The sequence below is a fragment of the Serratia sp. CoH_134_PS_4 genome, from assembly GCF_058190535.1.
Window position 1 is genome coordinate 56,495 of sequence record NZ_JBXWKI010000008.1, and the last position, 54,688, is coordinate 111,182.

Below are 54,688 nucleotides of genomic sequence, written 5' to 3' on the forward strand. Positions count from 1 at the left end.
CTGCCAGCGCCAGATCGCTTGTCCTGTCATTCAATCCAGAGGTCAAGGCGGCAATCAGCACGCCCACCAACCCTAATGCCAGACGCAGAGTGAAAGGATGCGGCGCAGCGGCGGGGGGCGCAGGCTGAGCGTTCATAGTATGACTCCAGAAACGAAACTTACGATGCACTGTATTGTATGGCGATACATTGTGACGCATGCTACATTGTGATGCGTTGTATTGCAATGTGGTACATCGTGCCGACGGCCAGAAAAAAATGTTACAGTGTGGCCAAAAGTAAGGAAAAGAACCCCTATGTCTGAACCCTCTACATGCTGCGATGACGAAAGAACCGGCGGAATTCAAGTCATTACCCGTGCAGCGAAAATTCTCGATGCGCTGGGCGCAAAGCCAAATGGCATGAGCCTGGGCGAAATTGCGCTGGCGGTCGATCTGCCGCGTTCAACCGTACAACGTATTGTCAACGCGCTTGATTCTGTGCAGCTGGTGCGAGGCGGTGCCGGTGGCGTGCGTCTGGGGCCGTCGTTGCTGCGGCTGATTGCCAGTGTGCACACCGAAATGGTCGCGATTGCGACGCCCTGGCTGCAGGCATTGAGTGATGCGACTGGCGAGACGGTTTCGCTGGGACGCGCCAGTGGCCTACAGTTGGCGGTGGTGCACTACATTGTTGCGGATCGCGAGCTGCGGGTGGTACCGCGCATCGGTATGAATCTGCCGCTGTACAGCACCTCCGGCGGACGCGCGCTGTTAGCGCTGAACAGCGATGATGCGGCCCGGGAGTTGCTGGGGGAGGCCTATATGGCGGTGACCGATATGACGGTGCGTGATTTCCCGGCATTGCTGGAACGCCTGACCGAAATACGCCGCACCGGCCTGTCCTACGATCGGGAAGAAACGCTGGAAGGTGTCTCCACCATGGCGGTGGCTATCGACACCATTCTGGGGCGCTTCTCCATCAGTTTGTTAGTACCCAGCACGCGTTTGGCCAAGAATGAAGCTCGCTTCCGCGAGGAAATCCTTAAGTGTAAAGACGCGCTGATCGACGAGATTGGCAAGGTCGCGTCGCGAGATTAACCGGAGAAGGTAATGAAAACACTGTTGGTCGCGGTTGATAACTCCGCCAATGCGCGCAAAGTCATTTCACTGGCTGCTGAACAGGCATTGGCTCAACAGGCGGCGGTCGTGGTGTTGTGCTGCGTAGACCTTAGCTATTCCATTGCCGGTCCGTATGACATTGAAGCGGGTGAAGATCCGGCGGATTTTGGTTGCGCACTGGATGAACAACAGGCCGCTGCCACTGTGGTACGCCAGGCGCTGAACGAGCTGCAAGGCGCGGGCGTCAATGCGCGTGGGCGTGTCGTCGCCGGTGAACCGGCAGAAACCATTGTTGCCCAGGCTAATGCGCTGAACGCGACGATGATAATTATGGGGCGCCGCCATCTTTCCCCCTTTAGACGACTGTTGAAAGGGTCGCATAGCGCCTTGGTGATTGAAAATGCCGATTGCCCGGTATTGGTTGACGTGCGTGCCGACTGACTGTGTTTGATCCCTGGAGCCTAAGATGAAACTAAAATGTGCCATTCTTGACGATTATCAGCAGGTCGCGCTCAACATGGCGGACTGGTCCGCCATCGCTGACCGGGTTGAGGTGTTCGCAATCAACCAACATTTTACCGATGAAGCGGAACTGGCAGTGCATCTGCAGGACTGCGACATTCTGGTGATCATGCGTGAGCGTACGCCGATGACGGCGACATTGCTGGCTTGCCTGCCCAAATTGCAGCTATTAATTACCTCAGGTATGCGCAATGCCTCGATTGATCTGGCCGCAGCAGCACAGCGCGGGGTTGTCGTCTGCGGTACCGACAGCGGCTCTGCAGCGCCGATGGAGCTGAGCTGGGCATTATTGCTTGGGTTGGCTAAACATCTGGTGCCGGAAAATGACGGTCTGCGGCACAACGGGCCTTGGCAGCAATCGCTGGGTGTGACGCTGCAGGGTAAAACGCTGGGTCTGCTGGGGCTGGGCAAGATTGGTCGTCAAATGGCCGCGGTGGCGCACGCTTTTGGTATGAAAGTGCAGGCCTGGAGCCAAAACCTGACGGCGGACAAGGCCAATGAGGTTGGCGTTACGCTGGCGGAATCAAAACAGGCATTGTTTGAACAGAGCGACTTTGTGTCCATTCACCTGGTGCTGAGTGATCGCAGCCGTGGGCTGGTTGGTCAACAAGAGCTGAAGGCAATGAAAAAAACCGCGTATCTGATCAATACGTCACGCGCAGCGATTGTCGATAGAACCGCGTTGATTGATGCGTTACAGCATGGGCAGATTGCCGGTGCCGGGCTGGACGTATTTGAGGTTGAACCTTTGCCGGCCGATGACATTTTCCGCCAATTGCCTACTGTGTTGGCGACGCCGCATTTGGGCTATGTGGCTGACAGCAACTATCAAACCTATTTCCGCGAAGCGCTCGAGGACATTGTGGCGTTTCTCGCCGATGAACCGATACGCCGTCTGAGCTAGACGCTTTTATTTCCCTGGATGCTTGTCTGATACTGGGGTTCGCCCGTATCATTGCGCGTCTTTTTTAGCAGGGGTAATCATGCGCGTATTATTGGCTCCGATGGAGGGCGTTCTCGATTCTTTGGTGCGCGAATTGCTCACCGAGGTGAACGACTACGATCTGTGCATCACCGAATTCCTGCGCGTGGTTGATCAACTGCTGCCTGCCAAATCTTTTTACCGCTTGTGCCCAGAATTGCATCACGCCAGCCGCACACCGTCTGGCACCTTGGTGCGCATTCAACTGCTGGGGCAATACCCGCAGTGGTTAGCGGAAAATGCTGCGCGTGCGGTCGAACTGGGCTCTTACGGCGTCGATCTTAACTGTGGTTGCCCGTCGAAATTGGTGAACGGCAGCGGCGGTGGGGCGACGCTGCTCAAAGATCCTGAGCTGATTTATCAGGGGGCTAAAGCCATGCGTGCGGCGGTGCCAGCCCACTTGCCGGTGACGGTAAAAGTGCGACTGGGGTGGGACAGCGACAGCCGCAGCATTGAAATTGCCGATGCGGTGCAGCAGGCCGGCGCCACGGAGCTGGCGGTACATGGCCGCACTAAAGAGGACGGTTACAAGGCGGAGCGTATCAACTGGGCGGCGATTGGCGAGATCCGCCAGCGCCTGACCATTCCGGTGATCGCCAACGGCGAGATCTGGGATTACCAAAGTGCGCAAGACTGCCTGCAAACGACGGGCTGTGATGCGGTAATGCTCGGACGCGGCGCGCTGAATGTGCCAAATTTGAGCCGGGTAGTGAAATACAATGAACCGCGTATGGCCTGGCCGCAGGTGGTGCAGCTACTGCAAAAATACGTTCATTTGGAAAAGCAGGGCGATACCGGCTTGTACCACGTGGCGCGCATCAAGCAATGGCTGGGGTATTTGCGTAAAGAATATGATGAAGCGACTGAGCTGTTCGGTGAAGTGCGCGCACTGACCAATTCAAAAGATATCGCCCGGGTGATTTGCCGCTCGTAATAGTCTACACCCGCCAACCAAGCCTACACCAATACCTCGTGTAGGGGCGCTGCAGGTTGCGCCCGCGTTAGCTCAGCGTTTCAGTCGTCCAGATCAATCGAGAAATAGCGCATTAATGCTTCACGGCGTTCTTCTTCCGAATGCAGCGTCGACTCCCGACGGTGGTGATCTTCGGTGATAATCAGTTTGTTCTCGCTGATGGTCACTCGGCCGTTTTCCGTGGCGTGGGAGCACACCAGTTTCTGGGTAAAATGCGACTGCGGCGAGGTGCTGTGGTAATGGCACATGTCGGTAAATTCGTCGAGTTGGCGTTTTTGCAGGCTGAAACGGTAGAGCGTTTTGGCATGCGAGCGCTGATCGCCATTGCGACGCTCCAAAAAATAAACCTCGCCTTCCTGTTCCAAATGGAAGGTGCCGGTGCTTTGTGGCTGTTGCTCGGCCGTCGTGATCCTTAGCGGGGTCAGGAAGGAATCACCAAATCCCACGTCCACCAGATAGGGCTGATCCAGCTCGACCAGCAGTGCCATATGATCGAACGGCGGGCCAAAACTGCCGTCACGGGCGCGGATCTCGCCGGAAATAAAATGCACGCTAAAGCCAATTTCCTGCAGCAACAAAGCAAATAGCCGGTTTAGCTCATAACAAAAGCCGCCGCGGTTGTGTTCAACAATTTTACTGAACAGCGCCTTCTCTTCCAGATGAATGCCCTGATGATAAATAATGCTCAGGTTTTCAAAGGGAACCTTGAGCATATGACCACGGTGTAATTGTTGCAGCGTCGGAAGGTCGGGTTGGGGGATGCCTGCGAATCCAATATGTTGCAGGTAACGTTGTCTGTCCACGGCGTGTCTCACAGCAGAAAAATTGAACATAAAATAGTTGGATTTGGCAACGTTGTGGGGGCAATAAGTGCTATGTCAGAACGCCGGGGATTTGCCGGCGGCCTGCAGCAACAGATTTACCCAGCGGCGGGTGGTGGCGCTAACGAACGCGCTGTCTGCCCAGCAAAGGCGATACTGGTAGGCGGCAGGCAATTGCCGATCCTCGTCAAACACCCGCACCAGCTTGCCGGTGGCCAGCGCATCCTGCGCGACGGCCAGGCTTCCGAGCACAATGCCATTGCCTTCGATTGCTTCCTGCAGCGCATGACCGACGCTATTGAACGTGAGAATGCCGCGCGGCGCCGTAATACCCTCACCAAAGGCCATGAACCAGTCTTGCCAATTGGCGATCCCCAGCCCTTGAGCATCTTTCCACGGTGAGTGAATCAACTGCGATTGGGCGACATCGGCAGGGGTGGCGAGTTTAGGGTGTGCAGCGAGAAATGTTGGGCTTGCCAACGGCGCGAAGGCATCGGCGAGCAGCTCACGGGAGTGTGGCGGCGGGGTGCGCGTTGGACTGTAACGAATGGCGATATCCGCTTCGCCATTGGCCATATCGCGCAGGCTTTCATTGGCGTCCAGCACCAGCGAAACATCAGGATCGGCACGGCGCAATGCCGGCAGGCGCACTGCCAACCAGTGGCTGGCAATCCCCAGCGTACAGGTCAGTTTCAGTGTTTGCTGTTGTTCTGGCCGAACGCGATCGCTGGCTTTTTGTAGCAGCGTCAGTGCACGGGTAACGTCGATCGCTAGCCGTTTTCCCGTCTCATTGAGTGCAACGGCGTTACCTTTCCGGTGAAATAGCTCGACCCCCAGCTCGTTCTCCAGATGGCGTATCTGGCGGCTGACCGCACCCAGTGTCACGTTCAACTCTTCTGCGGCCTCGGTAAAACTGGCGCAGCGCGCCGCAACCTCGAATGTATGCAAGGCTTTCAGCGATGGCAGACGTGGTTGAGCGTTCAGCTTGAGTTTCATTCAACCATATTGCCAATCTATCGATGTTCCACAAGTGATTTTTTGCATACTTTTGAGGCAAAGGTTCAAGAGGAATACGACGTGGATATACTGATGGGGCTGGCTGCCGCGCTGTGCTGGGGCGGTACGGATTTTTTGGTTGGGATTAACGCCAGATCGGTGGGGGTACGCAGGGCAGTATTTTTTTCTCAAGCGATCGGCTTTGTGATTTTTACTGCGTTGCTGTTGGTCTCAACGTCACCTGTCTTTGTGGCTTCAGGCGCAGTTTGGGGGTTGGCGCTACTGGCTGCCGGTTTGATGGTGAGTGGTTCGTTAGCCTTGTCACAGGCCTTTGCCATCGGCCAGGCGGCGATGGTGGCTCCACTGGTCACCTGCTATGGCGCTGTCACTACGTTGTTGTCGTGGATCAGTGGAGAACAGCTTACTGCGTTGACGCTGGCAGGGTTGGCGATCTGCCTATTGGGCGTAATGCTGACGGCGATAAGCCCAGGGCGGCAGCCGGGCCACCGGTCATCATCGTTACCGGCAATCGTCTTCGCGTTGCTCGCCGCGTTCTGTTACGGCACGGGGTTCTGGCTGCAAGGAAAATACACGCTGCCGGTATTGGGTCCCAGCGTTAGCCTGTGGCTCGGTTATACCCTGGGGTTGCTGGCTCTGCTGACGCTAACAACGCAGCGGCGAGCGCTGGTGTCGCGACCCGATTGGCGGCAGGCCGGGTTGCTGCTGGCAGCCAGTTTGCTCAACCTGGGCGGCTTTAGTGCATTTTCCGTGGGCGCCAGCGGCGGATCGGTGGCGGTAGTTACCGTGCTTAGCACCCTGTCCGGCGGTATTGCCGCGCTACTCGCGGCGCTGTTGTTGCGCGAACGGCTTTCCGTTTTGCAGTGGATGGGGGTTTTTACGGTATTGACCGGGGCCGTGGTGCTGCACGTGAAATCGAGCTAGTTTGCCGCCTATCCGTTTTCTCATTTGGGTCATGGCCGTGCGTGATAAGCGATTGACGCGCCTATAATGCCTGCGCCCACAATAATAATATGCCTGTCCGGGAGACCCATATCGGCTTTCTTCCTCGCATGCACCGGGCGCACCATAAATTAGATGTCATGCAGATAAATGTGCGGTTGCGATGTCGATCAGCTGACGCCCCTTAAAGGCGCGCCTCGGCAGTGGGCCGGGGGCACCCAAGGCCCAGGGCTTTCAACCGGCGTGCTGGGAGCGTCTGAAATAGGTCAACGGATTCAGCGAACGCAGGTGCAGTTGCAATACCACACCGCGGCGGAAGAGGTAGTTGAGAACGGTCAACGACAACAGCTCAGTCAGCAAGGTGCTGTAGGCGGCGCCCATCATGCCGTACTGACGGATAAGGCAATACGACAGCGGGATATTGATGACAAACACCAGGAACATTTTCTTCGACAGGAAGCCGTAACCAGAGAACATCACAATGTATTTATAGGCCAGGGTACCCAGCGCGGAAAGCAGGGTGGCAACCGCCAATACCCCCATAGCAGGATAAGCGGCTAAGTATTGTTCCCCGTACAATAAGACGATCACCGGTTTGCCGAGCAAGACAATGCCGGCCACGATCGCGGCGGAGATCGCCAGCACCAACCCATTCAGTTTGGCTGCGGTACGCATGGCATCATTGCGGTGATAAGCAAATATTTTGGCGAAAAACGAGGTGATAACCGCATCGGTGACAAACATCCAGGCGGTTGCCAGGGTAATGGCGACGGAGTAAATACCCAGCGCTTCGGCGGAAACAAACCACATCAGGAACAACTGCGCCAGTCGGGTATAAATGGCGATGGAAACATTGGATATTGCCAGCGGCAGGCCACTGGCGAGCAAATAGCGCACATATTTACGCCGAACGCGCCCAGGTGCGATAAAGCGCGGATGGCGGCGGTGGTACATGTGGTGGCGAATCAGATAGGGGATCAAATAAACCATCACAATCGGGATCGCCAGGTAATACAGGTGCAGATCAAAATACACAATCAAATAACGCACTAGCAGCGCACTGCCCAGCCCGGCCACGTTGGCCAACGTATTGAAGCGCGACTCCAGCCGGGCATCATGGTAAATGGTGAAGACGTCTCTCAATGAGAAAAAGCTGGCGACAAAAGTGGCGGCACAAAAGTAGAAGGTAATGAAGTCTTCTCGCAGGCCGGTGTAAATCAATATTGCTGCAGAGAGCACGATGAAACAGCCTTGGCGCAGCCGATTGGTGGAGAACATCAGCGCAGTTCCAGAGCCTGGATTGCGGCTAATTCGCTTGAACAGAACGGTATCGGAACCCAGTAGCGCCAGCGTTTGGGTAATGGCGAAAATGGCGGTAGCAAAGGTGATCTTGCCGAAGCTTTCCGGGCCAATATATCTTGCCATATAGGCGGTGATGAATATCACGCCCAAGATGGACACCATCTTTTCGGATATCATCCAAAACGCATTGCTCACTATCCTGATATCTATGAAATTTAATTTCATTCGCGCTTTCCCTGTCGCATCTTTTAATAGGAATTATCCGATTATTTCCTTAACCTCTGTAGGGATGACTCGCAGGGTTTTATAATTGAGATGCTATAACCGGAGTGTCAGAAGCATTTCTACGTATGCTATGTTCATGGAAGAAAGAGAAGAATGAGAAAACTCGTAAAACGACTCTATCGGGCCGCGCCCGATTTTATTTATTATCAAGTCAGCCATTACCTTGTCCACGGCTCTTTTGTTAACTTCAAATCCCCAAAGACATTTTCAGAAAAAATCTATCGACGCATGCGCTATCCGCATAATGATTTCAGTATGTTAGCGGATAAGATGGCGGTCAGGGAGTATATTGCCCAGCGGGTGTCGGATAAATACCTAACGCCTATTATTATGGCGACGCCTAATTTCACTGAACAAGACTATCTTTCTTTGCCACAATCATTTGTTATCAAAACAAATAATGCGTCACAACAAGTCAAGATAGTGAAAGATAAAAGCACGGTATCCTATCAAGATATTGCGAATATTCTTAAGCAATGGTCTGCAATAACCTATTGGAAGAGGTATCGAGAAAAACACTACGCAAATATTCCGCAGCAGGTTATCGTCGAAGAGCTGCTGGATATTGAATGTGACGGTGAATTGATTGACTACAAGGTGCATGTATTTAACGGAAAACGGCCTTACGTGTTTGTCGAATTGCTGCGTGGTGGCCCTGAGCCGAGCTCGCTGGAGTTTTTAGATGAGCATGCACGCCATTGCTTTTTTACCCAGGCAGACATTCCGCAAGTCAATACGCTGTATGAAAAACCGGCTTTCTGGGATGAGATGATTCAGGTCGCTAAAGCGGTTTCCGCGGATTTGGACTATTGCCGCGTCGATTTTTATCTCACACGTGAGCAAATATATATCGGCGAATTGACGCTTACCCCAGGTGCTGGCAACGAAGTGTATTTGCCACGTGCCACCAATCTTCTGCTGGGCGAGATGATGTCTAAAGCGTGGTGATCCTTGTGGCAGGTTACTGCCCGCCGCCTGCAGGCGAGATGCTCTGTAGCCACGCAAGAAACTCAGCTGCTTTGGGTTTTTCCAGCGTACGTTGAGGATAAACCACGTAATAGGGCTTGCTGAGCGGTAGCGCCGGTTCTGCCAGCGGCACCAATGTCCCCTTGGCCAGTTCCCGCTGAATAAGTTGTTGCTGACCAAGTAAAATACCCAGGCCTTCCACAGCGGCATCTATTGCCAATGAGGTCAGGTTATAGGTCAGGCCACGTCGCTGTGGCGGAGGCAAGCCGGCTGCGTTAAACCATTCATGCCACCCCGGCAGGAACTGGCTTTCCTTACCCCAATCGACATGGATCAGCGGCTGGTGCGTCCAGTCGCCAGCCGCCTGCAACTGCGGGCTGCACACCGGTTGAACAGCGTCCTGAAACAAACGCACTTTTTCCAATAGCGGGTAGTCTTGATCGCCAAAACACAGGGCAAAGTCTGCTGTTGAGCTGGCGAAGTCCACTTCGCCGTGGGTAGCATGCAGCCGGATATCGACCTGCGGGTGTTGCGTCAGCCAGCCCCCAATCACCGGGTTTAGCCATTTTGATGCCAGTGCCGGTAGGGCAAATAGCGTCAGCGTCTCCTTGCCTCGCTGGCGATCGACATGCTGCTGCGCGATACGCAGTGTCTCAAATGCCTGCTGCACGTACGCCAGGTAATCCGCGCCCTGTTCGGTTAGTGTTACGCCGCTTTTGGCTCGGGTGAACAGCACAATGCCCAGGTGCTGCTCAAGCTGGCGGATTTGCTGGCTGACGGCGGCGGCGGTCAACGCCAGGCTGTCTGCCGCTTTGGCTAAGCTGCCGGTGCGAGCGGCGGTTTCAAAAGCCAGAATAGCGCTCAGTTTGGGCAGGCGGCTACGGGGGGGTGCGTTCATGGCAGTTATCGCTAAGAATTGGTTAACATATCCTTAACGCATTTTTGTTATTACGGCAATGTGACATTCGCTACAGTGGGGTTATCCGGCCTAATGCCAACAGGAGCCTCTGATGCAACCACTCGCTCATATCATTGATTTATCCGCCAACCCGATTGGCGACGCCGCTTTTCAGGCTCGCTGTAAAGCGACGCTGGATACGTCCGGGGCGCTGGTATTGCCGGGCTTCCTGACGGCAGCGGCCTTGGCAAGGGTGCGTCTGGAAGGGGCGCAGAACAGCCATGCTGCGTTTTACGCAGCCAGCAAGCATAACGTCTACCTCAAACCACAGGACGAAACGTTACCGGCCAATCATGCACGCAACCGGCTGGTTGTTTCATCCAAAGGCTGCATTACCGACGAAGAGATCCCGGCTGAGTCACCGTTGCGCACGCTGTACGACGCACAACCCTTCCGTGACTTTCTCTGTGCGGTACTGGAAGAGCAGCGCCTTTACCCTTACGCGGACCGGCTGTCTTCTATCAACCTGCATTATGCCCACCGAGGACAAGAGCTGGGTTGGCATTTTGACAATTCGTCGTTCGCCATCACGCTGCTGATCCAAAAACCCCAGGCCGGGGGGCGCTTTGAATATGTGGAAAACTTGCGTGATGCCGATCGTGGCGAGATGAATTATGCCGGTGTTTCCGAGGTATTGGACGGTGAGCGGGCAGCGAAGCCGCTGACGATGGAAGAGGGGGATTTGGTGCTGTTCCGTGGGCGCAATGCCATGCATCGCGTCACGCCGACGGAGGGGGATACCACCCGGATGCTGGTGGTCCTGGCCTACAATGCCCAGCCGGATATTGCGCTGTCGGAGAGTGCCAGAATGACTTTTTACGGCCGATTGTAGAGATAAAAGAACTGCCCCGAAAGGGGCAGTTCAGCGGCTTAGTGGTGAGCGTCTTCGTGTGCTTGCTGTTCCAGTTTCACTTCCTGCGCGCGTTTGCGCAGGCCGAACCAGCCCAGCGTCAGTAACACCGCCAGTACCGGAATGGTGGCAATAGTCCAGGTGCCGTTCGGGTAGTCAAACGCCATCATGATTACGACCGCCAACAGGAACGCCAGCGTCAACCAAGAGGTGACGGGCGCGCCAGGCATTCTGAAAGATACCGGCTGGGCGCGGCCTTCACGCACGGCTTTACGCAGGCGCATCTGGCATACGATGATAAATGCCCAAGAGGCGATAATGCCCAGTGACGCGATGTTCAGTACGATCTCAAATACCCGCGAAGGCACCAAATAGTTCAGCAAAACGCCAATCACATAGATGCCGCAGGTCACCAGGATACCGGCGTAGGGCACTTGCTGGCTGCTCATTCTGGCCATGAATTTCGGCGCTGAACCGCCCATCGACAGCGAACGCAGGATGCGGCCAGTGGAGTACAGGCCAGAGTTGAGGCTGGAGAGTGCGGCAGTCAGTACCACGATGTTCATGATGGTGCCGATATAAGGCACGCCCAGCTTGCTGAAGAAGGTCACGAACGGGCTTTGTCCCGCCTGGTAGGCGTTCCATGGTAACAGCAGCACCAACAGAACGACCGAGCCGACATAGAATAGACCAATGCGCCAGATAACGCTGTTGATAGCCTTTGGCATCATTTTGGCCGGATCCTTGCACTCACCGGCAGCGGTGCCGATCAGCTCAATCCCGGCGAAGGCGAAGATAACCCCTTGGACTAACACCAGCGCAGGCAGCAAGCCATGTGGGAACATGCCGCCGTTTTCGGTAATCAGGTGCAGGCCCGTGGTGTTGCCCGCCACCGGGGTGCCTGTACCGAGAAATACCACGCCAACCACCAGGAACAACGCGATGGCGACGACTTTGATCAGCGCAAACCAGAACTCCATTTCGGCAAACCACTTCACGCCGATCATGTTCATGGTGGCGACCACCCCCAGGGCGCAGAGTGCGAACAACCACTGCGGGACGTCGGCGAAGGTGCCCCAGTAGTGCATATACAGCGCCACTGCGGTGATATCGACGATACCGGTCATCGCCCAGTTGAGGAAGTACATCCAACCGGCGACATAAGAGGCTTTTTCGCCGAGAAACTCACGGGCGTAAGACACAAAACTGCCGCTGGAAGGGCGGTGCAGAACCAATTCGCCCAATGCGCGCAGAATGAAGAAAGAGAAAATACCGCAAACCAGATACACCAGCGCCAACGCCGGGCCGGCCAATTCCAGGCGGCCGCCGGTGCCGAGGAACAAGCCGGTACCGATCGAACCGCCGATGGCGATCATCTGTATTTGCCGATTGCCCATGCTTTTGTGATAACCGGATTCATGGGAATCTAACCATCGTCTTCTGGCTGCGTGTTTGTCATGCGCAGACTTTTTATTTGATTGCATCATCCGTCCTGTTTACCTGTCTGTAGAGTTACCCTGCTCTGGTTTCAGAGCAAACGATTGCTATTGCCAATCGTTATAAGAATGAGGTCATGGCATCATTCTGTTGTTTATTGTGTATACAAGCCGCCATTAAATAACGGCGGAGCATGCTACCTTTTCTCTGTAAAGGTGGCAAAAATTCCTGCGTATAAATCGTGAGCAATTGTGTTTGTTTTTTGCGCTATATATAAAAGAATATATTATTCAATAAGATGGTTGATTTTATCAAGACGGAAATAACGAGGAATAAAAAGTGATTAAAATCACACAATAATAATTACCGCGCAAACTACAGGGTGTTTAGCTTATTTATTCGCGATGAGAAAAAAGGGGGGAATAAGCGTCTCCCTGCCTGCGGCGATATTCTGGGCAGGCAGGGAGCAAAGGGGGGGATTAACGGCTAATTCTTAAGCTGACTCGCCGGCTGGCAGTGCCGAGGTGGGCAGCCCGAAGATTTTGTCGAAGGCCCAGTTAAATACAAAGGTATAACAAGGGATAATCACGATCAGTGCCATATCCAGCAGTAGCGCCTGCCAAAGCGTAATCCCCATCCACCAGGCGATCAGCGGGATCAGATACACCACCAGCGTTAATTGAAAACCGATGGCATGCAGAATACGGCGTTTAAGCGTACGGCCGCGTGATGCCTGGCGGCTTTCCCACAGTTCAAACAGCGAGTTATAAATAAAGTTCCAGCTTACGGCGATCGTCGTGATGATCACGGCCAACGGCCCGGTGCTGCTTGGCGCATTGCCGGAAAGCAAGGCTAATCCGAGTGCGGAGATCGTCATGCCGATAATTTCATAGGCGGTGACATACACCAGTTTGCGTTTAACGCCCTGCATTACTTATCTCCTGATCCTGACTGAATTTTTGGCTTTGCGGTCGGGTGACCTTTTGCCGTCTGGCGAGTAAGATAGCGTCAATCATATTGATAGAAAAAGTCAGGAGCTGTCAGTTTTACTGACAGGTAATGCAATGAATTTTTCCAGCGATAATATTGAGCTGTTTCTGGCGGTATTGGATCGCGGTTCGTTTTCCGCTGCCGCTCGCTCACTGCGCCGCGTGCCTTCTGCGGTCAGCATGGGCATCGCCAACATGGAAGCAGAATTGGGGTTTCCATTGTTTGACCGTTCGCACCGTGAACCCGTACCGACGCCGTTGGCATTGGCGTTGGCACCGCACGCGCGGCTGATTGCCGACCAGCTTAAGCAATTACAGAACCATGCTATCGAGCTGTCGCAAGGGTTAGAGAGCACGTTATCAGTCGGTGTCGCCTCGGACATCAATAGCAGCGGTCTGCTGGTGGCGATCAAAACGCTGGCTGAACGCTACCCCCTGCTGAATATCGAAGTGCTGACGGCCCCGCAGGATGATGTGCTTCATATGCTGCACCAGGGCAGGGTGGGTGTCTGCCTGGCGTTTGGTGGCCTGAATATTAACAGCCAGGAACAGTTTCATTTCGTGGGTGCGGAATCGTTGGTAGCCACACTTTCGCCACTGCACTCATCGCTGAACGGTGTGGCGGATGAGCTGTTTCTCGAGGATTTGGTCAACGTACGGCAGATTATGGTGGCCAGCCGCGACCTGCCTATTGCCGATCTGCGGCCTCGCGTGGCGGAGTCTTACTGGCGTACCGACAGCCTGCCGATGGCGCTAAGTATGGTTGAGGCCGGTTTGGGTTGGGGGAATTTTCCACTGTCGCTGACTGCACCTTTGTTGGCGCAGGGGCGTCTCATCCGGTTGAAGTTCAAAAATACCAAAAATGAACTGCGCTTGCCGATGCATCTGATCTGGTTAAAAAGCCGACCGCTGGATAAGGCCGCCGGTGAACTGGTGGCGTTGATGCGTGATATGTCGCAAACAGAATAATTCCCGCTATCTCATTGCTTTTATTTTCATCGCTGCGCTACTTTGAGCAATGGGATGTCAGGGGGCGCAGAAAATATGATGAGCGAAACGGCATTATCGGTATTAAGCATTAGTGGGGCGATTACGCTCGGGGCGATGAGCCCAGGGCAAAGCTTTGTTCTTGTCGCGCGTACCGCCGTTGCCTCTTCGCGCCGCGACGGTATGGCGGTTGCATTGGGCATGGGCGTCGGCTGTTTTATCTTTGCGCTCATCGCCCTGCTGGGGTTGCAGTCACTGCTGCTGGCGCTGCCGTGGCTCTACACCACACTTAAAGTGTTGGGGGGTGCTTATCTTATCTATCTGGCCTGTAAAATGCTGCGAGGCGCCAACCAGCCGCTGAGCGTAGAGGCGGTTGGTGAGCAACACCTGGGGTTCCTCAAGGCATTTACCACCGGCTTGCTGACGCAACTGGGCAACCCCAACACCGCCATTGTATTTGGCAGTGTGTTTGCCGCGTTGCTCAGCCATAAAATTTCGCCGGTGATGTATGTCGTGCTGCCAGTGATCGCACTGACGATCGATGTCGTGTGGTATGCCTTCGTGGCATTTGTCCTGTCGTCACCGCGCCCGCGGCGCACTTATCTACGTTTTAAAGCCGGGTTCGATCGGCTCGGTGGCGGTGTGCTGGCGCTGCTCGGCCTGAAGCTGATGCTAAACCGATAGTGCCTTGCCCGCTTGAAGTGGCATCTTGGCTTGCTGCCTGCACTTACCCCGATCACGTACTCTGTGTACGCTCTCGGGGGCGGTTCGTCGCCGCCTCAATGCAACGCCAATTATGTTGGGTATAGCCTTAATCGGCATGGCGGCGGCGCCACCAAAACCGTAGTAGCAAGATAGCGGCGATCACCAGTGCGCAAAACAGCACGCTGGTGAGTCGTTTGTCGAAGCCGGAAATAAAGCGAGTAATCGCTTCACCACCGAAATACCCCAGCAATACAAAGATCGTTGCCCACAGGATGGCACCGAGAATGTTCAGCGGCACAAAGCGTGACGGCGGCAACTTGCTGGCTCCGATCAACACGGGCCCGATAATGCGGAAACCATACATAAAACGAACGCCAATCACGAACAGCATCGGGTGACGAGCTATCAATTTTCTGGCCCGTTCGATACGTTTTTCCTGGCTTTTCATGCGTGAAATCACCCGTCCACCAAAGTGGCGGCCGAGGAAAAACAGCACCTGATCCCCCAGTGTGCCACCCAAGGCCACGACGGCAATCACCCAAGGTAAATGCAACAGTCCCTGATGCGCGGCAATGCCACCGAGTAGCGTGATGGTCTCGCCTTCGGCCAGGCAGCCGATGAACAACGCCCAATAGCCGTAGTCCGTAATATAATGGGCTAAATCCGCCATCCTGATTCCCTATGTCTATAACACATAAGGTTTAGTATACGCCCTGTGGACTAACCGCGGGAGGCAATCTGCGCCACCAGTGCCTGACGTTGCCGCAGGCTGTCAGCCATTTGTGCCTGAACGCGCGCCAGAATATGCGCAGGTGCCAGCTCCGGTGTTCCCCCGAGGAACGGCGGCGCCGGCGCGTATTCCAGATACAGTTGAATCGTCTGTGCGGTTTCCTCATCATGCAATTCGGCGATCAACGCCAGGGCAAAGTCGATACCGGCGGTTACGCCGCCGCCACTGATCACGTTGCCGTCGCGTTCTACCCGTGCGTGGCTGGGGATGGCGCCAAACAGCGACAGGCTGTCGCGCATGGTCCAATGACAGGCTGCGCGTTTGCCCTTCAACAGACCCGCCGCGGCCAGGATCAACGAGCCGGTGCAGACCGAGGTCAGATACCGGGCATCGGGCCCCAGGCGACGGATCTGGCGCATAAAGTCGTCATTCTGTAGTGCCTGGGTGCAACCGGCACCGCCGGGCACGCAGAGTACGTCGCAGCGAGTCACCTCTTCGAGCTTCTGTAATTGGGTAAAGTGCAATCCTTCAGCGCTGATATCTGCGCCACCGACTGAGGCGACGACAATCTCTGCGCCTGGCATGTGCCGTAAAAACTGCAGTGGGCCGGTAAAATCGAGCTGGGTGACGCCCTGATAGATCGGAAAAACAATCACTAACGGTTCAGACATGATATTCGCCTCAGTTTTATCATTTAACTTGGCTCATAATAGTCGCCCTGTTTTTGTCTTGTATGACATATAACCCTCAAAAAGCGTCATGATGAAAAATATCGGCTTTGTGGTTTTCCCCGGTTTTAACCTGCTGGACTTTGCTGGGCCATTGGCGGCGTTCGATAACGCCAATCAGTTCACGGCGACCCCGGTTTATCGCTGTGTGCCGTTATCAGAACTGGGGGGCAGCGTGATGAGTTCATCGGGTGTGGAAGTGCTTACGCACCCGTTCGACGCGGGGCACTTCGACACCTTGTTGGTTGCGGGGGGAAGCGGTAATGTCGTCGCTGCGCAGTCTGCGGCGTTACTGGCGTTTTTGCACCGGCAAAGCCATCAGGTACGGCGTATGGCCAGTGTGTGCACAGGGGCATTTATTCTGGCCGAAGCAGGCTTGCTGGACGGTAAGCGAGCGACCACCCACTGGTACCATGCTGCACGTTTGCAGCAGGGTTATCCGCGCATCCGCGTTGACAGTAATCGTATTTATATCCGCGATGGCGCGGTCTGGACTTCCGCCGGGATCACTGCCGGTATCGACTTGGCGTTGGCGATGGTTGAGGAAGATCTCGGCAGCGAACTGGCTGCCAACGTGGCGCGGCAACTGGTGGTGTACCACCGCCGCCCCGGAGGCCAGTCGCAGTATTCGCTGCTGTTGGAATTGAACCCGTCCTCAGATCGCATTCGCAGCGCGCTTTCTTATGTTCGCGAGCATCTGCATCACCCCCTGACGGTGGCGGGATTGGCTGATGCCGCCTGTCTGAGCGAACGTCAATTTGGACGGCTGTTCCGCGCAGAAACCGGCCAGACGCCGGCCAAAGTGATTGAGCAACTGCGGGTTGAGGCGGCCAGAGTGCGGATTGAAGAGGGCAGTGAAGCGCTGGAGTCAATTGCTCGCGCCGTGGGTTTTAGCGATCCCGAGCGCATGCGGCGGGCATTTATTCGCGTCTTTGGCCTGTCGCCGCAGGCGATTAAGCGCCTGAGCCGCGCCGGTTAAATTATCCCGTCGCGCCCTGGTGGCGTGGCGCAGTAGAGGAGTGACAGATGTATCAGGATTTTGAAAGTGAACTGGATTGGGCCATGCGTCACATGCCACGAACCCGTGCAGCCGTTGCCGCGTTGCCCGATTTAAGCGGTGTGCGGTTGGCCTGCAATATGCACTTGGATCTGAAAATGGCACCGCTGGTGGCAGGCTTACTGGATAAGGGCGCAGCGATATACTTAACCACCTGTAACCCGACGACGGTGCAGGATGATGTGGTGGCCTGGTTAGAGCGCCGCGGCGCGCAGGCGTATGCCTGGCGTGATATGAGTGACGCCGACTGGTCTGCATCGTTTGACCGCGCCTTGGCCTGGGAACCGACCCACCTGTGTGAAATGGGCGCGGACCTGACCACACGCCTGCACCAGTCAACCGAGGGGCCGCAGATTATCGCCGGGCTGGAGGCGACCGGTTCTGGTATTAGTCGGCTGAACGGTATGGCGCCGCGTTATCCGATTTTCAACTGGGATGACTTGCCGGTCAAAGAAGGGCTGCATAATCGCCATATGGTCGGCCTGACCGCGTGGCACACGTTCTTCCAGACAACCCATCTGACGCTGCATGAAAAATGCGTAGTGGTGATTGGTTATGGCCTGGTTGGGCAAGGCGTCGCTGCGGCGGCAAAAGCCTATGGCGGGCAGGTGATTGTGGCAGAGATCGATCCGGCACGCGCACTGCAAGCACGTTACGATGGTTGGGCCGTGGTCGATTTGGCGAGCGCAGTCAGCCAAGCTGATGTCATTGCCACTGCCACCGGGGCTAAAAACGTATTGTCGGCACAACACTTACAGCACGCGAAGGATGGCGTATTCATTCTTAACGTCGGCCATGTGACGGCGGAAATTGACGTCGGCTTCTTGCAGAGCCTGCCGCACAGCGAGCCTATGCCGTTTGTGAATGCCTACCAACTGGGTGATAAAACGGTTTATTTACTGGCTAACGGGTCGATGTTTAACCTGACGGCGGGCTACGGTGACAGCCTAAATGCCTTTGACGTAACACTGGCGGTGATGGCTGCGGGCATTGGTCATATCGTTGGCGAGGGGGCTCGCCAAACGCCCGGTTTGTATCTGTTACCGCAGTCGGCCTGGCAACCGGCACTGTAACTTTTTTATCGCGGGCGCTCACCCCAGAGCGCTCGCGGTTTGCGCAATTTTCTGTCCGACAGAATTTGTCACAAATCGGCTCGCATAATCCCAGTGCCAACTTAAGATCCCTCACATATAATTCGGCAAAATAAGACCTTCATCTTCTTCAGTGACAGAGTAATGCATGTGAAAATACGTGTTTTGGTACTAACCCTGCTCGCTTTGCAGGCAGGAGCAGGCATCGCGCCGCGCGCGCTGGCCAGCGAAAATAATGCCGTCACCCGCGCCGCCGAGCCTGAATTGGCGTCGGGCAGTGCGATGGTCGTGGATATGCAGACCCACAAGGTGATGTATGCGCGCAATCCTGATGAAGTGGTGCCGATTGCCTCCATCACGAAGCTGATGACCGCAATGGTGACGCTGGATGCTCATTTGCCGATGGATGAAATGCTGTCGGTAGATATTCACCAGACACCGGAGATGAAAGGGGTCTATTCGCGCGTCCGCCTGAACAGCGAAATCAGCCGTAAAGATATGCTGTTGCTGGCGCTGATGTCGTCAGAGAACCGTGCGGCCGCCAGCCTGGCGCACCATTATCCGGGCGGTTACGGCGCGTTCATTAAAGCGATGAATGCCAAGGCGAAGTCTCTGGGTATGACCAATACACGCTATGTGGAGCCAACCGGGTTGTCGATTCATAACGTGTCGACTGCACGTGACCTGACCAAACTGTTGATCGCGACCAAACAATATCCCCTGATCGGCCAGCTCAGTACTACCACTGAACGCATGGCGACGTTCAAGGATCCAAACTATACGCTGCCATTCCGTAACACCAACCATCTGGTGTACAACCCGAAATGGAACATCCAACTGACCAAAACCGGGTTCACTAACGAAGCGGGGCATTGCCTGGCGATGCGTACTGTGATCGGCAGCCGTTCAGTATCGTTGGTAGTATTGGACGCTTTCGGCAAATATACCCACTTTGCTGATGCCAACCGCCTGCGCAGTTGGATTGAAACCGGTAAGGTCACGCCGATCCCTGCGGCGGCTCGTGACTATCGTCGCCAAAAAGACGCCCGTCTGGCGAAAAACGACACCGAATAATCTGTTCTGCGGCCTGCGGAGCCTTTCTGCAGGCCGTTATCGCCCTTCAGGGCGTCTGATCACAAAGCCTCGCTCTCGATCGCCGTCGAACCCGGCGCGCAGATACAGCTGATGTGCGCCGGTACGTTGCTGGCCGGAGAGCAGCATCACTTTGTAGCACCCTTTTCGCCATGCCAATTGCAGCGTGTATTCGAGCATCGCTAATGCAATGCCTTGCCCGCGATGCGCTGGGGCTGTGATCACGTGTTCAATAATGCCGAACGGCTGCGCTTGATGGACCAGCCCCGGTACCATGGCCAGCATGCAGGTTGCTATGGGGCGTTCGTCCAGGGTGCTAACGACCAGACGAATTGCCGGATTGTCCAGCAGGCGTTGCAATGCACGTAACGCAGTGTCTGGGCGCATCGGTTGATCTTGCGGGCGCAATTCCTGATACAGTGCCAGCAGGCTGGCAAGATCGCTCAACTGGGCCAGACGGTGGGTGATGGTCATCTTTCCTCCTTTCAACCGTCGCGGCGGCTTATCCATCCGCTATCATCAATGAATACCCTATCGTACGCAGAGGGAACATCCAATGAGTAACGTTTCAACCTTTGTCATGTTTCAGGGCAATGCCCAACAGGCGATTGATCTTTATAGCGAACTGTTCCCCGGTTTCCGGGTTCAACTGGTGCAGCATTATGATGAGCAGGATACGGGGCCGCGGCGGATCAAGTACGCGGCTATCGATTTTGAACGGCATTCCCTGGTCTTTACCGACAGCCCAGTCAGCCACGATTTCAGCTTTACCCCCGCGGTGTCGCTGCACGTTAATCTCGCGACCGACGCGGAACTGGAGCGGATTTTTACCCGTCTGGCTGCGGGCGGTGAGGTCTTGATGCCGATCGATGATTATGGTTTCAGCGCCCGTTTCGGCTGGCTGAATGACCGCTTTGGTTTGTCCTGGCAGTTGAACGTGCCGGCAGGTGATTTAGGCCGATAACCTTGGTGTTTTCAGCGATCGCCCCATACCCATTCAGGGGTGTTTAACACTATGCTAAACGGATAATGACCAATGACGTTGAAAAGGATGGATCACTTTGGCCGGAAGTAGCTTACTGACTTTAATTGATGATATTGCCTCACTGTTGGACGATGTCTCGTTGATGACCAAAATGGCGGCGAAAAAAACTGCCGGGGTCTTGGGGGACGATCTGGCGCTGAATGCGCAGCAGGTGTCTGGGGTAAAGGCCGACCGCGAGCTGCCGGTGGTGTGGGGCGTGGCCAAGGGGTCGTTTATTAATAAAGCGATTCTGGTGCCGCTGGCGTTATTGATCAGTGCATTCGCGCCTTGGGCGATCACTCCGCTGCTGATGGTGGGCGGTGCCTACCTGTGTTACGAAGGTTTTGAGAAGGTGTTTCATAGCCTGACCCACAGCAAACAAGCGGGTGAAGAGAAAAAAGACGCGTTGGACGCCACGGAAGACGTGGTGGCCTACGAAAAACGCAAGGTAAAGGGCGCGATACGCACCGACTTTGTGCTTTCTGCCGAGATTATCGCCATTACATTGGGTACCGTGGCTGGCGCGACCTTCAGCCAACAGGTGATCGTACTGTGCGGTATTGCGATTGTCATGACGGTGGGGGTTTACGGCATTGTGGCCGGGATCGTTAAACTCGATGACTTGGGGCTGTATCTGAGCCGAAAAAGCAGCGAGCTGGTACGTTCGATCGGCAATGGGATTGTCAGTGCCGCGCCTTATCTTATGAAGACCCTGTCCGTTGTCGGTACTATCGCCATGTTTATGGTCGGGGGCGGCATTTTGACCCACGGCCTACCGCCTGTACATCATCTGTTTGAAGACTGGGCATCTTACGCCACCGTGGTGCCGACCTTCGGTCATATCCTGCAGGGCGTTATTCCCGCCTTACTCAATGTGGCGTTCGGCCTGGTTGCCGGCGGTGCAGTGCTGCTGGTGGTGTCGGCTCTGGATACGATTCGCGGCCGTTTAAAAGCCTGATCATTTCGCCGGGTGCATCTTCTGCACCCGGTTTATTTATTATTCTGCGGCAAACTATGATTACCCTCTCCCAGCATGCGCTGCATGATATGGGTGTCACGCCATTCACCGAACTTAAAGCCTACCGCTTTTAATGTGCCTACGCTGGTAAACCCCAGTTTCTGATGCAAGGCCAGCGAGCCATGATTATCCTTGGCATTGCCGACGGTCGCCAACATTTGACGCCAGGGGCCGCGTTCGCAGCGGGCAATCAGTTCTGACAGCAACGCTTTACCGATACCTTTCCCCTGCTGACCCTCGGCGATATAGACGGAGTCTTCCACGGTGAACCGGTAGGCCGGGCGCGGTCGATAAGGAGTGGCATAGCAATAACCCACCACGAGATGTGCTTGTTTGGCGAGCAACCAGGGTAAGCCCGCTTCCTGCACTTTGCTGAGGCGCTGTTGCATTTCTTCCAACGTCGGGGGCATTTCTTCAAATGACGCTGCGCCGTACAACACATGATGGGTGTAAATCTGTAGTACGGCGGCCATGTCGTCTGGCGTAGCGTCGACAAGCATCAGCGGAGCTGCTGGAGGCATAGAGATACCTGTTTACCTTGAAAAATAAGAAGATAAACGCATTATGCACCCTGTTCTACAACAAGGTAAATTGGGCTTTCTTATGCTGAAGATAAGAAAAACCTATGGTTAACCTATGGCCGAGCGCCGTGGCATAAAACGCATGAATATGCCCGAAGCCAAAAGCACGCCAAGGATCACCCAGGCTGCCCCGGCCAACTGCCAAGCATTGGGGGCGGTACCTGTGACTGTTGCCACCAACATGGTGAAAACTGGCGCCAGATTAAAGAAAATTGCGGTGCGTACCGAACCGATTTTTTCCAGCCCGTTGAACCACAGCAAGTAGGCCAGCAGTGACCCACACAGTGCCAGATACGCCACGGCGGCATGTACGCCAAGGCTGGCTGAGGCCAGGTTTTGCAGTGGGTTCTCGAAGATAAATCCCAGGGGCAGCAGGGCCAGGGTGCCGAACAGCATTGAATAACTGGTGTTTTCGATGGCAGTGGCATGACGGACCAGACGACGGGTGCCAACCATATTCAGTGCCCAGGCGAGGCTACCGAGTAAAATAATGCCATCACCGGGGCTCACCTCCAGACGCAACAGCGTTTGAATATGGCCTTTGGTGATCACCAACACCACGCCGATAAAACCAGCCAGCAGACCGGCGATGCGTGATCCGTTCAGTTTTTCATTCTCCCAAATTACGCCAAAGACCAGTGTCCATAACGGTGTCGTGGCGAGGATCAGCGCGCCATTGACCGGCGTGGTGGACTGCAGACCGAAAAAGGTGCACAGATTGAATATCGTGAACCCCAGTACACCCAGCACTAGATAAGCCAGCCAGTTGCTTTTCAGCGTACTCAGGCGCAGCTGCCCGCGCAGGCCGAAAAACACCAACAGCGCCAGCGTTGCCAAACTGAAACGTTCGATAGATGCGCTGATTGGTGGCTGATGGGCGATGATGTAGGCACCGGCATTAAAGTTGGTGCCCCAGAAAAAGGTGGCGACAATGACGCCCAGATAGGCCAGTGGCAGCGAGGTTTTCATCATGGTTTCCTGTGGTGACAAAATAAACAGAAAACAGTTTGCGCTCTAACTCTTTACGTTAATATTCCCCATATGTTCACTTTTGATGTGAGAAAACGCCCATGTTTAATTGGGAAGATCTGCACTACTTCATGGTGTTCGCGCAGGAAAAATCGCTGTCGGGTGCCGCCCGCAGTTTGAAGGTCGATCACGCCACCGTCGCTCGGCGTATTGCCAGTCTGGAAACGTCGCTCAAGTTAAAGTTGGTGGATCGTCGCCCGCGCAGCTACTTGCTGACTGCCGACGGACAACGAATCGCCGCAGAGGGCGACAGCATGACCCTCAACGCTTTTGCGGTCGGCCGCGCCGCACTCAGCGGCCGACAGGGCATTGCAGGGGTCGTGACGCTAAGCGTACCGCCCGTGATGGGGCTGAAGCTGATCGCGCCGCGCATTGTCCAGTTACAGCGGCGTTATCCCGATTTACAGCTGACCTTACTGGCGGATACGGCTAACGTCTCGTTGCTGCGCGGGGAAGCGGATATTGCCATTCGCCTCAGTCGCGCCAGTGAGAGCGATTTGGTCACCCGAAAGATTGGCACCGTTGAATTTGGTCTGTATGCCAATGCGGGGTATTTACAGGCGACGCCGGAGACAGAATGGGGGTTTATCGGTTATCACGATCCGCGGGCGGCATCGGTCCAGCAGAAATGGCTGTTGGAGCAGGCTGGCGAGCGAGCGCTGGTCATGCGCAGCAACGACTTGATGATTCAGGCCGCAGCTGCGGAAGCCGGCACGGGCATTGCGCTGTTGCCTCATTTTATCGGCCAGGAACTGGGGCTTGATCGTCTTGCGGGAACGCGTTCGCTCCAGCGCGAGATTTGGCTAACGGTGCATAACGACATTCGTCATGCACCGGGCATTGCCGCCGTGACGGCATTTTTATTGGACTGCTATGCGGACGTTGTCGGTATTACCCGGCTGGTGGACACCCTCGGCTGAGCGAAGGCTAACCACGCATCAACTGCGCCACCGCCTGCTGCAAATAACGCAACAGCGGCGGTGTTAGCCAGGTTCCCTCAACCAACGTAGGTTCCCGCTCCATTGCCTGGCGGATTTTCATTTGAGTGGCGGGGTCGGTACCCGCATAGGATTGGAACAGCTCAAGCCATTGAGCTGCCAGGCGTGTCGCCCGTTCAGATTCTGGCGGTACACCGTCATTCAATGCCTGGTGGAACTGGGCTATCAGTGCCGGCCATTCCTGCAGCCGGGTGAAATAGTGCCGGCGGACATAGGCGTACTCTTCTTCCGACAGGTATTTTTGGTAAATAGACAGCTTGGTTTCAGCAAATGCGCGGGTGACGTAATCAGTCATTGCCGGGGTGATGCCCGTTTGTTCGCGCATTGAAGGCTCTTCGGCATGCATGGCATTTAACCGAGTAAGAAATGCCGGGTTGTTTGCGGTATCGCGTTCCAGCATCAGCATCCAACGTCGGGCCAGATCCTGAGCCTGTGGCGCTTGCGGCGCAACGCCGTTTTCGATCAGCTGGCGAATACCGCTGACCAGTTCGCCCCATTCCCGGTTACGCGTTGGGTTGGCCTGATAGAAAGGCAGTTGTGCCAGTTCGTCTGCGGTAAAATATTTATCGTACATGGTCATTAACTCCAACGTAGCCAGCCAGTCGTTCAACTCAGGTTCGTCACCGACGGAAAGCTGTGCATGCATTTGCTGTAAACGGTCGCGCAGTGTGGCGGTCTGCACCAGTTGCCGATTCAGCATGGTGATTTGCTGTTCGATCACGGTGGTGAGTGCCATCCCTGAACGCGCCAGAATTGCCCCGACCTCCGCCAGCGTCACCCCCATTCGGCGCAATGCCTGAATATGGTGCAGGCGAGTGATGTCGGCCCGGTTATATAAGCGATAGCCGGCGTCGGAACGCGCAGAAGGAACCAGCAAACCTATGCTGTCGTAGTAATGTAACGTCCTGACCGTGATGCCGGAACGGCGAGCCAGTTCGCCAACTTTCAGTAACATGAAGTGTGCTCCTCCCTTGTGCGTGCAGAAATACTAAAGCCTGACGTCGCGTTAGGGTCAAGGGGGAGGATGGGGATATTTTGAGGGAGGGGTACGGGTTCTGCGATGAGAACCCGCAATTGACATTACCAGCCTTTTACCGCACCACCGTTAAAGATTTTTTCGGCGGCCTTGGCCACTTCATCCGACTCGTAGGCTTTGATGAAGTTTTGTACGTTAGGTGCATCTTTGTTGTCTTCACGCGTCACTATGATGTTGGTGTACGGTGAATTCTTGTCTTCGATAAAGATGCCGTCCTTGGTGGGTGTCAGGCCTGTTTGGTTGATGTAAGTGGTGCTGATGACAGCCACGGTGACTTTGGGATCGTCCAGCACCTGAGGCAATTGCGCCCCTTCCAATTCCATAATCTTATAGTTATGCGGGTTGGCGCTGATATCCAGCGAGGTTGGCAGCAGCCCTTTGCCCGGTTTCAGCGTAATCAAGCCGGTTTTCTCCAGCAGGAGCAGCGCACGGCCGAGGTTGGTGGGATCCAGGGGAATGGCAATGACCGCGCCATCCTGCAATTCTTTCAGTGATTTGATTTTTTTCGAATAACCGGCCATAGGAAACACAAAGGTATTGCCGACCGCGACCAGTTTATATCCGTGATCTTTATTCTGCTGTTCGAGGAACGGGCGGTGCTGGAAGACGTTAGCATCCAACTCACCTTTATCGGTAGCGTCGTTGGGCAGCAGTGAACCGCTGAACCCGACCAGTTCGACGTCCAGGCCGTATTTGTCTTTAGCCACCTGCTTGGCGACCTCCGCCACGTCCTGTTCTGCACCGTTGATTACCCCGACCTTGATATGATTCTGATCGGTTTTTTTCTCGCAGCCTTGAAGCGCCAGTACGGCGGCGAACGCTGCCAGCAGAGGGGTATAACGCCAGTTTTTGGTCATCAAGTTTTCCCTGAAAAAAACAATAAAATCAGTTGGTTTTGTACTGCTAGCTAAGCCTGAACCTGCGGGGAAGTCAAACACTTGCTCAGCACAAAGAGGTATAGCTAATAACCGGACGTTTTATTGCATACCCTTATTTTGCGCGTAAAACCACGATGCCTGGCGTGGCCAGCACGTAATCCATAAAGGGCGAGTCTACCACCTGCATATTCTCTTTGCGTGAAGAGGCATTACGCAGCACGGGGCCGTTTGGGGTCATGATATAGATGCCGGTATGGGTAACGTCCAGGCCGGCCAGATTGGTGTAAATACCGATATAATCACCGGTGTGCAACTGGGCCAACACGTGATCATCAATAAAATCACTGGGCAGGTACGTGATACTGCGCTGTACGTTTTTCAGGCCCGGCAAATAGCTGCTGCCGTCGGACTTCTGGTTCAGGTTTTTCGTCAGCGTGACACTGTGCGGGCTGAGTGTAGCGGTAATATCCGTCACGTTGGTTTTAGCCTGGTGTGACCAGTCGGTAAAGAAGTGTTTGCGTTGCAGGAAGTTAATGTCGCCGTTGGCGTAGCGAATGTGAATCAGCCGCTGGACAAAGTCTGCCTGGTTGTTTGCCTGACTCAAGGCATCGACATAATCGATATAAGTAAAGCAATCCAAACCGCGGAAGTCGATCACCAATTTTTCCGGTGTATCCTGCGAACCCACCAGCATATTCGCGACGTAGGCTGTACCAAGGAATGGCCGGGATAGCAGGTCGATCATGCGTCCGTTATCTTTTTGCACGTCTGCCGGCGCGGCAGCGCGCAAGGAAAGAAGAGCGTTGAGTTCATTTAACGTGTGATTATCCATGCTGGCCTTGAGATTTGCAGGTGGGGTGGAAATGGGTTCAGGCGTTTGCCTTACGGGGATTTTATCTGCACAACCGGCAAGCGCAATAGCCAATATCAATGAAACAACCTTGTACATTGTACCCCCCACGGTTTTGGCGTGTTAACAGACAAATGTTAACAGTTCTCACCTTGGTCCGGCGTTTTAATGCTTAAACACAGCCTCAACGGTCGGCTATCACTCAATACCCCATTTCGCTGTTAAACGGCAAATACCAGAATAGCGCGATCTCGTGATCGGCGAGGTCAGGATGAGCGCGATACAGCAAATGGTCGATACCGCCGAGGATAAAACCAAAACGTTGATAGCAGCGGCAGGCGGGCAGGTTAGTATTTTGCGTTTCGAGCATCAGGCCGGAAGTTTCGTGGCGCTGTGCCCAGAGCTTCGCTGTTTCAAGCAGGGCTGTCGCAATCCCCAGGCGGCGCACATGGGCACTGACGACGATCTCTTCGATGAGCGCATAGCCATTCCAGTTATTGCTGAGCGTGATGTGACCCACCGCTTCGCCACGATGACGGGCCAAAAAGGTTTCGCTTTCCTCATTGACGAACGGGGCTAACGGGTAGTCTTTGCGGAATGGCGTGACCGGCAGCAGCGGCCAACTGTCGATCGGCGTGTCGAAAGCCGGCTGGGCATAGCGTGCAATCTGAAAGCCAAAGTCGCAGCTTGTCAGGTACCCGTCGGGTAAACGGGTGACGGGAGTAATTTGGATCGCTGGGTTCATGGGGCAAGCTCCCTCAACAAACGCGCCGGATTACCGGCATAGATCCCTTTGCGGGTGATGTTTTTGGTGACGACTGACCCGGCACCGATCACGGTGCCGCTGCAAATTTCCACTGCCAGCACCGTGGTACCGGAGCCAATAGAAACATGATCACCAATCAGTGTGCGGCCCCAGCTTGCGGCATCGGCATTGGGGGCGCCTTCTTTAAACAGATCGTTGGCGAAGGTGACATTGTGGCCGATGAAACAATCGTCGCCGATGGTGACATATTCACAGATAAAGCTGTGTGACTGGATTTTGCTGCGGGCACCAATGCTGACGTTTTTTTGGATTTCGACAAAGGGCCCGACGAATACGCCCTCGCCGAGCCGGCAGCCATACAGATTGCAGGGCTGAACGACGGTGACATTTTGTCCGGCGTCGACATCGACAATGCCAACATGGCGAACGGTAAGGACAGATGACATGGCGTTTCTCACGGCAGTGGCGCAGTGGGCGAATTATAAAACAAACTGCGGTTACGTCTGTGCTTTCCGAACGTTTTTTCAGCGAAAGACTATAATTAATACAGGGGAGAGAGCCCCGTGGCCGCAATCCTCGTACGGTTAGTCATCCGTCAGAGGGGTAAATTCGTTCGCCGATCGCGACCTACGGCGATGAGGAGGTGTCTCATGGTTAATCATGTTTGGGGACTTCTGGCGCATCCAAGCACCGAGTTCGAACACATTAAAAGCGAGAACGAAAGCGTCTCGCACCTTTACACCCATCATGTCCTGTTATTGGCGCTGATCCCGGTGGTTTGCGCGTTTATCGGTACCACCCAACTGGGCTGGCTCTCCGGCGAAGGACAGGCCATCCGGCTCAACACGTTCACCGCATCTTATACGGCTGTCGCTTTTTATTTGCTGATGCTGGCGGGCGTGGCAATCATGGGAAAAGTCATCCACTGGATGGCACGGCGTTATGAAGTCCGTCCGAGCTTGCACCGCTGCATGGTGTTTGCCGGTTATGTTGCTACGCCGATGTTCCTCAGCGGTATAGTGGCGTTGTATCCCGTTGTGTGGCTGTGCCTGTTTGTCGGCGTGATTGGCCTGTGTTATTCGGGCTATCTGCTGAATCTGGGCATACCGCACTTCCTGAATATCGACAGTAAAGAAGGGTTTATCTTCTCCAGCTCGACCTTTGCCATTGGCATCTTGTTGCTTGAGCTGCTGCTTGGGGTAACGGTACTGCTGTGGGGGTATGGTTCCTGGTTATTCTGATGTCATTTTAATATTGCCCCTCATGCCGGTTTGGCGTGAGGGGCTTTTGCTATTTAGGGCTGGCGAAATACCAGCATGACGCCGGCCAGAATCGCCGCCATGCCCAGCATACTGATGGCTGCCAGCGCGTGCCCGAGCAGCAGATAGTCCAGTAGCGCGGTCACAGCCGGGATCAGGTAAAACAGGCTAGTGACTTGCACCAGGTTGCCGCGTTGAATCAGCTGATACAGCAAAAAGGTGGCCAACACCGAAATTACCACGGCCATCCATAGCAGAGGCACAATAAAGGCCATGCTCCAGTCGACGCGTAGGGGTTCAAACGGCAGCACCAAGGTGCACATCAACAGTCCGACGGCGTACTGTAACGGCAAGACCGCCAAAGGCGGCTGTGCCAGACCTTTTTGCAGCAGCGTACCGGCGGTCATGCAGCCGAGAGCGATAAAAGCGCACAGCATGCCAACCAGCGAAAAATGTGCAATCATCAGACTTTGATACACCACCAGCGTTAAGCCGCCCATGGCCAACAACAGGCCAAGACCACGCAGCCCCGAACACCGGCGTTCAGTAATGAACTGAGTGAGTATCGGCTGCACGCCAAGCAGGGTTGCCAGTACACCAGGAGTAATACCTTGTTCCAGTGCCAGCAGATAGCAAATCTGATAACTGCCAATCATTAACAGTCCGATCAGTGCGACACGGCGGCGGGTGCCAGGGGCGGGCAGGTATTGCCGTTGCCACAGGCCTATCGCCAGCAGCAATGCCAGCGCGATAGCACAGCGGAAGAACAAAAAAGCAAAGGCGGATGCATGTTCCAGCCCCCAGCGTGAGAAAATTGCGCCGCTGCTCCAGAGCAGGACGAATAAGGTCGCCAGGCCCGCGTTGGCCCATTGAGACATAAATCGCATTGAGTTTTCACCTGTCGTGAAAATAATAAGCTCCAGCAGACACGGCGTTCTATGCCGGGACGCACATCAAGCAATGCTGGAGAAGAGAATTCGGTTTGGCTTAGCGCACAACCACAGAGCGTGGCGGGTAAGCGGCAACCGCAGAGACGACAGAGAAAACGGCGGGTGGGGCAGAGGATGCGCACAGCAGAACGACGGCCGGAAGGGTCGTGTTCGCAGAATCTTTCATGTGCGCAAACTGAATCATGGGCTTTCCTGAACGCAGGGCGTGATTAACCAAACCAAGATAGTGAAGTTTTGTTGACTGCGCAACATAAAATTAACATGCGTCTTGCCAGACGAGGTGGCCCCCGAATGTCGGGGGCGCAATCTGAGAGATGGCTTATTACGCCTTGTTATCGGCCCAGTGCTTCCGCTTGCTGGTTTTGCCGAGGCCTGGGTTAAAGCTGTTGGTGGGATCGGCAGATCGGTAAAACGCTTGCAGGTCGGGTTTGGCCGGATAGAGGTGGCCGACGTTATGTTCCGCAGGGTATTCCGCACCGCGCTGGTCGAGGATTTCGAGCATTTTTTCTTTCAGCGCGTGGCTGTCGACGCCTTTTTTCACCACATAATCCTGATGGAACACGTGGCACATAAAGTGGCCGTAATACAGTTTGTGCACCAGTTGGCTGTCGATTTCCGGCGGCAGGGTTTCAAACCAGTCGGTGTCGTTGCGGCGCAGGGCAATATCCAATGCCAAAATGTCCTCAACTTTGTCGGCATGAACCGCATGGTAACGCACCGCGGCACCTGCTGCGGCGAAACGGTGCAAGAAGGCTTTCTTGCCTTCGTCTGGGGTGCAGACGAAGAACTCTCCGTTGGCATGGACAAAATACTGACTCAGATACTGTTGCGCCTCTTCAACGCCCGGACCGGCCATTTTCAGCAGCAGGTGATGTTCAAAACGCTCGCGGTACACTTTCATCCGTTTTGGCAGGTGGCTGGGGGCCAGGTGACTCAGGCCCTGCATCAACCTGTCGGTCAGGTTATGCGGCAGCAACGGCAGCTTGTTGAGGCTGGCGTCCATGCGGCCTTTTAAGGTAAAGAAGCTCGGCATTTGATCGGTTCCGAGCTTGTCGATCATCATAAAGGTGTCTTTGCCATACACTTCGGCGATATCAAAAATATCTCGGTGCATGTATTCGCCAGCGACCGGCAGGTTGTCAAAGGTGCTGAGCATGTGGCGGCGTAGTTCGGTCAATACGGCAGTGTCGTTGGTGCCGATGTAAAACACCTGTTCTTTGCCTTCTTTTTCAAACGTATCCAGCCGTACTGCAAATACGGCTAGCTTGCCGGCGCAGCCGGAGGCCTCAAACAGGCGGCGTTTGTCGGCGTTAAATCGGGAAGGGGTATCGGCATTGACGTCACGTACCCGGCTGGCATATTCGTTGTCGGACGCACGCAGTTCACCATATTCAACATCCTCTGGCCGGTAATCGCTTTTTTCCAGGCGGGTGAGGATTTCCTCCGGCGTATTGCCGAGTTTAATGCCCAAATGGTTGACCAGCCGCAGTTGGCCGTCTTCACCCAACTGTGCGTACAAAGCCATCTCGGTATAGGCTGGGCCGCGTTTGACCAGCGAACCGCCAGAGTTATTGCACACGCCGCCGATCACCGAAGCACCAATGCACGAGGAACCGATCACCGAATGGGGTTCGCGGCCATACGGCTTGAGTAATTTTTCCAGCTGATTCAGTGTACTGCCCGGGAAACCCACCACCTGCTTGCCGTTATCCAGTACCTGTACATGGTTAAGTCGCAGGGTACTGACAATCACAATATCGCGGTCATAGTCATTGCCGCTGGGCGTCGAACCTTCAGTCAGGCCGGTATTTGCCGCTTGCATAATGACAATTTTATCGGCGGCGACGCAGGCCTCCAGCAGTTGCCACAATTGCAGCAGACGCGTGGGGAACACCACCGCCAACGCTTTGCCTTCGCCAGAACGGAAGCCTTTGCGATAACGTTCGGTGCTGCGTTCGCCTGTCAGCAGCTGTGGGCCACCGACGATGCTTTTGAGCTGATTGAGAAACGCCTGGTTAGTCGCGCTGGTAAACTGCGTCATGCCGATCTCCCTGTCGTACCCCATGCCTTTCCCGTTCGCCGTATCGTCGGCGGTAAAGTGAGAGCCATAGGGTAATAATGTAATGGCCTATTAGCTTGTTAGCTTATTAAGTTGATGGCTTGCGTGAATTAATAACGTTCCAGGTAGCCAGCCCGACGCTCTTCGTCTCGCAGCGTCAGGATTTCCACGCCGTCGGCGGTTACTGCAACGGTATGCTCCCATTGGGCAGAGAGCTTCTTGTCGCGGGTCACTACCGTCCAACCGTCTTTTTTCTGCTTAATCCGATGATCGCCTTGGTTGATCATGGGCTCGATGGTAAACACCATGCCTTCCTGTAATACCATGCCGGTGCCCGGCATGCCAAAGTGCAACACCGCGGGTTCTTCATGCATGTCGCGACCAATGCCGTGGCCGCAGTATTCGCGCACAATGCTGTAGCCGGCTTTTTCGGCGTGCTGCTGAATAGCATGGCCGATATCACCCAATGTGGCTCCGGGTTTCACTACGCGGATGCCTTGCCACAGTGACTCATACACCGTGTTTACCAGCCGCTTGGCCAAGGGCGTGGTCTGCCCGATGCAGTACATTTTACTGGAGTCAGCGATGTAGCCGTCATTTTCCAGCGTAATGTCTACGTTAACGATCATGCCGGAACGCAAAATTTTACTGGCAGAAGGAATACCGTGGCAGATCACATCGTCGATCGATGTATTAAGCACATAAGGGAAGTCGTACTGGCCTTTGCTGGCCGGGCGCGACTTCAACTCATTGACGATAAAGGCTTCGGCGCGGTCGTTGATCTCCATAGTAGAGATGCCTTCGACAATCACCTCATCGAGCATAGCAAACACCTGCGCCAGCAGGGCGCCAGAGTGACGCATTTTGGCAATTTCTTCCGACGTTTTGATCACAATCTCTTTCACCCGACAATCTCCTTCAACGTCAGCGCGTTATCTTTCATCATTTTTTTTACCAGTTGGGGGTAGGTCAGTTCCGGATGGAATTCCGCCAACATCCCGATCTTGATCCAGTATTCCGCCTGCGCGTTGATAGAACGCGTCATCGAGAGACTTGCGAGGCGAAGATCGTCATGCAGTGCGTCTGAAATTTTCACAATGCCCATAATCAGCTCCATAAGCGATTTATATACGAAGTGTATACGTTTTGGATGGTGAGAATTGTGCAATCCGTGGCATAGGAAGATTCCGGGTCACAATGATTGCCGCCGTCGGGCAATGCGTTTATTGTGATAAACGACTTTTTTGCACTGATTTTTCAGAAGGATTTAAGGCGTGGCTAAATTACGTGTTGGGGTGATCTTTGGCGGTAAATCGGCGGAGCATGAGGTTTCGCTACAATCGGCAAAGAACATCGTGGATGCAATCGACAAAGAGAAGTTTGACGTCACGCTATTGGGGATCGACAAGCAGGGGCAATGGCACATTAACGATGCGTCCAATTATCTGCTGAATGCGGAAAACCCGGCGCTGATAGCACTGAACCGCTCAAATAAAAATGTGGCTCTGATCCCCGGCCAGGAAAAACAACAGCTGATCGAATCTGGCAGCGCCAGCACGCTGGGCCAGCTCGACGTTATTTTCCCCATCGTTCATGGCACGCTCGGGGAAGACGGCTCGCTGCAGGGGTTGCTGCGGATGGCCAATCTGCCGTTCGTCGGTGCCGGTGTGCTAGGGTCGGCGGTCAGCATGGACAAAGATGTCACGAAACGTTTATTGCGTGATGCCGGGCTGGCAGTCGCGCCGTTTGTGACACTGACACGCGTTAATCGCGCGAAATTCAGCTTTGAACAGCTCAGCGAACGCCTGGGATTGCCCTTGTTTGTTAAGCCCGCTAACCAGGGGTCTTCGGTGGGGGTCAGCAAGGTCCAGGATCGCGCCGGCTTTGAGGCTGCCGTGACGCTGGCGTTCAGCTTCGATCATAAAGTGTTGGTGGAGTCGGCGATTGTTGGCCGTGAGATTGAGTGCGCCGTATTGGGCAACGATGAACCGCAGGCCAGCCTGTGTGGTGAAATTGTGTTGAGCGATGCCTTCTACTCCTACGACACCAAGTACATCAATGAGCAGGGTGCTCAGGTGATCGTGCCGGCGGCGATTACGCCGGAGGTGAGCGACAAAATACGTGACGTAGCGCTGAAAGCGTTTCGTGCGCTGGAATGCTTCGGTCTGGCGCGTGTGGACGTGTTCCTGACGCCGGACAACAACGTGGTGATCAACGAGATCAACACGCTGCCGGGCTTCACCAACATCAGTATGTATCCCAAATTATGGGCCGCCAGTGGCGTCAGCTACAGCCAACTGATTACTCGCCTGATTGAACTGGCGCTGGAGCGCCATCAGCAAGATCGCGCGTTGAACAGTTCGGTGTTCGATCGCTAAAGCAAACAGGGGCGAAGTGATTTCCGCCCCTGGTTTTTTTACTTCACTGTCACATCAATATCGCCAAAGTATTTCTTTGCCAACTGGCTCACAGTGCCTTGCTGTTTCACTTTGACGATGGCGTCATTCAGCTTTTTCTTCAGTGCGTCATCCCCTTTACGCAGGCCGAAGGCAATGCCCTCACCCAGGATCTTGTCGTCACTGACCGCATCGCCAACGAAGGCGAAGCCTTTGCCGTCAGGGTGGGACAGAAAACCGCTTTGCCCTGAAGGAGCCATCACCAGCGTGGCGTCGAGGCGTCCGGCGGTCAGATCAAGGTAAGCCTGGTTCTGATCCTGATAAGACACGACGTCCACGCCTTGCGGTGCCCAATGTACCTTGGCGTAGGTTTCCTGAATTGAGCCTTGCAACACGCCGACATGCTTGCCAGCCAATGAGGCGGCATTTGGCAGCAGGCCGCTGTCCGCCTTGGCGATCAGCCGGTTCGGCACCTGATAGATTGCGTCGGTGAAATCTATGGCCTGACGACGTTGGTCAGTGACGTTCATTGCCGAGTTAATGGCGTCAAATTTGCGTGCTTTTAACGCCGGGATCAGGCTATCGAATGAGGTTTCGACCCAAGTGCATTTCAACTGTGCAGTGGCGCATACGGCCTTACCCAGATCGATATCAAAACCTTCAAGCTGACCGCTGGCAGATTTGGATTCGAATGGAGGATACAGTGCTTCCAGGCCGAAGCGCAGCGTATTTTCCGCCGCCAGCGTGGAACCGGCGGCCAGCAGGCAGCCTGCGGCGATCAACGTTTTCAGTGATTTCATATTCAGAGCCCTTTTCCCATGGTCAAAGCAAAAATGAATACATTACACCTGACACAGACGGCGTGCGCCTTCCAGCAGGGTTTCGTTATCTTTTGAAAAACTCAGTCGAATAATACCGGTGTCGGTTCCGTCGCTGTAAAACGCCGACAGCGGGATAGTCGCCACTTTGGCTTCGCGGATCAGGCGTACCGCAAAATCGTTGTCGCTTTCCTGACTGAAGCCGCTAAAACGGGCCAACATAAAGAAACTGCCACGGCTGGGCAGCAATTCAAAGCGAGAATCTTGCAGCGCGCTGGCCAGTAAATCACGTTTCTGCTGATAAAAGGCCGCCAGTCCCAGATAACTCTGCGGGTTGCTCAATGCGTCAGCGAAGGCATATTGCATCGGTGTATCGGCAGAGAACACCATAAACTGATGCACTTTACGGATCTCGTCCATCAAGGCTGCGGGTGCCATACAGTAACCGACGCGCCAGCCTGTCACGTGATAAGTCTTGCCAAATGACGAGACAATCACACTGCGTTCGGCTAACTGCGGGTGGCGTGCCATGCTGTGATGAATGTCACCGTCGAAAACAACGTGCTCATACACTTCATCGGACAGAATAACGATGTCGGTGTTACGCGTCAGGGCGGTCAGTCGCTCAATGTCATGCTCGCCAAACACGCTACCCGTTGGGTTATGCGGGCTGTTTACGATGATCATCCGCGTTTTGCTGTTGATAGCGGCAGCGACCTCATCCCAGTCAATGTGCAGATCCTGTAACGAAAGCTTGATGGCAACCGGGGTGGCACCCTGCAGACGTACAATAGGGGCATAGCTGTCGAATGCCGGTTCGAAATAAATGACCTCATCGCCCGGGTGCACCAGCGCGCTGATGGCGGAGTACAATCCTTCACTGGCGCTGGCAATGACCGTGATTTCTTCGTTGGCGTCGTAGCGCGCGCCATACAGTTGTTCGACTTTATCTGCCAGTGCCGATCGTAACGCCGCTACGCCACTCATCGGGGCATATTGGTTATGACCTGCACGCATGGCTTGCGCTACCGCCTCAACCAACTGCGGTTCACAGGCAAAGTTGGGTGCGCCCTGCGACAGGTTCAACGCCTGATGTTCAGCACTGAGCTGGCCAATAACGGTAAAAATAGTGGTGCCGACGTCCGGCAACTTCGAGCGGTGTGAGCAGGCGCTCTGCATGAGTGGCTCCAGGAAGAAGGGGGAAGTGTCGTTTGATTAAGCATCAATGACGGTAGGCCAACAAGGGAAAGTTTGTCATACTTGCCATGCATGCAGATCATGCCTAATTCCCCTTCATTCTTGAAACGATCACGGCGTTGGCTACGTGATTTGGCCCATTCTTGGGCCTCACCCCTAAGGGGGCGGCTGCAAGCAACGTTCAAATCTGCTCCCGGCAGATTTGCCGCTTAGCCGAATTACTGGCTCATGTCAGCTTATCGGGCTGCGTTCATTGGCCGCCTGGATGTCGTTCCAATTATTTGGGGGAATCTTTGTAATTTTAAGTATCCAGAGGAGCTCGCTATGCAGACACCATTACCGTCGCTCGATGTGTTAAAAACCTTTGTGGTGGTGGCTCAACGGCTGAATTTCACCCATGCCGCTCAGAGTTTGCACCTGACGCAGGGGGCCGTGAGCAGGCAGATCCTCGGGCTGGAGCAGCATCTAGGCTACCCATTATTTAGCCGTCAAGCACGTGGCCTGGCACTGACCCCACAGGGCGCAATGCTAGTGGTTCCGGTGCAGCAGGCTCTGGGGCAGTTGGATGAGGCGTTATCGCGGGTTGGGGCGCAGTCAGGAACCCTGCGTATAAAGTGCCCGACTTGTGCAATGCGCTGGGTGTTACCGCGCATCATTCGGCTGCAAAATGAACGACCGGAAATGCACATTGAGCTGACCGCTTCGGTATCGCACGGGCTGGATTTCGGCGCGGAACATTTCGATGCCGCCGTGGTGTTCGGGCGGCCTCAGGGCAAAAAGTTGACGGTGCATCATCTGTTCGATGAAATCCTCACGCCGGTCTGCACGCCGTCTTATCTGCCCGAATTACCCCAGCCACCAACCCTGGCCGATCTGTCAGAGAAAACCCTGCTGCACCCGACGCGCGATCGTCGCGATTGGCTGTTGTGGTTGAAAGCGGCAGGAAAAGAGGCGCTGCCTTCGCGCAAGGCGCAGCATTTCGATACGCTCGATCTGGCGATGAGCGCCGCGCTACAGGGTTTTGGGATCGCCATCGGCGATTTGTGCTTGTTGGAAGAGGATATTCAGGCGCAGCGCATCGTCACACCTTTCGCACTCAGCGTTGTCAGCGGCGCGGCATACTATTTGGTCTATCCTGAACGGGCTGTGCAACCACTTGCATTAGCCACGCTGGTCGATTTCCTCGGCGACGAGGCTGCGCAAAGCCGTGTCCGGCTGCAAAACTATCGCCCAGCCTCCGCTAACAGCTTGTAACCTTTAACATTACAAATTATTTCTGCGGTGAAAAGGAGTATGGCACACTGCTTTTCACATTGATTGATCATCCCCGCCGCGGCCTGCGATGGGAACATGCCTGAGATAAAAAATATGAAATGGCTTTGTGTGGTGAGTATGTTGTCCGGTCTGGCCATCAGCCCGGTTTTTGCGCAGGAAAGCACCGTCATGCAAGGTGTCAATGCGCAGCAGCGCGACGCCTTTGTCTCCAACCTGATGAAACAGATGACGCTGGAAGAAAAAATCGGGCAGTTGCGATTAATCAGCGTGGGGCCGGATAACCCGAAAGAGGCGATCCGCGACGGTATCAGTAAGGGCCAAATTGGTGCCATCTTCAATACGGTTACCCGACCGGATATCCGCGCGATGCAGGACCAGGCCATGCAGCTCAGCCGCCTGAAAATCCCGTTGTTCTTCGCCTATGATGTGGTGCACGGCCAGCGTACCGTATTCCCGATCAGCCTCGGATTGGCCGCCAGTTTTGATCTCGAAGCCATTGCGCTCAGTGGCCGCGTATCGGCCCAGGAAGCCAGCGACGACGGCCTGAACATGACGTTCTCCCCCATGGTGGATATCACCCGCGATCCGCGCTGGGGCCGGGTATCGGAAGGTTTCGGTGAAGATACCTGGTTGGTGTCTACAATAGCCAAAGTGATGGTGGATGCGTATCAAAACGGCGATCCTTCCAAGCCCGGCGCAATCATGGCCAGCGTGAAACACTTTGCACTGTACGGTGCCACCGAAGGGGGGCGCGACTATAACACGGTCGATATGAGCCCGTTGAGAATGTACCAGGACTACCTGCCGCCGTATAAGGCGGCGGTGGATGCAGGCAGCGGTGGCGTTATGGTGTCGCTCAATTCGGTGAACGGCATTCCGGCGACCGCTAACCCGTGGTTGCTGAAAGATCTGCTGCGCGACCAGTGGGGCTTTAAGGGCATCACCATCAGTGACCACGGCGCGATTAAAGAACTGATCAAACACGGTGTGGCTGAAGATCCGCGCGACGCCGTGCGGCTGGCGATCACCTCTGGTGTCGACATGAGCATGAGCGACGAATATTACGACCAATACCTGCCGGGATTGGTGAAGGACGGGCTGGTGTCGGAAAGCGACATCGATCGCGCTTGTCGGGACGTGTTGAATACCAAATATGACATGGGTTTGTTCAAAGACCCGTATACCCACCTTGGCCCGGTGGGGTCTGATCCACAAGACACGAATGCCGAAAGCCGCTTGCACCGTGTCGAAGCGCGCGTGGTTGCGCGTAAAACCATGGTACTGCTGAAGAATGACAAGCAGACGCTGCCGCTGAGCAAGCAGAGCACCATTGCGCTGGTCGGCCCGATGGCCGACAGTCAACGTGACGTGATGGGCAGTTGGTCAGCCGCTGGGGTGGTTAAACAGTCGGTGACCCTTCGCGAAGGGCTGGAGCGTGCGGTGGGTGACAAGGCGAAGATTCTCTACGCCAAGGGCGCCAACGTCACTCAGGACAAGAGCATTATCGACTACCTGAACGAGTATGAACCGGCGGTGGTGTTTGATACTCGCCCGCCACAGCAGATGATTGACGAGGCGGTGCAGGCAGCGAAGAAAGCCGATGTGGTGGTGGCCGTCGTCGGTGAGTCGCAGGGTATGGCGCACGAGGCTTCCAGCCGCGCCGATATTACCATTCCACAAAGTCAGCGTGACCTGATCGCCGCGCTGAAAGTCACGGGTAAGCCGCTGGTGTTGGTGTTGATGAACGGTCGCCCACTGGCGCTAAGCTGGGAAAGCCAACAGGCCGATGCGATGCTGGAAACCTGGTACAGCGGCACCGAAGGCGGCAATGCGGTGGCCGACGTGCTGTTTGGCGACTACAACCCGTCGGGCAAACTGCCGATGACCTTCCCGCGTTCGGTCGGGCAGATCCCGATGTACTACAACCATCTGAATACCGGCCGTCCATTTGGCAAGGAAAATCCGGGCAAGTACACCTCACGTTACTTTGACTCACCCAATGGCCCGTTGTATCCGTTTGGTTACGGCCTGAGTTACACCAGCTTTAGCCTGTCGGACCTGAAACTCTCCAGCCCGACAATGGCGCGCAACGGCAAGATCACCGCCAGCGTTACGCTCAAGAACACCGGTAAATATGACGGTACGACCGTGGTGCAGTTGTATCTGCAGGACGTGACCGCGTCGGTTAGCCGCCCGGTGAAAGAGCTGCGCAACTTTAAAAAAGTCATGCTGAAAGCGGGCCAGGCGCAGACCGTTGAGCTGCCAATCACTGAAGACGATCTCAAGTTCTATAACGCCAGCCTGAAATGGGGCGCAGAACCGGGCAAGTTCAACGTGATGGTGGGGCTGGATTCCGACAACGTACAGGCGCAAAGTTTTACGCTGAAGTAATCACCTGCGACCGCCCCGGATTGCAGGGGCGGTCACATTTTTGAGCGTGATAATCTGGCGAAAAGCGGTTGTCGTCGTTTACGCCGCATTATTTTTGCTGAGGTGCTAATTACATTTTTTGTGCAGTCACAATACTGCAATAGCCGAGAGAAGGAATGATTTCTATTTGTTTGAATCCAGCCTGCAGTAATAGCTCACCAATTTCCTCACCTGAGTATTGTCTGCCGTGTGTCCAACCTAACATCATAAGACTATAGGCTGCTGCGGCCAGTGGCCCGGGTTGATGACTGTTATACAGAACTTCATGGATAATAATCCTTCCTCCTACGGGGAGTGCCGTATAGCTTTTTTTAGCCAGAAATCTGTTTTTATCCAGTGGCCAGTCGTGAAAGATATTTGAATATAAATGTAAATCTGCGTTGGGATAAGGATCCTGCCACATGTTGCCGCTATGGGTATTAATGCGATCGCTTAACCCATATTGACGGGCATAGTCATCTGAAACTGGGCAGACTTCCGGCAGATCAAAAATAGTGCAAGTCAGATTAGGCCAATACGAAACCATGCTGATCGCATGGGCACCTGATGCCCCACCAATATCAAGCGCCGTACGGTATTGCGCCAATGACAGTCTGGTCGGCCAGATGCTTGCCGAGCCAATACTCAGGCTGTGCATGGCGTGAGTAAATTTCCGTGCCTTATCTGTATCAAGGGTGTGCGTATCGAAAAGATCCTGCTCGCCGTAGGCCTGCGCCGTATTTTTTCTAATGGCTTTCTCTAACTGTTTCAGAGAAAAATTCTCACTGTTTTCATACATCAGATCCCAGAAATAACCGAAGTAGTTAGGCCTGTATTTTAACAGGTACTCTTCCACTTCCGGGGCGAGGTGAAATATTCCTTCTTCCATTCGTACCAAATTCAACGCCCGTAATGTAGCCATAATGGCTTCAGCAGGGCGTTGTTCAATATGGGCCGCTGAACAAATTTCTTTGATGGTGCTTTGTTGGTTATGAATAAATTCAAATATTCCCAATCTATGGGCTATAATAATTGCCGGGTAAGCATATAAATTCATCGTGATATCGAAAATGCTCTTGTCACAGTAATTGGGGTTTCTAAGCATTTTATCCATTGCAGTGTCCTGATGAGTCACCGGGTGTAATTAATAAATGCTAAGTCATTAATTATATTTTGGCAAAGTCAATTTGCGCGTTTTTATTAATTTGATGTTTTTACACCCTTTTTATTAAACGTTGTTTTTAAATAAATTAGCAAACTATATTATCTTGGCCACCTCAAATGGTGGAATAAATTAATGTGAAAATATAATACGTAATTACATTAATCGGTTATTGGTTTTTTTGGGCAATCCGGTGCCTTTAGACTGTTTTTTGATCCCGCTGATTGTTTCGCCAGGGGGATCGCTATATGATTTTGTATATAACGATAACTCACCGGAATTTCCCATGTTCAAACGCTTCCCTCGGATGCTGCTATTTATCATCCTGTTTTCTTCCGCCGCGCAGGCAGATCGCCAGGTTACCGATCAACTCAACAGGCAGGTCACGTTGCCCGATACCATCACCCGCGCTGTAGTGCTGCAACACCAGACGTTGAATCTGTTGGTGCAACTTGATGCTATGCCGCAGGTCGTGGGTGTGCTTAGCAGTTGGAAAAAGCAACTTGGGACAAACTATCTGCGGCTGGCACCGGAACTGGCGAACATGCCGATGCCGGGCGATCTCACGTCGGTGAACATTGAAAGCCTGCTCAAATTGCATCCGCAGGTGGTGTTTGTTGCCAACTACGCGCCGCCGGAAATGATTGCTCAGATAGCGGGTGCAGGTATCCCTGTGGTCGCGGTTTCGCTGCGCCGTGAAGCGGCGGATCAGGCCGGGAAAATGAACCCGGTGCTGAACGATGAAGACCAGGCTTACAATCTTGGCCTGCAAGACGGCATTCGTCTTATTGGTACGGTAATGGGCCATCAACCGCAGGCTGAAGCGCTGATTCGGGACGTGTTCCAACAGCGGACGCTGGTGGCCGATCGGCTGCGGGACGTGCCGGAAGATCAACGCGTACGGGTCTATATGGCTAACCCGGATTTAACCACCTATGGCTCAGGCAAATACACAGGGCTGATGATGCAGCATGCGGGTGCGCTGAACGTGGCGGCAAAAGATATTCAGGGATTTAAGCAGGTGTCGATTGAGGACGTGTTGAAATGGAACCCGGCGGTGATTTTTGTGCAAGAACGTTATCCTGAGGTGGTGAAACAAATCCTCAGCTCCCCGCAGTGGCAGGGTATTGATGCGGTGAAAAATAAACGTGTCTACCTGATGCCTGAATACGCCAAGGCCTGGGGCTACCCCATGCCGGAAGCGCTGGCGTTGGGCGAACTGTGGATGGCGAAAAAGCTTTACCCACAGCGCTTCAGCGACGTTAATTTGCAGCAGCGGGTGGACGCCTATTATCGACAGTATTATCGCAGCAGTTGCTGCCAGAGCGAGCAATGAAGCTTGGCTGGCTGATACTACTGACAGTGCTGTGTGCGTTAGTGTCCTTGGGCATTGGCCGCTATCCGGTATCGGCGACGCACAGTTTGATGATTCTGCTGGAGCCGCTTACCGGGCCACAGGGAGGGATTGATGCGGTCCAACGCCAGGTGATCCTCGGGGTACGCGTGCCCCGGGTGCTGCTGGCGATGGGCGCAGGTGCCGCATTGGCCTTATGCGGCGCTGCGCTGCAAGGGGTGTTTCGTAACCCGCTGGTGGACCCGCATATTATTGGTGTCTCTTCCGGTGCCGCATTTGGCGGCACATTGGCGATTTTGCTCAGTTTGCCGATGGTGATGCTGCTGCTGTCTGCATTCGTGTTCGGCATGGCGGCGTTACTGCTCATTTTCGCGATGACCAGTGTCATTGCCAGGCGCAATATCTTGTCTCTGGTATTGGCCGGGGTGATCCTCAGTGGATTTTTCTCTGCCTGCGTCAGCCTGCTGCAATATCTCGCCGATACCGAAGAGAAACTGCCGAGCATCGTATTTTGGCTGTTGGGCAGTTTTGCCACCGCGAATGATAGCAAACTGCTGATGTTATTCCTGCCGCTGCTCTTGGCTGGCGGGATGCTGCTGGCATTGCGCTGGCGCATTAATGTGTTGTCGATGGGGGACGAAGATGCTGCTGCGCTGGGGGTTAACGTCGAACGCACTCGCTGGCTCATTTTGACGCTGTGCGCAGCGATCGTTGCTGCGCAGGTGGCGGTCAGCGGCAGTATCGGTTGGGTAGGGTTAGTGATCCCACACATTGCGCGGCTGTTGGTCGGCCCCGATCATCGGCGTCTGCTGCCGGCCTCTATGTGCCTGGGGGCGCTGTATATGGTTTTGATCGACGATCTGGCGCGTACGTTGAGCAGCAGTGAAATTCCGTTAGGCATCTTAACGGCATTGATCGGTGCGCCGCTGTTTGCGTTGCTGTTGCGCCGCGCGCAACTGAGAGGTTGGCATGGGTGATACGTTATTGGCCGTCAACGATTTGAGTTTTGGCTGGCCGGGTCAGGCACCGTTATTTAGCCAACTGAATATGCAACTGCGTCGCGGTGAGGTGCTGGCGGTGCTCGGCCCGAATGGGCGTGGTAAAAGTACCCTGATGCAGCTGCTGCTGGGTACGTTGCCGCTGCAAAAGGGCGCTGTTGAACGGGGAAACGGTATTGGCTTTGTGCCGCAGCATTTCGCGGCTCCCTTTGCCTATCGCGTATTGGATATTGTGTTAATGGGGCGTGCGCGTTACGTGGGGGTGTTCCGTTCGCCGTCGGCGCAGGATCATCGGCTGGCTAAAGAAGCCCTGCAGTCGCTGGATATGCTGAGCTTCGCCGATCGCGAGTTCGGCAGTTTGTCCGGCGGACAGCGGCAGCTGGTGTTGATAGCCCGCGCCCTGGCAATGAGCTGTGAGGTGTTGATGCTCGATGAGCCGACCTCGGCATTGGACTTGCACCATCAGGATCGGGTGCTGAGCCTGATCTCGCATTTGGCACGGGAAAGACGGATGGCGGTAATGTTCTCTACTCATCAACCTAATCATGCGCATGCGGTGGCCGATCGGGCTTTACTGCTGGGGGCCTCGGGGCAACATCAAATTGGGGCATGCGCCAGGGTACTCACCGCCGAGAGCCTGTCACCGCTGTTTAATTTGGCCATTGAGCGGGTGGCTGTAGAGATTGACGGTCGGCAGTTTGAAACGCTGGTGCCATTGTATCGTAGCCAACGGGAGCGGGAACGTGAGTAATATTTTGCTGTTTGCTGCCGGTAGCCTGCGTGGGGCGTTGGGTCCCTTGCTGGCGGCGTTTCAGGCACAAACCGGTGAACAGGTAGACACCCTGTTTGGCCCGGCGGGTCTGTTGCGCCAGCGAATCGAAGCGGGAGAGCATCCGCATATTTTTGCGTCGGCCAATCTGGCACACCCACAGCGCTTGGTTGATTTGCGGCTATCACCGCGGGTGCAACGTTTTGCACAGAATCGGCTATGCGCCACCGTGCGCAATATTACCGAGTTAACTAAACCGCCATTGTTGTCGGTGTTACTGGATTCACGCTGGCGGATTGCGACGTCCACGCCAGGCGCCGACCCTTCCGGTGACTATGCACAACAGTTGTTTGACCGCATTGAAACGATAACACCGGGAGCGGGGGATTCACTGCGGCAACGGGCGCTGGCATTGGTGGGGGGGCCTGAATCGGCACCGCTGCCGCCGGGCCGGCTAGCGGCGGAGTATCTGGTTAACAGCGGCCAGGCAGACATTTTTCTCGGTTATGCCAGCTATGGCAGCGTGTTAGCTGAATTTCCCGAACTGGCGGTAAGGTATTTCCCGCCGTCGCTGGCGATTAGGGCTGACTACGGCCTGTGCCTGTTGGATGAACGAGCGCAGCGTTTAGCCGCGTTTATTCTGGGGGCGCAGGGGCAGGCGATATTGCAGGAACAGGGGTTTTTACCTGCCAACGTGGTGAGCTAATAGCTTATTAAGCTGGCAGGTTGTGAAGTTAACTACAGCTTTTTCAGCAGTTGCATAAGGTGTTCTTCGCTTTTTTCCGCCAGCCTGTCAATCGCCAGCTTGATAATGTCTGAACGGGTAATGCGCACCACGCCATTACGTGCGGCCTGCATAATAATTTCATCGATAGCATCGATATGGTTATCGGTCAGGCTGACTGAAATGGCTTTATAAGTGCGTTTGCGGCCCTGTGGTTTGGCTTCGGCTGCGGGCACCAACAAGGTGTGCGAGGTGGCGCTGTTGATAAATTCGTCTTCTGACATGCGGTGGGTTGGGGTGCGCTTTTTCACAGAATCACCTCTTTTACCAGGCTTTCGATTTCTGCCTGCGCTTTTGCGTTATGTGCCTCGTGCACGGTAATCGCTTCACCCCAGGCATCACGGTAGATCTTGCGATCACACAGACGGTTGCTCACTAACGTCAATTCTGGGTATTCACTCAACACCTGCGCCGCTTCGTTTGCTTCATTAATAAAGATGTTGGTTGGGCACATGTTCAGCACAATGTAGCCTTTCACCTTCTCGTTATACTCCTGCGCGGTGGCAAACATTTCCGACAGATAGCCGACGGTGTCGAGATCCATCTGCGATGGGCGCAACGGGGAGAGGAACAGATCGGCAGCCAGCAAGCCGGAACGCAGTTCGGCGCTATCGCGGCCCGCGGTATCGACAATCACATAGTCGTAATGGCGATCCAGCTCCAGCAGCGTTTCTTTGATTTTGCCTGAGGCGGCGACCACAGGGATATGCGGCAGGCCTTCAACATTCTGGCGGTCGTTATACCAGGTCATGATTGATTTCTGATCGTCAGCATCAACGATGATGGCCGTTTTCCCCTGTTTAAGAATCAGATACCCGGCGATATTGACCGCCTTGGTTGATTTTCCTACGCCACCTTTTTGCGAGCCAATCAAAACAATCATGCTGCCATCTCTTAATTTATTAAGCTGATAACTTATTAAGTTAATATGCTTGTTAGGTTGATAATTAAACAGGTTAACAACAATAACGCCTGAACAATATGCACCAACTGCGGCGGCTTGCCAAGCCGTATGCGGTTAACTTTACAGCCTATTTTGCTGGTAATTGAGTCAGTGGGTAAGTAGGAATGTTCTGGGAAGATGTGGGAGGTAGGGGGATTATTTTAATTTGGTAGCTTAATAAGTTATTAAGCTACCAGTAATGAAGAGCCTTGGGCGCTACTTTTTCAGCATCGACTTCAGATTGGCAAACGGGTTGTGGGTCGCGAGGCCGATGTCTTTTTGCGCGTCTTCACCGGCGATCACCGTTGAGCCATATTGGTCGGCTTCGGTATATTTTGAATGTTCATGATCGTGGCAGTACAGGCACAGCATTTCCCAGTTGCTGCCATCTTCCGGGTTATTGCTGTGGTCGTGATCGATATGGTGGACCGTTAGTTCGCGCAGATTTGAGTAAACAAACTCGCGCGAGCAACGCCCGCAAACCCAAGGGAAGATTTTCAACGCTTTTTCGCGGTAGCCGGTCTCCAGCCTCGCGTAGTTTTTTGGGATATATGCCATGGTCGGTGCCTGTCGGGTGATAACAATAATGCGTCTAATAATATCACAAAGCGCCGGGTTACAGCGTGCGGTACTTCATTGTCAGCGACGGTTATCGGCTATTTAAACGTCTCGACGGCCCAATCGATAAACACGCGCATCTTGGCGCTGAGATGGCGGTTGGAGGGATAGACTACATACATCTGTTCGTTTGGTGGCTGCCAATCCTGCAGCAGGCTGACCAGCTCGCCGCTGTCGAGATGCTGCTGCGCCATAAAGCGGAAGGTCTGGATGATACCCAGGCCGGCCAGCGACGCTGCCAGCAGGGCATTGCCCTCGTTAACGCTGACGTGATAGCGATGTTGAATATCAATCTCCTTGCCCCGATCGACAAAGTGCAGCGGCTGGATGCGATCGTTCAGCGCATGGCGGTAGTGTGCCAGCGGATAGCCCTGCTCCAGGTCGCAAGGGTGCTGTGGCGTACCGTAGCGTGCCAGGTAGGCCGGGGTTGCGCAGGTCACCCATTCAAGCGCGAACAACCGGCGGGCAATCAGGCTGGAATCTGCCAGCGGACCGCTGCGGATCACGCAGTCGGCGCTGTCGTTAATCAGATCGATGAGCCGGTCGCCTACGCCCAGATCGATCTGGATTTCCGGGTAACGTGCGATAAAGTCCGGCAGCGCGGGCAGCAGCAGTTGGCGTGCGGTCGAGCCACCGGCGTCAATGCGCAGCACCCCCTGCGGCGCGCTTTGCGACTCGGTCATGCTGCCTTCCATTTGTTCCAGTTCAGCCAACCACTTAACCGTGCGTTGGTAATAGCATTCGCCTTCGGGCGTCACCGACACGCTGCGGGTGGTGCGTTGGAACAACTTGGTTTGCAGATGATCTTCCAGGTTTTGAACCAGCTTGGTGACGGTGGCCTTGGGCATCCGCAGCGAATCCGCGGCGCGAGTGAAACCGCCGGTTTCGACTACGCGGTTAAATACCCGGATAGCGAGTAAATGATGATCCATAACGCTCTCAGTGCAAAACCCCGACCAATGCCGGGGTGTATTTCTGCGGATGAACAATGATTATGACTGTTTAGCGCCAATCATGCCGGAGCGCAAGGTCAGACCGAAAACCAGCGCGGCGGACAGGGTGAGCGCGCCACCGAACAGCATCGCGCTGCTGACGCCTTGCCAGTCGACCACTTCTCCACCCAGCAGTGCGCCAGAGGCTAAAGCAATCTGAATCACGCAGACCAATAATGCCTGGCCCGCCTCCGGGGCTTGGGGTACGGCGGCGAACATCCAGTTGGTTGCGCAGACCGGCACCGCGCCAAACGCCAGCCCCCATACCATCACCATCAATGTGGCACCCGCGATACCGCTGAGGAACGGTGAGACGATCAGGATCGCGGCCAGCATCGCGGCAATCAGGATAAAGGTGGCTCGTAGGCTGCGTTCAGCCAGCCGCTCGCCAAGGAAAGTACCGAGTAAACCAATGGCACCGTAGGCCAGCAGCTGCAGTGAAATCGCCGATGGGCTGAGAACAAACACCTGTTGCAGCAGCGGTTTCAGGTAGGTATAGGCGGCAAAGTGGCCGATAAACAACAGAACGATGGCGATAAGCCCGGTACGTGCCATCGGCAGACGCAGCGGGAGCAGCAGATCGCGTGGGGTCACAGGGCGGGTAGGGGGGACCGACGTCAACAGGCGTAGTTGCGCCAACAATACCCCGACCGCCAGTACGGCACTGCCAAAGAAGGCTGCGCGCCAGCCGAACAGGTCACCGATCAATGCGCCGGCGGGAACACCGCACACGGCGCCCACTGAAATGCCGCTCAGGATCAGGGCAGTGGCGCGGCCCTGGCTGGCTTCAGGGACCAGATGGCGGCCGTAGTTGGCGGCGAAAGCCCAGAAGCCACCGACGCAAATGCCCAGTAGCACACGGCCCAGCAGCATCATCGGGAAGTTAACCGCCAGGGCAGAGACCAGATTGGAGACCGTGAGCAGCACGCTCAGCGCCAACATCAGCAGGCGACGATCAAGTCGACCGGCCGCCAGGCTCAATGCGGGCGCAGCGATGGCTGCGACGATACCGGGTACGGTCACCATGAGGCCGGCCTTGCCGGTGCTGACATCCAGGGAAGGGGCAATGTTGGTCAGCAGGCCGATCGGCAGAAATTCGGTGGTGACCATCACGAAACAGGCGACGGTGAGCGAAAAAATCGCCAGCCAGGGTGATGGTGCAGGTTTATCATTATTATTCAGCATAGTACCGTTCGTCCCAAGTGTAAGTGTAAACCGCGCGGCCAGCGCGGAGTGACAGAGATCACAATTTACGCAGGCATCTGCGGCGGATAAATCCGCTTTCGGTGGTTACACTGTTTCTGTGGGGGAATAATCACGGGAAGCGAGTGGGGCGGCGGCTGGCGCTGGGGCGTCAGGCCAACGATGTAATCGGCATAAGATTATGCAAAGGGCGCAGCTGGCCGCGCCCGAGTGAAGATTATAACCCCGGCGCTTTCCACATCGAGGTGGTCAGCCCGTGATCAACCAGAGTGAGTTGATCGGCGTAGACCTGTTGCCAGGTCTCTTTTTGCCGCTGATACAGCGCATGATTGGCCATATTCGGCTGATATTCGCGCTCCCAGCGCACCAGTTTTTCGCCGGTTTGTGCCAGTGATTCATACAGCCCGGCGCCCACGCCGGCAGCAATTGCGCAGCCTAGCGCCGTCGCTTCTTTCACCACGGGGACGCGTACCGTCAGGCCAGTGACGTCGCTGAGGATCTGGCTCCATAATTTGCCCTTTGAACCACCGCCGGCGAATACCAGTGAGCCCGCCTGCACGCCGGAGAAACGGGCGATCTGCTCCAGATTACACGCCGACACAATGGCGGCGTTTTCTTCCAGCGCCCGGAACAGCGTCTGCTTATTACAACGCTCGGGGTCGAGCGACAGGTTGATAAACGACGGTGCGGCGTGGTACCAGGTTTTAAAATGCATGGCATCGGAAAATATCGGCATCACGCCGTAGGCTCCGGGTGGTACTCGCGCCGCCATCTCTTCCAATAAGCTGTAGGCGTCTACGCCGAGCCTTTCCGCCATCAGCTTTTCTTCGGCACAGAAGGCGTCGCGGAACCAGCGCATGGTCAACCCGGTGAAGAAGCTGATCGATTCTGCCTGTGCCATACCGGGGATCACGTGTGGATTGATGCGGATGTTCATCTCTGGATCGGTTGCCGGTTCCGGCAGATTGACGATCTGTTGCCAGAAGGTACCGCCCAGCACCGCGGTCTGCCCGGCGTGCACGATCCCCAGCCCCAGGCTACCCAGTTGCACATCCCCACCGCCCATCACGACCGGGGTACCGCGCAGCAACCCGCTTTGTTCTGCCGCCAGTTCAGTGATATACCCCAGCACGCTGCCCGTCTCTTTCACCGGGGAAAGCATGTCGGCACGCAGCCCTGCCATGTCGAGCAATGCAGGACGCCAGTCGCGGCTGACTAAATCCAGCATGCCGGTGGTACCGGCATTAGAGGGATCCACCGCCAGTTCGCCGCTTAGCATATTCGCCAGCCAGTCGCTGATCATGGTCAGCGTCGCCGCTTGTCGGTAAATATCCGGCCGGTGATGCGCCAGCCACAGCAGGCGTGGTATGGCGCTCAACGCCAGCGTTTGGCCTGAATACTGGTAAACCTCACGTTCGAAATTATGGTTGTGCAGTTCTTTCAGTTCGCTGACTTCCTGGCTGGCACGTGCATCAACGTTGGCGCAGGCCCAGATAGGTGCGCCGTTACGATCGTAGAGCACAATGCCTTCGCGCATGGAACAGCAGGCTACGGAACGGATCGCCTGGCCAGTCAGGCCGGCGTTTTGCAGCGCCTGGCGGATGCACTGGCAGGTTAATTGCCAGTTGTGGGTGAGATCAAACTCCATTGAGCCGGGTACGTCAGGTACCGCCAAATGCCGCCACTCGGCCTGGCCCTGGGCTATCTGGTTGCCTGCCAAGTCGAAAATTACCGCGCGAATGCTACCGGTGCCGGCGTCCAGCGCCATCAAATAGTTATCCATAGCTCACACTCTCTGGGGTTTGAATCTTAACTATAGATGTCGCTTCCCTCACGCTTGTGGGGGAAGTGAAGGGGGGCGCGGGATTTGTGAACTGCGCAGCAAAATTGCCGCTGCGGGGGGTAAATCGGCGGGAATAAATCTATGGTTGGAAAGCACATTGACCTTCAAAGTGAATCAAGGAGCAGTCATGCACGTCACTCTGGTAGAAATTAACGTTAAACAGGACAAAATCGACGAGTTTATTGAGGTCTTTCGCGCCAATCACTTGGGGGCGATCGAGGAGCCGGGTAATCTGCGTTTTGACGTGCTGCAGGATGAAACTATCCCAACGCGTTTTTATATCTATGAGGCTTATCGAGACGAGCAGGCCGTCGCCGCGCACAAAAAAACGCCACACTATCTGCAATGCGTGGAAAAGCTTGAAGCGCTGATGACAGGCCCACGTAAGAAAACGACTTTCATCGGCTTAATGCCGGGTTAGGGCGTAACGCTAGGGTAATTTTGTTCAATACAGCGCGCGCCCGAATCGTCAGGCTGGCATCTGTGAACTCTTTCTCAGGTGCCCGTAATGAATATCTATCTTTCGATGGCCGCTTTTGCGCTGGCCGCCTCGATTACCCCCGGTCCGGTCAATATTGTTGCGCTGAGCGCCGGGGCACACTTCGGTTTTCGCGCCACCCTGCGCCATGTCTCTGGCGCCACACTGGGGTTTACTCTGTTGTTAATCCTGATAGGGCTCGGGCTGCACAAGTTGTTGCTGTTGTGGCCGGTGCTGACGCAGGTGCTCCAGTGGGCTGGCATCGCATTTTTGCTGTTTATGGCCTATCAATTGGCGTTTGATGACGGGCGGCTGGGTAACGGCAGCCAGGCGCAAGCGCCGTCTTTTTGGTATGGCGCACTGTTGCAGTGGCTAAATCCCAAGGCTTGGCTGGCTTCGGTGGCAAGCTTGGGGGCCTTTGTCGCCGACGGCGATCGGTTGCTGTTGTGGCAGTTCGCGGTGATTTACTTTGTGATTTGTTATGCGTCGGTGGCTTGCTGGGCCTATGTGGGTGCCATGCTCACGGGCCTGCTGCAACAGGCCCGTAATGTGCGGCGTTTTAATCGTTTGATGGCGTTGTTGTTGGCGGCCAGCGCCTGCTATCTGTTGGCCGACGGTGTTTAGCGTGGGTTTTGATACTGGCCGGGGGTTGCGGCCAACAGCAGTTTGAAGGTGCGCTGAAAGTGCGCCTGATCGGCGAAGCCGCTTTCGCTGGCGGCTGCGGCAATGGGGTATCCACGTTTTAGTAGCCGGTGGCCGAATTGAATACGTCGATTAACCAGATAGGCGTGTGGTGTCATACCGTAACGCTGTTTAAAAGCGCGAATCAGGTAAGACGGTGACAGTGAGGCGGCCTGACAAATGGCTTCTAACGTCAGCGGCTGAGTGCAATGCGTGCTGATAAACGCCGCCGCGGTTTCCAGCCTGGGGTGCTCGGTTGTTGGCGTGCGAGCGTTGCCCTGATGGATTTGCAGTTCAGAGAAATACTCTATCAGGGCAATGTGTTTTTCCAGATGGCCGCGCTGTGGGTCAATCAAGAGCGCATAAAGCCGATTCAGGCCATTGAACAGGGCAGGATCACGGCTGAGCACCGGGTTGAACGGGATAAACCCCCCTTCGCCCCCGCTGATTTCCTGCTGCAATTTACCCAGCCAAACGGCGTCGATATAAAACATGATGTACGACCATCGCTGGTCACCGATTGGGTTGCAGGCATGGGCTTGCTGCGGGTTAATTATCACCACATCCCCGGTACTGACCTGCAACTGTTGGCTACCGTTAATATAAATGCTGGTGCCATCGGTGATGGCACCGATGGAAAAGATCTCATGGCTGTGCAGGGCGTAGCAGACCTTGCGGCCATCTTCAATGGCACGGGCTTCCACGAACGGGAGCCGTGGGTCACGCCAGAACTGCGGTACATTTTCGGTCATTGGCTTTCCTTTCTGGCGCGAGGGGCTAGCTTGTTATAGCGTAAAATATGCGCTGGAGGGAGTGCGATGATGATTTTTAACGTGTTCGGTCGCCTGCTGGGCGTCAAACGGGTGGGGGCAGAATGGCAGCTCTTTCGCGTGACCTTGCCGGAGCGAAAATATGCGCGTAGCCACGACATCGTGTTGCCAGATGAATTGGCCGAGGATGACATTGCCGGTTATCTGGGGGACATTTACCATGAGGCAGCGACGGAGCGCCATCCTGACGTCTTCAGAATTGAATAGCCCTCGGTCACGGGGACATGACCGGGGCAGCGTTTAATCTTCTTCGTTGCGGGCCATCAGCTGGCGCTGGTGTTCTTCGCTTGCCGCCTGGATTTCTTCCAGAACTGAGCCGACATCCGCGCGTTTATTGCTTTCGATAAACTTGCCTGTCAGCACGCTTGCCGGCGTTAGATTGCCTTCTTGATACAACGCCCAAATCTCTTTAGCGTACTTGCTGCCAAGCAGTTCGGGCGCGTACTGGCCGTAATAATGCGACATGTTATTGATATCGCGTTCGAACATACTTTTGGCGTGGTTATTGGCGGCGGCGTCCACGACCTGCGGCAGATCGATAATCACTGGCCCGTTTTTGTCCATCAGCACGTTGAATTCCGACAGGTCGCCATGTACCAGCCCGGCGCACAGCATGCGCACGGCGTAGTTCATCATCAGTGCGTGATCGGCCCTTGCCTGTTCCGGCGTCAGGGTCACATCGCTTAAACGCGGGGCCACCAGGCCTTCTTCATCGGTAATGAGTTCCATCAACAACACGCCATCCAGACAGATGTCTGGTTGCGGCACGCGCACGCCTGCTTTGGCGAGCAAATACAGCGCATCGACCTCCGTATTCTGCCAGGCTTCTTCTTGCTGCTGGCGACCGAACTTAGAGCCTTTGCTCATGGCGCGTGCATCGCGGCTGTTACGTACTTTACGGCCTTCCTGGTAGTTCACGGCCTGCTTGAAGTTACGCTTGTCTGCTTCTTTGTAAACTTTGGCGCAGCGGATCTCTTCGCCGCAGCGCACGATAAACACGTCGGCTTCTTTGCCACTTTTCAAACGGCGGATGACGTCGTCGATTAAACCATCATCTACCAATGGCTGGAGTCGTTTTGGAATTTTCATGCAGCCTTGTACCCTATTTAGGCTCCGGTGTGAATGGTTTGCTAAGGTGTTACCCTCATTTAGACCCGAAAGGCAAAATTTAGTTTGTCGCCGCTGCGACACATTGCCGCAACGGCGCATTCTCTACAGGGTTTCTGCCAAAACCCAAACGCTGACGCTGCCGCCGTTAACCGGAAAAGTCGCCTTCCCGTTTTCATCGGTGGTGACCTCATCCTGCCGATTATCAAGCAGATCGCGCCAGTTTTTATGTGCCAGTTCAGCACCCAGCGCAACCGTTTTGCCGCTTTCAGCCCCATTGGTCAGCACCACGACGCAACCAGGAGCGTCGGCGGTACCGCTTCGGCTGAAAGCCACGCAGTTTTTATCATCAAAATAATCGGTTTGCACGCCGTTGGCAAAGCGTTGTCGCGCCTGAATCAACTTTTCGAGTTCAGGGATGATCGGCATATCAATTTGGTATTCCTGGCCGTCGCTGCCTTTGTCTTTATAGCTGGCACCGTACAGGTCGGGATAGAACACGCAAGGCACGCCCTGTTCGCGCAACAGGATCAAGGCGTAAGCCAGTGGCTTGAACCAGGGTTCGACTGGCGCTTCCAGCGACTGTAGCGGTTGAGTGTCGTGGTTGGCGACCAGCGTGACCGAATGTGCGGGATCGGCGGCAGTCAGGGTGTCGGTGAAAATTTGTGCCATGTCGAACCCGTCCCCCTGTTTCGATGCCTGGTGAAACTTTAGGTGCAAGGCTACGTCGAACAACATCACTTTGCCATCGACCAGGTCAATATACTGCTGAAGGGCGGTCAAATCGTGCGACCAGTATTCGGCAACGATAAACAGATCACGTTGTGCGCTGTCACGTATGTGGTCAGCCCACTCT

At 54.9% G+C, this 54,688-nt stretch carries 59 protein-coding genes (2 of these 59 cut by a window edge); 26 read left to right on the top strand and 33 right to left on the bottom strand.

The annotated features are described in order from the left end of the window. Positions 1 to 136 carry the beginning of an MFS transporter gene (locus AC2FCQ_RS14040; protein ID WP_404760130.1) on the bottom strand. The gene continues 1,472 nt to the left of window position 1, outside the view, so the window shows 136 of its 1,608 coding nt (coding positions 1–136); the start codon lies at positions 134 to 136; the stop codon falls past the left edge of the window. Between the two features lie 159 nt (positions 137 to 295). Here AC2FCQ_RS14040 and AC2FCQ_RS14045 point away from each other — a divergent pair, with 159 nt between their 5' ends. The 4 genes from AC2FCQ_RS14045 (at position 296) to dusC (ending at position 3,534) form a co-directional block, all read left to right on the top strand. Further along, a complete protein-coding gene (locus AC2FCQ_RS14045) occupies positions 296 to 1,075 on the top strand; it encodes an IclR family transcriptional regulator (RefSeq protein WP_209632212.1) in 780 nt (259 codons plus the stop codon). A gap of 12 nt (positions 1,076 to 1,087) precedes the next feature. After that, positions 1,088 to 1,537, top strand: coding sequence for a universal stress protein (locus AC2FCQ_RS14050; protein ID WP_209632213.1), 450 nt, complete (start codon positions 1,088 to 1,090; stop codon positions 1,535 to 1,537). Between the two features lie 25 nt (positions 1,538 to 1,562). Beyond that, a complete protein-coding gene (locus AC2FCQ_RS14055) occupies positions 1,563 to 2,522 on the top strand; it encodes a D-2-hydroxyacid dehydrogenase family protein (RefSeq protein WP_490308576.1) in 960 nt (319 codons plus the stop codon). 79 nt (positions 2,523 to 2,601) lie between these two features. Next, a complete protein-coding gene (gene dusC / locus AC2FCQ_RS14060; RefSeq protein WP_490308575.1) occupies positions 2,602 to 3,534 on the top strand; it encodes a tRNA dihydrouridine(16) synthase DusC in 933 nt (310 codons plus the stop codon). Positions 3,535 to 3,614: 80 nt separating this feature from the next. Here the strand turns inward: dusC and AC2FCQ_RS14065 are convergent, their stop codons facing one another. Then, on the bottom strand, positions 3,615 to 4,376 hold the full coding sequence (locus tag AC2FCQ_RS14065; protein ID WP_490308574.1) for an arylamine N-acetyltransferase family protein: 762 nt from the start codon (positions 4,374 to 4,376) through the stop codon (positions 3,615 to 3,617). Positions 4,377 to 4,451: 75 nt separating this feature from the next. Continuing rightward, a complete protein-coding gene (locus AC2FCQ_RS14070) occupies positions 4,452 to 5,390 on the bottom strand; it encodes a LysR substrate-binding domain-containing protein (RefSeq protein WP_490308572.1) in 939 nt (312 codons plus the stop codon). An 81-nt stretch (positions 5,391 to 5,471) separates the two neighbouring features. Here AC2FCQ_RS14070 and AC2FCQ_RS14075 point away from each other — a divergent pair, with 81 nt between their 5' ends. Continuing rightward, complete coding sequence (locus AC2FCQ_RS14075; RefSeq protein WP_265554232.1) at positions 5,472 to 6,332, top strand: DMT family transporter; 861 nt, start codon at positions 5,472 to 5,474, stop codon at positions 6,330 to 6,332. 252 nt (positions 6,333 to 6,584) lie between these two features. Here AC2FCQ_RS14075 and AC2FCQ_RS14080 read toward each other — a convergent pair whose 3' ends face one another. Next, entirely contained in the window at positions 6,585 to 7,877 is a 1,293-nt protein-coding gene (locus AC2FCQ_RS14080) for a flippase (protein ID WP_209632218.1), read from the bottom strand. 153 nt (positions 7,878 to 8,030) lie between these two features. Between AC2FCQ_RS14080 and AC2FCQ_RS14085 the strand changes: the two genes are divergently transcribed. Beyond that, positions 8,031 to 8,885, top strand: a complete 855-nt coding sequence (locus tag AC2FCQ_RS14085) for an ATP-grasp fold amidoligase family protein (RefSeq protein WP_209632219.1) — start codon at positions 8,031 to 8,033, stop codon at positions 8,883 to 8,885. Between the two features lie 13 nt (positions 8,886 to 8,898). Here the strand turns inward: AC2FCQ_RS14085 and AC2FCQ_RS14090 are convergent, their stop codons facing one another. Beyond that, the gene (locus tag AC2FCQ_RS14090; RefSeq protein WP_490308570.1) at positions 8,899 to 9,801 is read right to left on the bottom strand and encodes a LysR substrate-binding domain-containing protein; all 903 of its coding nucleotides are present in this window, start codon (positions 9,799 to 9,801) and stop codon (positions 8,899 to 8,901) included. Between the two features lie 112 nt (positions 9,802 to 9,913). Here AC2FCQ_RS14090 and AC2FCQ_RS14095 point away from each other — a divergent pair, with 112 nt between their 5' ends. After that, positions 9,914 to 10,693 carry a HalD/BesD family halogenase gene (locus AC2FCQ_RS14095; RefSeq protein ID WP_209632221.1) on the top strand — a complete coding sequence of 260 codons (780 nt, stop codon included), beginning with the start codon at positions 9,914 to 9,916 and terminating at the stop codon, positions 10,691 to 10,693. A 38-nt stretch (positions 10,694 to 10,731) separates the two neighbouring features. Here the strand turns inward: AC2FCQ_RS14095 and ansP are convergent, their stop codons facing one another. Together ansP and AC2FCQ_RS14105 are read right to left on the bottom strand one after the other, a co-directional pair. After that, the gene (ansP, locus tag AC2FCQ_RS14100; protein ID WP_265554224.1) at positions 10,732 to 12,195 is read right to left on the bottom strand and encodes an L-asparagine permease; all 1,464 of its coding nucleotides are present in this window, start codon (positions 12,193 to 12,195) and stop codon (positions 10,732 to 10,734) included. A 446-nt stretch (positions 12,196 to 12,641) separates the two neighbouring features. Next, a complete protein-coding gene (locus tag AC2FCQ_RS14105; protein WP_130379645.1) occupies positions 12,642 to 13,079 on the bottom strand; it encodes a PACE efflux transporter in 438 nt (145 codons plus the stop codon). 133 nt (positions 13,080 to 13,212) lie between these two features. Here AC2FCQ_RS14105 and AC2FCQ_RS14110 point away from each other — a divergent pair, with 133 nt between their 5' ends. Both AC2FCQ_RS14110 and AC2FCQ_RS14115 read left to right on the top strand, forming a co-directional pair. Further along, positions 13,213 to 14,106, top strand: coding sequence for a LysR family transcriptional regulator (locus AC2FCQ_RS14110; protein WP_209632223.1), 894 nt, complete (start codon positions 13,213 to 13,215; stop codon positions 14,104 to 14,106). A 78-nt stretch (positions 14,107 to 14,184) separates the two neighbouring features. Then, a complete protein-coding gene (locus AC2FCQ_RS14115) occupies positions 14,185 to 14,808 on the top strand; it encodes a LysE family translocator (protein WP_490308605.1) in 624 nt (207 codons plus the stop codon). A 127-nt stretch (positions 14,809 to 14,935) separates the two neighbouring features. Here the strand turns inward: AC2FCQ_RS14115 and AC2FCQ_RS14120 are convergent, their stop codons facing one another. Both AC2FCQ_RS14120 and AC2FCQ_RS14125 read right to left on the bottom strand, forming a co-directional pair. Continuing rightward, the gene (locus AC2FCQ_RS14120; protein ID WP_209632224.1) at positions 14,936 to 15,499 is read right to left on the bottom strand and encodes a DedA family protein; all 564 of its coding nucleotides are present in this window, start codon (positions 15,497 to 15,499) and stop codon (positions 14,936 to 14,938) included. Between the two features lie 50 nt (positions 15,500 to 15,549). Further along, the gene (locus AC2FCQ_RS14125) at positions 15,550 to 16,230 is read right to left on the bottom strand and encodes a DJ-1/PfpI family protein (RefSeq protein ID WP_265554218.1); all 681 of its coding nucleotides are present in this window, start codon (positions 16,228 to 16,230) and stop codon (positions 15,550 to 15,552) included. 91 nt (positions 16,231 to 16,321) lie between these two features. On the opposite strand from AC2FCQ_RS14125, the gene AC2FCQ_RS14130 reads away from it, so the two are divergent. The 3 genes from AC2FCQ_RS14130 to pbpG all read left to right on the top strand — a co-directional run bounded on the left by AC2FCQ_RS14130 (position 16,322) and on the right by pbpG (position 19,509). After that, the gene (locus AC2FCQ_RS14130) at positions 16,322 to 17,266 is read left to right on the top strand and encodes a GlxA family transcriptional regulator (RefSeq protein ID WP_490308604.1); all 945 of its coding nucleotides are present in this window, start codon (positions 16,322 to 16,324) and stop codon (positions 17,264 to 17,266) included. A gap of 47 nt (positions 17,267 to 17,313) precedes the next feature. Further along, entirely contained in the window at positions 17,314 to 18,417 is a 1,104-nt protein-coding gene (locus tag AC2FCQ_RS14135; protein ID WP_265554217.1) for an adenosylhomocysteinase, read from the top strand. A 162-nt stretch (positions 18,418 to 18,579) separates the two neighbouring features. Continuing rightward, positions 18,580 to 19,509, top strand: a complete 930-nt coding sequence (pbpG, locus tag AC2FCQ_RS14140) for a D-alanyl-D-alanine endopeptidase (protein ID WP_209632227.1) — start codon at positions 18,580 to 18,582, stop codon at positions 19,507 to 19,509. Positions 19,510 to 19,545: 36 nt separating this feature from the next. Here pbpG and AC2FCQ_RS14145 read toward each other — a convergent pair whose 3' ends face one another. Continuing rightward, entirely contained in the window at positions 19,546 to 20,001 is a 456-nt protein-coding gene (locus tag AC2FCQ_RS14145) for a GNAT family N-acetyltransferase (protein ID WP_490308568.1), read from the bottom strand. An 82-nt stretch (positions 20,002 to 20,083) separates the two neighbouring features. Here AC2FCQ_RS14145 and AC2FCQ_RS14150 point away from each other — a divergent pair, with 82 nt between their 5' ends. Further along, the gene (locus AC2FCQ_RS14150; protein WP_490308567.1) at positions 20,084 to 20,491 is read left to right on the top strand and encodes a VOC family protein; all 408 of its coding nucleotides are present in this window, start codon (positions 20,084 to 20,086) and stop codon (positions 20,489 to 20,491) included. A 97-nt stretch (positions 20,492 to 20,588) separates the two neighbouring features. After that, positions 20,589 to 21,509: a DUF808 domain-containing protein gene (locus AC2FCQ_RS14155; RefSeq protein ID WP_490308566.1), complete on the top strand. Its 921-nt coding sequence runs from the start codon at positions 20,589 to 20,591 to the stop codon at positions 21,507 to 21,509. A 32-nt stretch (positions 21,510 to 21,541) separates the two neighbouring features. On the opposite strand, the gene AC2FCQ_RS14160 is transcribed toward AC2FCQ_RS14155, so the two are convergent. Together AC2FCQ_RS14160 and AC2FCQ_RS14165 are read right to left on the bottom strand one after the other, a co-directional pair. Next, entirely contained in the window at positions 21,542 to 22,090 is a 549-nt protein-coding gene (locus AC2FCQ_RS14160) for a GNAT family N-acetyltransferase (RefSeq protein ID WP_209632231.1), read from the bottom strand. 108 nt (positions 22,091 to 22,198) lie between these two features. After that, on the bottom strand, positions 22,199 to 23,119 hold the full coding sequence (locus AC2FCQ_RS14165; protein WP_209632232.1) for a DMT family transporter: 921 nt from the start codon (positions 23,117 to 23,119) through the stop codon (positions 22,199 to 22,201). A 101-nt stretch (positions 23,120 to 23,220) separates the two neighbouring features. Here AC2FCQ_RS14165 and AC2FCQ_RS14170 point away from each other — a divergent pair, with 101 nt between their 5' ends. Next, a complete protein-coding gene (locus AC2FCQ_RS14170) occupies positions 23,221 to 24,099 on the top strand; it encodes a LysR family transcriptional regulator (RefSeq protein WP_209632233.1) in 879 nt (292 codons plus the stop codon). A 7-nt stretch (positions 24,100 to 24,106) separates the two neighbouring features. Here AC2FCQ_RS14170 and AC2FCQ_RS14175 read toward each other — a convergent pair whose 3' ends face one another. The 5 genes from AC2FCQ_RS14175 to AC2FCQ_RS14195 all read right to left on the bottom strand — a co-directional run bounded on the left by AC2FCQ_RS14175 (position 24,107) and on the right by AC2FCQ_RS14195 (position 28,153). Then, on the bottom strand, positions 24,107 to 25,132 hold the full coding sequence (locus tag AC2FCQ_RS14175; protein WP_404760116.1) for a MerR family transcriptional regulator: 1,026 nt from the start codon (positions 25,130 to 25,132) through the stop codon (positions 24,107 to 24,109). 125 nt (positions 25,133 to 25,257) lie between these two features. Beyond that, a complete protein-coding gene (locus AC2FCQ_RS14180; protein ID WP_209632235.1) occupies positions 25,258 to 26,070 on the bottom strand; it encodes a MetQ/NlpA family lipoprotein in 813 nt (270 codons plus the stop codon). Between the two features lie 133 nt (positions 26,071 to 26,203). Further along, positions 26,204 to 27,040, bottom strand: a complete 837-nt coding sequence (locus AC2FCQ_RS14185) for a DUF1460 domain-containing protein (RefSeq protein ID WP_209632236.1) — start codon at positions 27,038 to 27,040, stop codon at positions 26,204 to 26,206. Between the two features lie 103 nt (positions 27,041 to 27,143). Next, positions 27,144 to 27,686 (bottom strand): GNAT family N-acetyltransferase, encoded by a 543-nt coding sequence (locus tag AC2FCQ_RS14190; RefSeq protein ID WP_490308565.1) that lies wholly within the window; start codon positions 27,684 to 27,686, stop codon positions 27,144 to 27,146. Then, the gene (locus AC2FCQ_RS14195; RefSeq protein ID WP_209632238.1) at positions 27,683 to 28,153 is read right to left on the bottom strand and encodes an acyltransferase; all 471 of its coding nucleotides are present in this window, start codon (positions 28,151 to 28,153) and stop codon (positions 27,683 to 27,685) included. Before AC2FCQ_RS14195 ends, AC2FCQ_RS14190 begins: the two co-directional genes overlap by 4 nt. A 204-nt stretch (positions 28,154 to 28,357) precedes the next feature. Between AC2FCQ_RS14195 and AC2FCQ_RS14200 the strand changes: the two genes are divergently transcribed. Next, the gene (locus AC2FCQ_RS14200) at positions 28,358 to 28,948 is read left to right on the top strand and encodes a Yip1 family protein (RefSeq protein WP_490308564.1); all 591 of its coding nucleotides are present in this window, start codon (positions 28,358 to 28,360) and stop codon (positions 28,946 to 28,948) included. Between the two features lie 53 nt (positions 28,949 to 29,001). On the opposite strand, the gene AC2FCQ_RS14205 is transcribed toward AC2FCQ_RS14200, so the two are convergent. From AC2FCQ_RS14205 to AC2FCQ_RS14220, 4 genes are all read right to left on the bottom strand, one after another. Further along, a complete protein-coding gene (locus tag AC2FCQ_RS14205) occupies positions 29,002 to 29,853 on the bottom strand; it encodes a DMT family transporter (RefSeq protein WP_209632240.1) in 852 nt (283 codons plus the stop codon). 385 nt (positions 29,854 to 30,238) lie between these two features. After that, the gene (dld, locus tag AC2FCQ_RS14210) at positions 30,239 to 31,957 is read right to left on the bottom strand and encodes a D-lactate dehydrogenase (RefSeq protein WP_490308563.1); all 1,719 of its coding nucleotides are present in this window, start codon (positions 31,955 to 31,957) and stop codon (positions 30,239 to 30,241) included. Positions 31,958 to 32,085: 128 nt separating this feature from the next. Continuing rightward, complete coding sequence (gene map, locus AC2FCQ_RS14215) at positions 32,086 to 32,880, bottom strand: type I methionyl aminopeptidase (RefSeq protein ID WP_209632242.1); 795 nt, start codon at positions 32,878 to 32,880, stop codon at positions 32,086 to 32,088. Further along, a complete protein-coding gene (locus AC2FCQ_RS14220) occupies positions 32,877 to 33,080 on the bottom strand; it encodes a ParD-like family protein (RefSeq protein WP_208060662.1) in 204 nt (67 codons plus the stop codon). Before AC2FCQ_RS14220 ends, map begins: the two co-directional genes overlap by 4 nt. Before the next feature lie 169 nt (positions 33,081 to 33,249). Between AC2FCQ_RS14220 and ddlA the strand changes: the two genes are divergently transcribed. Continuing rightward, the gene (gene ddlA, locus AC2FCQ_RS14225) at positions 33,250 to 34,353 is read left to right on the top strand and encodes a D-alanine--D-alanine ligase (protein WP_209632243.1); all 1,104 of its coding nucleotides are present in this window, start codon (positions 33,250 to 33,252) and stop codon (positions 34,351 to 34,353) included. Between the two features lie 38 nt (positions 34,354 to 34,391). Here ddlA and AC2FCQ_RS14230 read toward each other — a convergent pair whose 3' ends face one another. After that, positions 34,392 to 35,171, bottom strand: a complete 780-nt coding sequence (locus AC2FCQ_RS14230; protein WP_265556269.1) for an ABC transporter substrate-binding protein — start codon at positions 35,169 to 35,171, stop codon at positions 34,392 to 34,394. A 42-nt stretch (positions 35,172 to 35,213) separates the two neighbouring features. Next, positions 35,214 to 36,368 carry a pyridoxal phosphate-dependent aminotransferase gene (locus AC2FCQ_RS14235; RefSeq protein WP_265556270.1) on the bottom strand — a complete coding sequence of 385 codons (1,155 nt, stop codon included), beginning with the start codon at positions 36,366 to 36,368 and terminating at the stop codon, positions 35,214 to 35,216. A gap of 342 nt (positions 36,369 to 36,710) precedes the next feature. Here AC2FCQ_RS14235 and AC2FCQ_RS14240 point away from each other — a divergent pair, with 342 nt between their 5' ends. Both AC2FCQ_RS14240 and bglX read left to right on the top strand, forming a co-directional pair. Then, on the top strand, positions 36,711 to 37,640 hold the full coding sequence (locus tag AC2FCQ_RS14240; protein WP_490308562.1) for a LysR substrate-binding domain-containing protein: 930 nt from the start codon (positions 36,711 to 36,713) through the stop codon (positions 37,638 to 37,640). Between the two features lie 114 nt (positions 37,641 to 37,754). Next, complete coding sequence (gene bglX / locus AC2FCQ_RS14245) at positions 37,755 to 40,052, top strand: beta-glucosidase BglX (protein WP_490308561.1); 2,298 nt, start codon at positions 37,755 to 37,757, stop codon at positions 40,050 to 40,052. Positions 40,053 to 40,161: 109 nt separating this feature from the next. On the opposite strand, the gene AC2FCQ_RS14250 is transcribed toward bglX, so the two are convergent. Next, positions 40,162 to 41,184 carry a methyltransferase gene (locus AC2FCQ_RS14250; RefSeq protein ID WP_490308560.1) on the bottom strand — a complete coding sequence of 341 codons (1,023 nt, stop codon included), beginning with the start codon at positions 41,182 to 41,184 and terminating at the stop codon, positions 40,162 to 40,164. Positions 41,185 to 41,518: 334 nt separating this feature from the next. Between AC2FCQ_RS14250 and AC2FCQ_RS14255 the strand changes: the two genes are divergently transcribed. Genes AC2FCQ_RS14255 through AC2FCQ_RS14270 form a run of 4 tightly spaced genes read left to right on the top strand, consistent with a single transcriptional unit; the run spans position 41,519 to position 45,059 of the window. Next, positions 41,519 to 42,568: an ABC transporter substrate-binding protein gene (locus AC2FCQ_RS14255; protein ID WP_490308559.1), complete on the top strand. Its 1,050-nt coding sequence runs from the start codon at positions 41,519 to 41,521 to the stop codon at positions 42,566 to 42,568. Then, on the top strand, positions 42,565 to 43,563 hold the full coding sequence (locus tag AC2FCQ_RS14260; RefSeq protein WP_209632249.1) for a FecCD family ABC transporter permease: 999 nt from the start codon (positions 42,565 to 42,567) through the stop codon (positions 43,561 to 43,563). Before AC2FCQ_RS14255 ends, AC2FCQ_RS14260 begins: the two co-directional genes overlap by 4 nt. After that, a complete protein-coding gene (locus AC2FCQ_RS14265; protein WP_209632250.1) occupies positions 43,556 to 44,335 on the top strand; it encodes an ABC transporter ATP-binding protein in 780 nt (259 codons plus the stop codon). Before AC2FCQ_RS14260 ends, AC2FCQ_RS14265 begins: the two co-directional genes overlap by 8 nt. Continuing rightward, a complete protein-coding gene (locus AC2FCQ_RS14270; protein WP_490308558.1) occupies positions 44,328 to 45,059 on the top strand; it encodes a substrate-binding domain-containing protein in 732 nt (243 codons plus the stop codon). The genes AC2FCQ_RS14265 and AC2FCQ_RS14270 overlap by 8 nt, the downstream gene beginning before the upstream one ends. Positions 45,060 to 45,091: 32 nt before the next feature. Here the strand turns inward: AC2FCQ_RS14270 and AC2FCQ_RS14275 are convergent, their stop codons facing one another. The 6 genes from AC2FCQ_RS14275 to lsrK all read right to left on the bottom strand — a co-directional run bounded on the left by AC2FCQ_RS14275 (position 45,092) and on the right by lsrK (position 50,676). Continuing rightward, a complete protein-coding gene (locus AC2FCQ_RS14275) occupies positions 45,092 to 45,388 on the bottom strand; it encodes a hypothetical protein (protein ID WP_209632252.1) in 297 nt (98 codons plus the stop codon). Then, the gene (locus AC2FCQ_RS14280) at positions 45,385 to 46,020 is read right to left on the bottom strand and encodes a division plane positioning ATPase MipZ (RefSeq protein WP_037425112.1); all 636 of its coding nucleotides are present in this window, start codon (positions 46,018 to 46,020) and stop codon (positions 45,385 to 45,387) included. The genes AC2FCQ_RS14275 and AC2FCQ_RS14280 overlap by 4 nt, the downstream gene beginning before the upstream one ends. A gap of 276 nt (positions 46,021 to 46,296) precedes the next feature. Continuing rightward, entirely contained in the window at positions 46,297 to 46,638 is a 342-nt protein-coding gene (yajD, locus tag AC2FCQ_RS14285; RefSeq protein ID WP_037425115.1) for an HNH nuclease YajD, read from the bottom strand. Between the two features lie 98 nt (positions 46,639 to 46,736). Then, positions 46,737 to 47,630, bottom strand: coding sequence for a LysR family transcriptional regulator (locus tag AC2FCQ_RS14290; RefSeq protein ID WP_209632253.1), 894 nt, complete (start codon positions 47,628 to 47,630; stop codon positions 46,737 to 46,739). A gap of 60 nt (positions 47,631 to 47,690) precedes the next feature. After that, the gene (locus AC2FCQ_RS14295) at positions 47,691 to 48,875 is read right to left on the bottom strand and encodes an MFS transporter (RefSeq protein ID WP_209632254.1); all 1,185 of its coding nucleotides are present in this window, start codon (positions 48,873 to 48,875) and stop codon (positions 47,691 to 47,693) included. Between the two features lie 235 nt (positions 48,876 to 49,110). Continuing rightward, positions 49,111 to 50,676, bottom strand: a complete 1,566-nt coding sequence (lsrK, locus tag AC2FCQ_RS14300) for an autoinducer-2 kinase (protein ID WP_209632255.1) — start codon at positions 50,674 to 50,676, stop codon at positions 49,111 to 49,113. 187 nt (positions 50,677 to 50,863) lie between these two features. Between lsrK and lsrG the strand changes: the two genes are divergently transcribed. After that, positions 50,864 to 51,157, top strand: a complete 294-nt coding sequence (gene lsrG, locus AC2FCQ_RS14305) for a (4S)-4-hydroxy-5-phosphonooxypentane-2,3-dione isomerase (protein WP_209632256.1) — start codon at positions 50,864 to 50,866, stop codon at positions 51,155 to 51,157. A gap of 87 nt (positions 51,158 to 51,244) precedes the next feature. After that, the gene (locus AC2FCQ_RS14310; protein WP_209632257.1) at positions 51,245 to 51,838 is read left to right on the top strand and encodes a LysE family translocator; all 594 of its coding nucleotides are present in this window, start codon (positions 51,245 to 51,247) and stop codon (positions 51,836 to 51,838) included. On the opposite strand, the gene AC2FCQ_RS14315 is transcribed toward AC2FCQ_RS14310, so the two are convergent. Then, positions 51,835 to 52,647: an AraC family transcriptional regulator gene (locus tag AC2FCQ_RS14315; protein ID WP_490308557.1), complete on the bottom strand. Its 813-nt coding sequence runs from the start codon at positions 52,645 to 52,647 to the stop codon at positions 51,835 to 51,837. The two genes, AC2FCQ_RS14310 and AC2FCQ_RS14315, sit on opposite strands and share 4 nt — an antisense overlap. Before the next feature lie 66 nt (positions 52,648 to 52,713). Between AC2FCQ_RS14315 and AC2FCQ_RS14320 the strand changes: the two genes are divergently transcribed. Beyond that, complete coding sequence (locus AC2FCQ_RS14320; protein ID WP_265556279.1) at positions 52,714 to 52,932, top strand: DUF7661 family protein; 219 nt, start codon at positions 52,714 to 52,716, stop codon at positions 52,930 to 52,932. Positions 52,933 to 52,965: 33 nt separating this feature from the next. On the opposite strand, the gene AC2FCQ_RS14325 is transcribed toward AC2FCQ_RS14320, so the two are convergent. Both AC2FCQ_RS14325 and amyA read right to left on the bottom strand, forming a co-directional pair. Continuing rightward, the gene (locus tag AC2FCQ_RS14325) at positions 52,966 to 53,814 is read right to left on the bottom strand and encodes a PA4780 family RIO1-like protein kinase (RefSeq protein ID WP_037425137.1); all 849 of its coding nucleotides are present in this window, start codon (positions 53,812 to 53,814) and stop codon (positions 52,966 to 52,968) included. A gap of 123 nt (positions 53,815 to 53,937) precedes the next feature. Beyond that, positions 53,938 to 54,688, bottom strand: partial view of an alpha-amylase gene (gene amyA / locus AC2FCQ_RS14330; protein ID WP_404760103.1) — the 3' portion only. The gene runs 740 nt beyond the window's last position; 751 of the gene's 1,491 nt are visible here — the last part of the coding sequence; the start codon falls outside the window, past its right edge; it ends in the stop codon at positions 53,938 to 53,940.

What these genes read in the sequence shown, in the direction of transcription:
- AC2FCQ_RS14045 (WP_209632212.1), top strand. Translation starts at nt 296, where the DNA reads ATGTCTGAACCCTCTACATGCTGCGATGACGAAAGAACCGGCGGAATT.
- AC2FCQ_RS14050 (WP_209632213.1), top strand. Translation starts at nt 1,088, where the DNA reads ATGAAAACACTGTTGGTCGCGGTTGATAACTCCGCCAATGCGCGCAAA.
- AC2FCQ_RS14055 (WP_490308576.1), top strand. Translation starts at nt 1,563, where the DNA reads ATGAAACTAAAATGTGCCATTCTTGACGATTATCAGCAGGTCGCGCTC.
- dusC (WP_490308575.1), top strand. Translation starts at nt 2,602, where the DNA reads ATGCGCGTATTATTGGCTCCGATGGAGGGCGTTCTCGATTCTTTGGTG.
- AC2FCQ_RS14070 (WP_490308572.1), bottom strand. Translation starts at nt 5,390, where the DNA reads ATGAAACTCAAGCTGAACGCTCAACCACGTCTGCCATCGCTGAAAGCC.
- AC2FCQ_RS14080 (WP_209632218.1), bottom strand. Translation starts at nt 7,877, where the DNA reads ATGAAATTAAATTTCATAGATATCAGGATAGTGAGCAATGCGTTTTGG.
- AC2FCQ_RS14085 (WP_209632219.1), top strand. Translation starts at nt 8,031, where the DNA reads ATGAGAAAACTCGTAAAACGACTCTATCGGGCCGCGCCCGATTTTATT.
- AC2FCQ_RS14090 (WP_490308570.1), bottom strand. Translation starts at nt 9,801, where the DNA reads ATGAACGCACCCCCCCGTAGCCGCCTGCCCAAACTGAGCGCTATTCTG.
- AC2FCQ_RS14095 (WP_209632221.1), top strand. Translation starts at nt 9,914, where the DNA reads ATGCAACCACTCGCTCATATCATTGATTTATCCGCCAACCCGATTGGC.
- ansP (WP_265554224.1), bottom strand. Translation starts at nt 12,195, where the DNA reads ATGCAATCAAATAAAAAGTCTGCGCATGACAAACACGCAGCCAGAAGA.
- AC2FCQ_RS14105 (WP_130379645.1), bottom strand. Translation starts at nt 13,079, where the DNA reads ATGCAGGGCGTTAAACGCAAACTGGTGTATGTCACCGCCTATGAAATT.
- AC2FCQ_RS14110 (WP_209632223.1), top strand. Translation starts at nt 13,213, where the DNA reads ATGAATTTTTCCAGCGATAATATTGAGCTGTTTCTGGCGGTATTGGAT.
- AC2FCQ_RS14115 (WP_490308605.1), top strand. Translation starts at nt 14,185, where the DNA reads ATGAGCGAAACGGCATTATCGGTATTAAGCATTAGTGGGGCGATTACG.
- AC2FCQ_RS14120 (WP_209632224.1), bottom strand. Translation starts at nt 15,499, where the DNA reads ATGGCGGATTTAGCCCATTATATTACGGACTACGGCTATTGGGCGTTG.
- AC2FCQ_RS14125 (WP_265554218.1), bottom strand. Translation starts at nt 16,230, where the DNA reads ATGTCTGAACCGTTAGTGATTGTTTTTCCGATCTATCAGGGCGTCACC.
- AC2FCQ_RS14130 (WP_490308604.1), top strand. Translation starts at nt 16,322, where the DNA reads ATGAAAAATATCGGCTTTGTGGTTTTCCCCGGTTTTAACCTGCTGGAC.
- AC2FCQ_RS14135 (WP_265554217.1), top strand. Translation starts at nt 17,314, where the DNA reads ATGTATCAGGATTTTGAAAGTGAACTGGATTGGGCCATGCGTCACATG.
- pbpG (WP_209632227.1), top strand. Translation starts at nt 18,580, where the DNA reads ATGCATGTGAAAATACGTGTTTTGGTACTAACCCTGCTCGCTTTGCAG.
- AC2FCQ_RS14145 (WP_490308568.1), bottom strand. Translation starts at nt 20,001, where the DNA reads ATGACCATCACCCACCGTCTGGCCCAGTTGAGCGATCTTGCCAGCCTG.
- AC2FCQ_RS14150 (WP_490308567.1), top strand. Translation starts at nt 20,084, where the DNA reads ATGAGTAACGTTTCAACCTTTGTCATGTTTCAGGGCAATGCCCAACAG.
- AC2FCQ_RS14160 (WP_209632231.1), bottom strand. Translation starts at nt 22,090, where the DNA reads ATGCCTCCAGCAGCTCCGCTGATGCTTGTCGACGCTACGCCAGACGAC.
- AC2FCQ_RS14165 (WP_209632232.1), bottom strand. Translation starts at nt 23,119, where the DNA reads ATGAAAACCTCGCTGCCACTGGCCTATCTGGGCGTCATTGTCGCCACC.
- AC2FCQ_RS14170 (WP_209632233.1), top strand. Translation starts at nt 23,221, where the DNA reads ATGTTTAATTGGGAAGATCTGCACTACTTCATGGTGTTCGCGCAGGAA.
- AC2FCQ_RS14175 (WP_404760116.1), bottom strand. Translation starts at nt 25,132, where the DNA reads ATGTTACTGAAAGTTGGCGAACTGGCTCGCCGTTCCGGCATCACGGTC.
- AC2FCQ_RS14180 (WP_209632235.1), bottom strand. Translation starts at nt 26,070, where the DNA reads ATGACCAAAAACTGGCGTTATACCCCTCTGCTGGCAGCGTTCGCCGCC.
- AC2FCQ_RS14185 (WP_209632236.1), bottom strand. Translation starts at nt 27,040, where the DNA reads ATGTACAAGGTTGTTTCATTGATATTGGCTATTGCGCTTGCCGGTTGT.
- AC2FCQ_RS14190 (WP_490308565.1), bottom strand. Translation starts at nt 27,686, where the DNA reads ATGAACCCAGCGATCCAAATTACTCCCGTCACCCGTTTACCCGACGGG.
- AC2FCQ_RS14195 (WP_209632238.1), bottom strand. Translation starts at nt 28,153, where the DNA reads ATGTCATCTGTCCTTACCGTTCGCCATGTTGGCATTGTCGATGTCGAC.
- AC2FCQ_RS14200 (WP_490308564.1), top strand. Translation starts at nt 28,358, where the DNA reads ATGGTTAATCATGTTTGGGGACTTCTGGCGCATCCAAGCACCGAGTTC.
- AC2FCQ_RS14205 (WP_209632240.1), bottom strand. Translation starts at nt 29,853, where the DNA reads ATGCGATTTATGTCTCAATGGGCCAACGCGGGCCTGGCGACCTTATTC.
- dld (WP_490308563.1), bottom strand. Translation starts at nt 31,957, where the DNA reads ATGACGCAGTTTACCAGCGCGACTAACCAGGCGTTTCTCAATCAGCTC.
- AC2FCQ_RS14220 (WP_208060662.1), bottom strand. Translation starts at nt 33,080, where the DNA reads ATGGGCATTGTGAAAATTTCAGACGCACTGCATGACGATCTTCGCCTC.
- AC2FCQ_RS14230 (WP_265556269.1), bottom strand. Translation starts at nt 35,171, where the DNA reads ATGAAATCACTGAAAACGTTGATCGCCGCAGGCTGCCTGCTGGCCGCC.
- AC2FCQ_RS14235 (WP_265556270.1), bottom strand. Translation starts at nt 36,368, where the DNA reads ATGCAGAGCGCCTGCTCACACCGCTCGAAGTTGCCGGACGTCGGCACC.
- AC2FCQ_RS14240 (WP_490308562.1), top strand. Translation starts at nt 36,711, where the DNA reads ATGCAGACACCATTACCGTCGCTCGATGTGTTAAAAACCTTTGTGGTG.
- bglX (WP_490308561.1), top strand. Translation starts at nt 37,755, where the DNA reads ATGAAATGGCTTTGTGTGGTGAGTATGTTGTCCGGTCTGGCCATCAGC.
- AC2FCQ_RS14250 (WP_490308560.1), bottom strand. Translation starts at nt 41,184, where the DNA reads ATGGATAAAATGCTTAGAAACCCCAATTACTGTGACAAGAGCATTTTC.
- AC2FCQ_RS14255 (WP_490308559.1), top strand. Translation starts at nt 41,519, where the DNA reads ATGTTCAAACGCTTCCCTCGGATGCTGCTATTTATCATCCTGTTTTCT.
- AC2FCQ_RS14260 (WP_209632249.1), top strand. Translation starts at nt 42,565, where the DNA reads ATGAAGCTTGGCTGGCTGATACTACTGACAGTGCTGTGTGCGTTAGTG.
- AC2FCQ_RS14265 (WP_209632250.1), top strand. Translation starts at nt 43,556, where the DNA reads ATGGGTGATACGTTATTGGCCGTCAACGATTTGAGTTTTGGCTGGCCG.
- AC2FCQ_RS14280 (WP_037425112.1), bottom strand. Translation starts at nt 46,020, where the DNA reads ATGATTGTTTTGATTGGCTCGCAAAAAGGTGGCGTAGGAAAATCAACC.
- yajD (WP_037425115.1), bottom strand. Translation starts at nt 46,638, where the DNA reads ATGGCATATATCCCAAAAAACTACGCGAGGCTGGAGACCGGCTACCGC.
- AC2FCQ_RS14290 (WP_209632253.1), bottom strand. Translation starts at nt 47,630, where the DNA reads ATGGATCATCATTTACTCGCTATCCGGGTATTTAACCGCGTAGTCGAA.
- AC2FCQ_RS14295 (WP_209632254.1), bottom strand. Translation starts at nt 48,875, where the DNA reads ATGCTGAATAATAATGATAAACCTGCACCATCACCCTGGCTGGCGATT.
- lsrK (WP_209632255.1), bottom strand. Translation starts at nt 50,676, where the DNA reads ATGGATAACTATTTGATGGCGCTGGACGCCGGCACCGGTAGCATTCGC.
- lsrG (WP_209632256.1), top strand. Translation starts at nt 50,864, where the DNA reads ATGCACGTCACTCTGGTAGAAATTAACGTTAAACAGGACAAAATCGAC.
- AC2FCQ_RS14310 (WP_209632257.1), top strand. Translation starts at nt 51,245, where the DNA reads ATGAATATCTATCTTTCGATGGCCGCTTTTGCGCTGGCCGCCTCGATT.
- AC2FCQ_RS14315 (WP_490308557.1), bottom strand. Translation starts at nt 52,647, where the DNA reads ATGACCGAAAATGTACCGCAGTTCTGGCGTGACCCACGGCTCCCGTTC.
- AC2FCQ_RS14320 (WP_265556279.1), top strand. Translation starts at nt 52,714, where the DNA reads ATGATGATTTTTAACGTGTTCGGTCGCCTGCTGGGCGTCAAACGGGTG.
- AC2FCQ_RS14325 (WP_037425137.1), bottom strand. Translation starts at nt 53,814, where the DNA reads ATGAAAATTCCAAAACGACTCCAGCCATTGGTAGATGATGGTTTAATC.